The 57,311-nt window shown below is 45.0% G+C and carries 65 protein-coding genes and 1 tRNA gene (1 of these 66 running past the window's edge); 29 read left to right on the forward strand and 37 right to left on the reverse strand.

What is annotated here, in order from left to right:
• The 10 genes from K0A89_04685 to K0A89_04730 form a co-directional block, all read left to right on the forward strand.
• A partial coding sequence (locus K0A89_04685; protein ID MBW6517779.1) for a DUF123 domain-containing protein occupies positions 1-366 on the forward strand: 366 nt, incomplete at its 5' end.
• A gap of 23 nt (positions 367-389) precedes the next feature.
• A complete protein-coding gene (gene argH / locus K0A89_04690) occupies positions 390-1,859 on the forward strand; it encodes an argininosuccinate lyase (protein MBW6517780.1) in 1,470 nt (489 codons plus the stop codon).
• 3 nt (positions 1,860-1,862) lie between these two features.
• Positions 1,863-3,116, forward strand: a complete 1,254-nt coding sequence (gatD, locus tag K0A89_04695) for a Glu-tRNA(Gln) amidotransferase subunit GatD (protein ID MBW6517781.1) — start codon at positions 1,863-1,865, stop codon at positions 3,114-3,116.
• Positions 3,117-3,141: 25 nt separating this feature from the next.
• Entirely contained in the window at positions 3,142-3,687 is a 546-nt protein-coding gene (locus tag K0A89_04700) for a YkgJ family cysteine cluster protein (GenBank protein MBW6517782.1), read from the forward strand.
• A 257-nt stretch (positions 3,688-3,944) separates the two neighbouring features.
• Complete coding sequence (locus K0A89_04705) at positions 3,945-4,403, forward strand: hypothetical protein (GenBank protein MBW6517783.1); 459 nt, start codon at positions 3,945-3,947, stop codon at positions 4,401-4,403.
• Positions 4,404-4,405: 2 nt separating this feature from the next.
• Positions 4,406-5,584, forward strand: a complete 1,179-nt coding sequence (locus tag K0A89_04710) for a hypothetical protein (GenBank protein ID MBW6517784.1) — start codon at positions 4,406-4,408, stop codon at positions 5,582-5,584.
• Positions 5,585-5,778: 194 nt separating this feature from the next.
• Positions 5,779-6,840, forward strand: a complete 1,062-nt coding sequence (locus K0A89_04715) for a hypothetical protein (GenBank protein ID MBW6517785.1) — start codon at positions 5,779-5,781, stop codon at positions 6,838-6,840.
• 12 nt (positions 6,841-6,852) lie between these two features.
• Positions 6,853-7,971 carry an ABC transporter permease gene (locus K0A89_04720; protein MBW6517786.1) on the forward strand — a complete coding sequence of 373 codons (1,119 nt, stop codon included), beginning with the start codon at positions 6,853-6,855 and terminating at the stop codon, positions 7,969-7,971.
• Positions 7,964-8,653, forward strand: a complete 690-nt coding sequence (locus tag K0A89_04725) for an ABC transporter ATP-binding protein (protein ID MBW6517787.1) — start codon at positions 7,964-7,966, stop codon at positions 8,651-8,653. Before K0A89_04720 ends, K0A89_04725 begins: the two co-directional genes overlap by 8 nt.
• Before the next feature lie 79 nt (positions 8,654-8,732).
• Positions 8,733-9,077 carry a DUF2111 domain-containing protein gene (locus tag K0A89_04730; GenBank protein MBW6517788.1) on the forward strand — a complete coding sequence of 115 codons (345 nt, stop codon included), beginning with the start codon at positions 8,733-8,735 and terminating at the stop codon, positions 9,075-9,077.
• Positions 9,078-9,198: 121 nt separating this feature from the next.
• Here K0A89_04730 and K0A89_04735 read toward each other — a convergent pair whose 3' ends face one another.
• The gene (locus K0A89_04735) at positions 9,199-11,946 is read right to left on the reverse strand and encodes a UPF0182 family protein (GenBank protein ID MBW6517789.1); all 2,748 of its coding nucleotides are present in this window, start codon (positions 11,944-11,946) and stop codon (positions 9,199-9,201) included.
• An 88-nt stretch (positions 11,947-12,034) separates the two neighbouring features.
• On the opposite strand from K0A89_04735, the gene dinB reads away from it, so the two are divergent.
• Positions 12,035-13,114, forward strand: a complete 1,080-nt coding sequence (gene dinB, locus K0A89_04740) for a DNA polymerase IV (protein MBW6517790.1) — start codon at positions 12,035-12,037, stop codon at positions 13,112-13,114.
• A gap of 367 nt (positions 13,115-13,481) precedes the next feature.
• Here dinB and pdxS read toward each other — a convergent pair whose 3' ends face one another.
• Positions 13,482-14,378: a pyridoxal 5'-phosphate synthase lyase subunit PdxS gene (pdxS, locus tag K0A89_04745; GenBank protein MBW6517791.1), complete on the reverse strand. Its 897-nt coding sequence runs from the start codon at positions 14,376-14,378 to the stop codon at positions 13,482-13,484.
• 500 nt (positions 14,379-14,878) lie between these two features.
• Between pdxS and K0A89_04750 the strand changes: the two genes are divergently transcribed.
• From K0A89_04750 to K0A89_04760, 3 genes are read left to right on the forward strand one after another with little or no spacing between them, the layout of a single operon-like run.
• Positions 14,879-15,343, forward strand: coding sequence for an Lrp/AsnC family transcriptional regulator (locus K0A89_04750; protein ID MBW6517792.1), 465 nt, complete (start codon positions 14,879-14,881; stop codon positions 15,341-15,343).
• On the forward strand, positions 15,340-15,615 hold the full coding sequence (locus K0A89_04755) for a hypothetical protein (GenBank protein MBW6517793.1): 276 nt from the start codon (positions 15,340-15,342) through the stop codon (positions 15,613-15,615). The genes K0A89_04750 and K0A89_04755 overlap by 4 nt, the downstream gene beginning before the upstream one ends.
• A 21-nt stretch (positions 15,616-15,636) precedes the next feature.
• Entirely contained in the window at positions 15,637-16,146 is a 510-nt protein-coding gene (locus tag K0A89_04760; GenBank protein ID MBW6517794.1) for a hypothetical protein, read from the forward strand.
• A gap of 16 nt (positions 16,147-16,162) precedes the next feature.
• Here the strand turns inward: K0A89_04760 and K0A89_04765 are convergent, their stop codons facing one another.
• From K0A89_04765 to K0A89_04795, 7 genes are all read right to left on the reverse strand, one after another.
• On the reverse strand, positions 16,163-16,654 hold the full coding sequence (locus K0A89_04765) for a pseudouridine synthase (GenBank protein MBW6517795.1): 492 nt from the start codon (positions 16,652-16,654) through the stop codon (positions 16,163-16,165).
• A 40-nt stretch (positions 16,655-16,694) separates the two neighbouring features.
• Positions 16,695-17,705, reverse strand: a complete 1,011-nt coding sequence (locus K0A89_04770; GenBank protein MBW6517796.1) for a homoserine dehydrogenase — start codon at positions 17,703-17,705, stop codon at positions 16,695-16,697.
• A 4-nt stretch (positions 17,706-17,709) separates the two neighbouring features.
• Positions 17,710-18,219 (reverse strand): amino acid-binding protein, encoded by a 510-nt coding sequence (locus K0A89_04775; GenBank protein ID MBW6517797.1) that lies wholly within the window; start codon positions 18,217-18,219, stop codon positions 17,710-17,712.
• A 133-nt stretch (positions 18,220-18,352) separates the two neighbouring features.
• Positions 18,353-20,578 (reverse strand): ATP-dependent DNA helicase, encoded by a 2,226-nt coding sequence (locus tag K0A89_04780; protein ID MBW6517798.1) that lies wholly within the window; start codon positions 20,576-20,578, stop codon positions 18,353-18,355.
• Positions 20,579-20,905: 327 nt separating this feature from the next.
• On the reverse strand, positions 20,906-21,046 hold the full coding sequence (locus K0A89_04785) for a hypothetical protein (protein MBW6517799.1): 141 nt from the start codon (positions 21,044-21,046) through the stop codon (positions 20,906-20,908).
• 206 nt (positions 21,047-21,252) lie between these two features.
• Positions 21,253-21,579, reverse strand: a complete 327-nt coding sequence (locus K0A89_04790; protein ID MBW6517800.1) for a type II toxin-antitoxin system death-on-curing family toxin — start codon at positions 21,577-21,579, stop codon at positions 21,253-21,255.
• A gap of 56 nt (positions 21,580-21,635) precedes the next feature.
• Positions 21,636-22,580, reverse strand: coding sequence for a transposase (locus tag K0A89_04795; protein MBW6517801.1), 945 nt, complete (start codon positions 22,578-22,580; stop codon positions 21,636-21,638).
• 141 nt (positions 22,581-22,721) lie between these two features.
• Between K0A89_04795 and K0A89_04800 the strand changes: the two genes are divergently transcribed.
• From K0A89_04800 to K0A89_04820, 5 genes are all read left to right on the forward strand, one after another.
• Positions 22,722-23,126, forward strand: a complete 405-nt coding sequence (locus tag K0A89_04800; GenBank protein ID MBW6517802.1) for a DUF4870 domain-containing protein — start codon at positions 22,722-22,724, stop codon at positions 23,124-23,126.
• Positions 23,127-23,370: 244 nt separating this feature from the next.
• Positions 23,371-24,387 (forward strand): ABC transporter substrate-binding protein, encoded by a 1,017-nt coding sequence (locus tag K0A89_04805; protein ID MBW6517803.1) that lies wholly within the window; start codon positions 23,371-23,373, stop codon positions 24,385-24,387.
• Positions 24,388-24,419: 32 nt separating this feature from the next.
• On the forward strand, positions 24,420-25,199 hold the full coding sequence (locus tag K0A89_04810; GenBank protein MBW6517804.1) for an ABC transporter permease: 780 nt from the start codon (positions 24,420-24,422) through the stop codon (positions 25,197-25,199).
• Between the two features lie 12 nt (positions 25,200-25,211).
• Positions 25,212-25,973, forward strand: a complete 762-nt coding sequence (locus K0A89_04815; GenBank protein MBW6517805.1) for an ABC transporter ATP-binding protein — start codon at positions 25,212-25,214, stop codon at positions 25,971-25,973.
• 52 nt (positions 25,974-26,025) lie between these two features.
• Complete coding sequence (locus tag K0A89_04820) at positions 26,026-27,540, forward strand: AMP phosphorylase (protein ID MBW6517806.1); 1,515 nt, start codon at positions 26,026-26,028, stop codon at positions 27,538-27,540.
• A gap of 1 nt (position 27,541) precedes the next feature.
• Here the strand turns inward: K0A89_04820 and K0A89_04825 are convergent, their stop codons facing one another.
• Positions 27,542-27,901 (reverse strand): hypothetical protein, encoded by a 360-nt coding sequence (locus K0A89_04825; GenBank protein MBW6517807.1) that lies wholly within the window; start codon positions 27,899-27,901, stop codon positions 27,542-27,544.
• Positions 27,902-28,058: 157 nt separating this feature from the next.
• Between K0A89_04825 and K0A89_04830 the strand changes: the two genes are divergently transcribed.
• On the forward strand, positions 28,059-28,265 hold the full coding sequence (locus tag K0A89_04830; protein MBW6517808.1) for a hypothetical protein: 207 nt from the start codon (positions 28,059-28,061) through the stop codon (positions 28,263-28,265).
• A gap of 54 nt (positions 28,266-28,319) precedes the next feature.
• On the opposite strand, the gene K0A89_04835 is transcribed toward K0A89_04830, so the two are convergent.
• Genes K0A89_04835 through speA form a run of 3 tightly spaced genes read right to left on the reverse strand, consistent with a single transcriptional unit; the run spans position 28,320 to position 32,207 of the window.
• On the reverse strand, positions 28,320-29,252 hold the full coding sequence (locus tag K0A89_04835) for a DUF1743 domain-containing protein (GenBank protein MBW6517809.1): 933 nt from the start codon (positions 29,250-29,252) through the stop codon (positions 28,320-28,322).
• The gene (locus K0A89_04840) at positions 29,245-30,279 is read right to left on the reverse strand and encodes a deoxyhypusine synthase (GenBank protein MBW6517810.1); all 1,035 of its coding nucleotides are present in this window, start codon (positions 30,277-30,279) and stop codon (positions 29,245-29,247) included. The genes K0A89_04835 and K0A89_04840 overlap by 8 nt, the downstream gene beginning before the upstream one ends.
• A gap of 11 nt (positions 30,280-30,290) precedes the next feature.
• The gene (gene speA / locus K0A89_04845; protein ID MBW6517811.1) at positions 30,291-32,207 is read right to left on the reverse strand and encodes a biosynthetic arginine decarboxylase; all 1,917 of its coding nucleotides are present in this window, start codon (positions 32,205-32,207) and stop codon (positions 30,291-30,293) included.
• A gap of 131 nt (positions 32,208-32,338) precedes the next feature.
• Between speA and K0A89_04850 the strand changes: the two genes are divergently transcribed.
• The 3 genes from K0A89_04850 to K0A89_04860 all read left to right on the forward strand — a co-directional run bounded on the left by K0A89_04850 (position 32,339) and on the right by K0A89_04860 (position 34,169).
• On the forward strand, positions 32,339-33,394 hold the full coding sequence (locus tag K0A89_04850; GenBank protein MBW6517812.1) for a DUF362 domain-containing protein: 1,056 nt from the start codon (positions 32,339-32,341) through the stop codon (positions 33,392-33,394).
• Positions 33,395-33,432: 38 nt separating this feature from the next.
• Positions 33,433-33,750, forward strand: coding sequence for a DUF1622 domain-containing protein (locus K0A89_04855; protein ID MBW6517813.1), 318 nt, complete (start codon positions 33,433-33,435; stop codon positions 33,748-33,750).
• 212 nt (positions 33,751-33,962) lie between these two features.
• On the forward strand, positions 33,963-34,169 hold the full coding sequence (locus K0A89_04860; protein ID MBW6517814.1) for a TRAM domain-containing protein: 207 nt from the start codon (positions 33,963-33,965) through the stop codon (positions 34,167-34,169).
• 164 nt (positions 34,170-34,333) lie between these two features.
• Here K0A89_04860 and K0A89_04865 read toward each other — a convergent pair whose 3' ends face one another.
• Positions 34,334-35,053, reverse strand: a complete 720-nt coding sequence (locus tag K0A89_04865; protein MBW6517815.1) for a nucleotidyltransferase domain-containing protein — start codon at positions 35,051-35,053, stop codon at positions 34,334-34,336.
• Between the two features lie 154 nt (positions 35,054-35,207).
• On the opposite strand from K0A89_04865, the gene glmM reads away from it, so the two are divergent.
• The 3 genes from glmM to K0A89_04880 all read left to right on the forward strand — a co-directional run bounded on the left by glmM (position 35,208) and on the right by K0A89_04880 (position 37,947).
• On the forward strand, positions 35,208-36,560 hold the full coding sequence (gene glmM / locus K0A89_04870) for a phosphoglucosamine mutase (protein ID MBW6517816.1): 1,353 nt from the start codon (positions 35,208-35,210) through the stop codon (positions 36,558-36,560).
• A 238-nt stretch (positions 36,561-36,798) separates the two neighbouring features.
• Entirely contained in the window at positions 36,799-37,650 is an 852-nt protein-coding gene (locus K0A89_04875) for a shikimate kinase (GenBank protein ID MBW6517817.1), read from the forward strand.
• A 9-nt stretch (positions 37,651-37,659) separates the two neighbouring features.
• Positions 37,660-37,947 (forward strand): chorismate mutase, encoded by a 288-nt coding sequence (locus K0A89_04880; GenBank protein MBW6517818.1) that lies wholly within the window; start codon positions 37,660-37,662, stop codon positions 37,945-37,947.
• A gap of 18 nt (positions 37,948-37,965) precedes the next feature.
• Here the strand turns inward: K0A89_04880 and K0A89_04885 are convergent, their stop codons facing one another.
• Both K0A89_04885 and K0A89_04890 read right to left on the reverse strand, forming a co-directional pair.
• Complete coding sequence (locus tag K0A89_04885; protein MBW6517819.1) at positions 37,966-38,358, reverse strand: DUF1699 family protein; 393 nt, start codon at positions 38,356-38,358, stop codon at positions 37,966-37,968.
• Positions 38,359-38,438: 80 nt separating this feature from the next.
• Positions 38,439-39,134 carry a YkgJ family cysteine cluster protein gene (locus K0A89_04890; protein MBW6517820.1) on the reverse strand — a complete coding sequence of 232 codons (696 nt, stop codon included), beginning with the start codon at positions 39,132-39,134 and terminating at the stop codon, positions 38,439-38,441.
• Positions 39,135-39,217: 83 nt separating this feature from the next.
• On the opposite strand from K0A89_04890, the gene K0A89_04895 reads away from it, so the two are divergent.
• Positions 39,218-39,946 (forward strand): hypothetical protein, encoded by a 729-nt coding sequence (locus K0A89_04895; GenBank protein ID MBW6517821.1) that lies wholly within the window; start codon positions 39,218-39,220, stop codon positions 39,944-39,946.
• Here the strand turns inward: K0A89_04895 and K0A89_04900 are convergent, their stop codons facing one another.
• The 4 genes from K0A89_04900 to K0A89_04915 form a co-directional block, all read right to left on the reverse strand.
• Positions 39,947-40,468, reverse strand: a complete 522-nt coding sequence (locus K0A89_04900) for a helix-turn-helix domain-containing protein (GenBank protein ID MBW6517822.1) — start codon at positions 40,466-40,468, stop codon at positions 39,947-39,949.
• 407 nt (positions 40,469-40,875) lie between these two features.
• Positions 40,876-41,133: a hypothetical protein gene (locus K0A89_04905; GenBank protein MBW6517823.1), complete on the reverse strand. Its 258-nt coding sequence runs from the start codon at positions 41,131-41,133 to the stop codon at positions 40,876-40,878.
• Between the two features lie 486 nt (positions 41,134-41,619).
• Positions 41,620-41,787, reverse strand: coding sequence for a zinc-ribbon domain-containing protein (locus tag K0A89_04910; protein ID MBW6517824.1), 168 nt, complete (start codon positions 41,785-41,787; stop codon positions 41,620-41,622).
• Positions 41,788-42,096: 309 nt separating this feature from the next.
• Positions 42,097-42,167: transfer RNA gene (locus K0A89_04915), tRNA-Gly, on the reverse strand.
• Between the two features lie 165 nt (positions 42,168-42,332).
• Here K0A89_04915 and K0A89_04920 point away from each other — a divergent pair.
• Together K0A89_04920 and K0A89_04925 are read left to right on the forward strand one after the other, a co-directional pair.
• On the forward strand, positions 42,333-43,490 hold the full coding sequence (locus tag K0A89_04920; GenBank protein MBW6517825.1) for a formate--phosphoribosylaminoimidazolecarboxamide ligase family protein: 1,158 nt from the start codon (positions 42,333-42,335) through the stop codon (positions 43,488-43,490).
• Positions 43,491-43,504: 14 nt separating this feature from the next.
• Positions 43,505-44,770 carry a tRNA (N(6)-L-threonylcarbamoyladenosine(37)-C(2))-methylthiotransferase gene (locus K0A89_04925; GenBank protein ID MBW6517826.1) on the forward strand — a complete coding sequence of 422 codons (1,266 nt, stop codon included), beginning with the start codon at positions 43,505-43,507 and terminating at the stop codon, positions 44,768-44,770.
• 93 nt (positions 44,771-44,863) lie between these two features.
• On the opposite strand, the gene K0A89_04930 is transcribed toward K0A89_04925, so the two are convergent.
• The 17 genes from K0A89_04930 to K0A89_05010 form a co-directional block, all read right to left on the reverse strand.
• Positions 44,864-45,217 (reverse strand): F420H2 dehydrogenase subunit FpoO, encoded by a 354-nt coding sequence (locus tag K0A89_04930; GenBank protein ID MBW6517827.1) that lies wholly within the window; start codon positions 45,215-45,217, stop codon positions 44,864-44,866.
• Positions 45,218-45,229: 12 nt separating this feature from the next.
• Entirely contained in the window at positions 45,230-46,708 is a 1,479-nt protein-coding gene (locus K0A89_04935) for an NADH-quinone oxidoreductase subunit N (protein ID MBW6517828.1), read from the reverse strand.
• Position 46,709: 1 nt separating this feature from the next.
• Positions 46,710-48,182, reverse strand: coding sequence for an NADH-quinone oxidoreductase subunit M (locus K0A89_04940; protein ID MBW6517829.1), 1,473 nt, complete (start codon positions 48,180-48,182; stop codon positions 46,710-46,712).
• Between the two features lies 1 nt (position 48,183).
• Positions 48,184-50,217: an NADH-quinone oxidoreductase subunit L gene (nuoL, locus tag K0A89_04945; GenBank protein MBW6517830.1), complete on the reverse strand. Its 2,034-nt coding sequence runs from the start codon at positions 50,215-50,217 to the stop codon at positions 48,184-48,186.
• Positions 50,218-50,219: 2 nt separating this feature from the next.
• On the reverse strand, positions 50,220-50,522 hold the full coding sequence (nuoK, locus tag K0A89_04950; protein MBW6517831.1) for an NADH-quinone oxidoreductase subunit NuoK: 303 nt from the start codon (positions 50,520-50,522) through the stop codon (positions 50,220-50,222).
• On the reverse strand, positions 50,522-50,812 hold the full coding sequence (locus tag K0A89_04955) for an NADH-quinone oxidoreductase subunit J (protein MBW6517832.1): 291 nt from the start codon (positions 50,810-50,812) through the stop codon (positions 50,522-50,524). The genes nuoK and K0A89_04955 overlap by 1 nt, the downstream gene beginning before the upstream one ends.
• Before the next feature lie 2 nt (positions 50,813-50,814).
• Positions 50,815-51,072 (reverse strand): NADH-quinone oxidoreductase subunit J, encoded by a 258-nt coding sequence (locus K0A89_04960; protein ID MBW6517833.1) that lies wholly within the window; start codon positions 51,070-51,072, stop codon positions 50,815-50,817.
• Positions 51,069-51,464: an NADH-quinone oxidoreductase subunit I gene (locus K0A89_04965; protein ID MBW6517834.1), complete on the reverse strand. Its 396-nt coding sequence runs from the start codon at positions 51,462-51,464 to the stop codon at positions 51,069-51,071. Before K0A89_04965 ends, K0A89_04960 begins: the two co-directional genes overlap by 4 nt.
• Before the next feature lie 13 nt (positions 51,465-51,477).
• A complete protein-coding gene (gene nuoH, locus K0A89_04970; GenBank protein ID MBW6517835.1) occupies positions 51,478-52,542 on the reverse strand; it encodes an NADH-quinone oxidoreductase subunit NuoH in 1,065 nt (354 codons plus the stop codon).
• A 13-nt stretch (positions 52,543-52,555) separates the two neighbouring features.
• Positions 52,556-53,686 carry an NADH-quinone oxidoreductase subunit D gene (locus K0A89_04975; GenBank protein ID MBW6517836.1) on the reverse strand — a complete coding sequence of 377 codons (1,131 nt, stop codon included), beginning with the start codon at positions 53,684-53,686 and terminating at the stop codon, positions 52,556-52,558.
• Between the two features lie 10 nt (positions 53,687-53,696).
• Positions 53,697-54,152, reverse strand: a complete 456-nt coding sequence (locus K0A89_04980) for an NADH-quinone oxidoreductase subunit C (protein MBW6517837.1) — start codon at positions 54,150-54,152, stop codon at positions 53,697-53,699.
• Between the two features lie 30 nt (positions 54,153-54,182).
• Positions 54,183-54,746 carry an NADH-quinone oxidoreductase subunit NuoB gene (nuoB, locus tag K0A89_04985; protein ID MBW6517838.1) on the reverse strand — a complete coding sequence of 188 codons (564 nt, stop codon included), beginning with the start codon at positions 54,744-54,746 and terminating at the stop codon, positions 54,183-54,185.
• Entirely contained in the window at positions 54,713-55,108 is a 396-nt protein-coding gene (locus K0A89_04990) for an NADH-quinone oxidoreductase subunit A (protein MBW6517839.1), read from the reverse strand. Before K0A89_04990 ends, nuoB begins: the two co-directional genes overlap by 34 nt.
• Before the next feature lie 234 nt (positions 55,109-55,342).
• Positions 55,343-56,158: a sulfide-dependent adenosine diphosphate thiazole synthase gene (locus tag K0A89_04995; GenBank protein ID MBW6517840.1), complete on the reverse strand. Its 816-nt coding sequence runs from the start codon at positions 56,156-56,158 to the stop codon at positions 55,343-55,345.
• A gap of 108 nt (positions 56,159-56,266) precedes the next feature.
• Entirely contained in the window at positions 56,267-56,842 is a 576-nt protein-coding gene (locus K0A89_05000) for a DUF366 family protein (protein ID MBW6517841.1), read from the reverse strand.
• Between the two features lie 8 nt (positions 56,843-56,850).
• On the reverse strand, positions 56,851-57,129 hold the full coding sequence (gene albA, locus K0A89_05005; GenBank protein ID MBW6517842.1) for a DNA-binding protein Alba: 279 nt from the start codon (positions 57,127-57,129) through the stop codon (positions 56,851-56,853).
• Between the two features lie 87 nt (positions 57,130-57,216).
• On the reverse strand, positions 57,217-57,311 hold the final stretch of the coding sequence (locus K0A89_05010) for an acetate--CoA ligase family protein (GenBank protein ID MBW6517843.1). Its footprint extends 544 nt past the window's final position; 95 of the gene's 639 nt are visible here — the last part of the coding sequence; its start codon lies beyond the right edge, outside the window — the gene reads right to left on this strand; the stop codon is at positions 57,217-57,219.

Below are 57,311 nucleotides of genomic sequence, written 5' to 3' on the forward strand. Positions count from 1 at the left end.
GCAAGGTATTTTCCTGCAGGGCATTATTCATACACAGGTTCTGCCAGGGGTACGGGCGGGTTTGCCAGGGTGATACGACACCTGGGCGTGGCAGCCGGCAACAATTCTACCCGACACTGGCATATTGATTACCTGTTACCCCATACCAGGCCAAAAGGGCTGGTGCTTAGCTGCGGAGATAGTGACATTGAATGTGACATCTCAAAAGCTATCGGGCATATAACGCGGACAGTGAATGGTTTCGGATGTTCCGACTGCAGATGCATTGCTCATCTGCATTTTGAAAAAGATTTTGAAAAGCTGTTCAATATAGTGACAGATGCACATAAAATAATAAATACCATTCACAAAGTTTATTCCTTTTAACAATAATACCTATTGTGGTTACTATGAATAACATTTTGCGCAGAGGTCGACTCAACAAAGATGACCCAATCGTGCTCAGTTATCTTTCCTCCATGGATACAGACAGGCACATATTCACGGCTGACCTGCTGGTAGACACGGCACATGTAATAATGCTGGCAGAGACTGGGATTATATCCAGGGATGAATGCACTCGTATCCTTAAAGGACTGGAAAGCATCAAGGAAGAAGGTTTCGATAAACTTGACACTTCCTATGAAGATATCCATATTTCCATTGAAGCAAAGCTTATCGAAATGGTTGGCGAGGAAACAGGTGGGCGTATGCATTCAGCACGCTCGCGTAATGATGAGGTCGCTACATGTATCCGACTGGTCCTGAGAAATGAACTGCTTACCCTGTTGCACAATCTCATATCCTTCCGGAAAACAATTCTGGAAATTGCACTTGAGAACAGGGAAACCCTGATACCTGGTTTCACACACCTGCAACATGCCCAGCCCACCACTCTTGCCCACCACCTGCTCGCTCATCATGATGCCCTGGCCAGGGACTGCCAGAGAGTTATCGGGGCATACATTCGTACGAACATGTCCCCCCTTGGCTCGGCGGCTTTCGCATCAACCGGATTTGATATCGACCGTGAACGTACCCGCGAACTTCTCGGATTCCACGGCCTGGTCGAGAACTCAATGGATGCAGTAAGCACACGTGACTTTATCGTGGAATCAATTTCAGTCTTTGCTAATATCATGACCAACCTGAGCCGGTTGGCCGAGGAGATGATATTGTGGAGCAGTGAGGAATTCGGGTTTGTGGAACTGGATGACAGTTATGCATCCACGTCTTCAATAATGCCCCAGAAAAAGAACCCGGATACTGCCGAGCTGATGAGGGCAAAGACCGGAACTGTGGACGGATGCCTGATGTCTGTTCTCGCCATCACCAAAGCCCTGCCCATGAGTTATAACAGGGATCTGCAGGAAGTTACCACCCACCTGTGGCGGGCCGCCGCTGTCACCCTTGGTACCGTAAATATTGCATCTGGTATAATAAGTACCATGAAGATGAACAAAGATACACTATCAGCGTCTGCAAACACTGGTTTTTCCACTGCTACAGAACTGGCCGATACCATTGTCAGGACCACAGGGCTTCCGTTTCGGACCGCACACCAGATAGTGGGAACCATGGCAAAAGGCACCATACACACGCTGGAAGAGCTCGACAGGCTCAGTATGAAGATCATTGGCAAGAAACTGTCAGATGAAGGAATGGATGCCAAACTCTTTGAAGGGGCTCTTGATATAAAAGAGAATGTGAATCGACGGTCAGCAGTAGGCGGGCCTGCACCCCATGAAGTGAGCCGGATGATCAATGACAGGACTTATGTCCTTATGCAGGAAATTGACACGCTTATGGAGCATGTAAATGTTGTACAGGATGGTATGAAGCGGCTCGATGATGTGAAGCAGTCATACATGTGGAGATAGAACATGGTAATCGTTGAAGGTGACATTGTTTCAGCCAGGTGCGATGGCAATACTTACGAGGGGGTGCTGATGCCTTCTACTACCGGCAAAACGGTCGTGAAACTGAAAAACGGATATAATATCGGTCTTGAACCCGAAAATGTTACGCTGGAACTTATCGATAAGAAAAGTGAACTGAAAGGTCCGAAGATAGGACTGCCTGCCCCGGACCCTAAACTACCCAATATATCTATCCTTTCAACTGGCGGCACGATAGCGAGTAAGGTGGATTACCGCACAGGGGCCGTGACCAGCCAGTTCTCGGCAGAAGATATCCTGCTGGCCATCCCCGAACTTACCGAGATTGCCAATTACCATGCAAGGGTATGTTACAGTATCTTATCTGAGAACATGCGGCCCGAATACTGGGTGAAGCTTGCTGAGGAAGTGTACAATGAAATAAAAGCCGGTGCAGATGGTGTTATCATCACTCATGGCACTGATACCATGATGTACACGGCTGCAGCCATTGCTTTTATGGTCAAGACACCCGTACCCATAGTGTTCGTAGGCAGCCAGCGCAGTGCTGACCGTCCCAGCAGCGATAATGCCATGAACGCTATATGTGCGGCAAAAGTGGCGGTAAGTGATATTTCCGAGGTCACGGTGGTGATGCACGGGAGCACATCAGATGATTTCTGCCATATCCACAGGGGTGCAAAGGTCAGGAAGATGCATACCAGCAGGCGGGATGCGTTCAAGTCCATCAATGCAAGACCTGTGGGCAGGGTGGAATATCCTTCAGGAGAGATAGATACGTACCTGGACTATAAGCGGCGTGGCGAGCAGGAACTGTCTATCAATACCAATATCGAACCCAGGTGTACTCTTGTTAAATATACCACCGGCGCAAGTCCGGAGATGTTATTGTTCGCATCTGCCAACTACAAGGGCATAGTGCTGGAAGGTACGGGACTTGGGCATGTATCTACTGAATGGGTGCCGTATATTGAAAGAGCCACGCAGGCAGGAGTACCTGTGATTGTGACCAGCCAGTGTATCGATGGCAGGGTGTGCGACCGGGTGTATGATACCGGGCGGGACATCCTGAGGGCCGGTGCAATGGAGGGGGAGGATATGCTGCCGGAGGTGGCACTGGTGAAGTTGATGTGGGCGCTGGGGCAGACCGGTGATATTGATGAGGTCAAAAAGCTCATGTCTACTGATATGGCAGGTGAAATGACCAGGAGTTCCCGGACCTGGGGCGTTCATTCATAATACTTTTTGGAATTGGAGGGTTACCATGAACGACGAAACTAAAACACCAAAATTTATATTCAACTGCACAGAATGCGGGAAATGTTGCGAAAGGGACGTAATAATTTATATCGATGACATAAGGGACTGGATAGAACACGGATTGATGTATACAGTACTGCCTGTGCTGTCTATTGTGGGGGAATACGGGTCGGTCGCTATGCAGCTTGACAAGCAGACCCAGGATGAAAGGATTATCTGCGCCCTGTATGATCTTGAGAATAACTCCTGTACCCTGGAGGATAACAGGCCACTCTCCTGCCGCTCGTTCCCGCTGGGATATAATGGCAAGAATTACATTGTGGTGGATATGGACTGTCCGGGCCTGGGCCAGGGTAGTATGACCGCTGAACAACTGGCCCGTATGCGTGAGATTGCAAAATCGGATTATGAGAGCAAGCACCGGACCCAGGCAGTATTGCCAATGCTCCAGGCATTGTTCATCAAGCAGTTTTCCATGGAATCCCAGAAGGCTATGGAAAAATTGTCTCCTGAAAAGAGGGCTGAGCTTGAAAAGTTATTGAAGGAATAACAAGAAAGCATCATTCGGTCGGATGAACTGTTCTTGTGCGATCCGACCGTTCATACTGAAAGTAACTCCGCACGTCTTCGACAGGTATTGCTGAGGTTTGAAGATACATTAATAGTAACTGTGTGTGGACATAACATCAACAAACTTCCTTGCTATTATGTCCCAGGTACCTGCTCCTCTTGCCAGGGTGAAATCTCAGGCACAGGAACAAAAACAAATAATTTTTATAGATAACTGGTTCATGCGGTGTATTGTTTATGAAGACGTTAGACAGTGATGACAAAGGCATAGTAGAGCCAAACTCTGATGTGGTAGCAATGGTGCTAACAGTCATTGGTTTTATTATCTTTATCTCTCTTGTTGCCAATACCTATCATGTGTACCAGGAGAAGACGTATATTGCACAACATTATGACGATGCTGCCGGTCTGGCAGGGCTGCTCAGGAACGAGCCCCTGCTAACGGCACCAGGCAGGCCAGACCTGATAGATGCTGGCAGGGTTGAATCCCTGACACCTGGAGACATTGAATGGTTGAAGGGAAAGTACGGGACACACTATGGTTTTTCATTTAAGGTCGAAGTGCCGCCAATGTACCGTAAGGTGGTTGGAACGGCTGAAGAGCTGGGTGTATCGGCATCGGTGCCTGTGACCATCAGGTTGAACGAGGTCGATGAACTGCCCGGTACCTTGACGGTCAAAATATGGGAGAAATAACTATGGCTGATATAGTCCGTGATACCCGTGGTTTTTCCAGCTCAATTGACGCTTTACTGTTCCTGGTGCTGGTGTCGGTCAGTGCAGTACTGCTGGCTCCGGTCATGGTGGGCGGCACCCAATTGTCTGCGCTGCATGATTCGAATGTGGTAGAGCATAATTCACAGGTGCTGCTGTCACTGCAAAACGGCAGGGTGGATGATTTTTCCTATGCCGTGGGTGGTGCCCAGATGGACTACCTGGTGAACGAGACCCTTGGCCCCGGTGCTGTGGAATCAGGCATCTACCAGACTGGTAAGGAAATGGTGGCGGGACGGGAATTGAAGCACAAGACATTTGCCGACCTTGCCAGCGAATCAGTAGCCGCACAGTTCACGATATACCATGACGGCCGGAATGTCAGGCTGAACCTCCTGATGGATGAGTACAGGGCCAATATAAATGCACAGATGCAGGATTACCTTGACGGGCAGATAGGAGACCGGTATTATTACAATGTCTCTGTGGTATGGAGACCGTTTCAGAACGTGCCTGTTGGCGGTGAGACTCGTATTGGACCGCCGGTGCCAGATACAGCCTTTGTGGAGAGTTCATGGATCACCATGCCGTATCATACTGAATTTACCCGGTATCATGTAGAGGAGGTGATCGATGGTGAGCTTGAGGCCATTGGTCTTGACCTGGAGAAAGCCAGTGAGGTACCCAGAAAGAAGACAGAAGAGTTGATTGCCGGGCATATCAACAATGCAATAAACAGTACTGTGGACGAGGCAGTGGCAGTTATTGTGGATATGACCATCAAACAGACCGTTGAGAAAATACAGACCGCCATCAACCAGCAGGTGGATAATGCGGTGCCTGGGAATAATTCGGGCATCAGTGATATTATCCTTGATGAGATACTGGCTGAATTGAAACGTGACCCGGGATTTATTGAGAATACCAGCCTGGCGCTCAGCGAGCAGATAACGGTGTATCTGCAGGATGTGGTAAGGGAGGAAGTGCACGGGGTTGTTGCGGATGAGGTGAATGCGCTGGCTTCTGATATCACTGACCAGTATGTGAGCAATGCTGCCACCATTGAGGAAGCTAAGAATGAGGTGCTGGACTATGTGTTCTCGAGGATCAATCTGAGCAGGGCAAGGATGACGCTGGCGATGTGGGATAAGAATAGTTCATAAATACGTACCTGGATGACGAAATAAGGGACCATGGATAAAAATTAAAGTGGAAGAGCTGACCGATTTACGTCATTACATTCATGACGGTTCACGGGAAGGATTGCTCAAACAAAAGGGTGGGTATACGTTTAACAAATACCATCTAATCATATAGGGAAAGTTTTTTTAATATTACATCAGGTAATGATACGATAATGAAGCACGTTCCACTTTTAATTATAACATTCATACTGATCATTTCAGCAATTGGACCCGCTGTATCAGAACCCGTTGTCAATATCACATCGCTCTTCTCTGATGAACATTCCATGGATGTGACCCTGCGCTCGGGCAGTGAACCCGTCCAGGGACAGGTGGTATTCAAGCTAATGCACAAAGCCGATGTCCTTGAAACTCGAACACTGGATTTTGAGATGGATGCCAAAACCGAGACCACGAAGATAATCATGTGGGAGACCCGGCCACAGTTCGAGACCTATGTTGCCATAGCCAGTGTATATGTGAACGGGGAACCCGTAGCACAGAACTCGTATCCCTTTTCGTATGGATTTGTTGTGCTGCCACGATTCCAGGTGGTAGACCTGAGCGCGGACAGTAGCGGACTTGACCTGCTGGTAAAACCCAGGAGTGTGAACAACCCTGGAGTAGCTGATTTCAAATTCCAATTGGTCAAGGATGGAGACATCATTTATTCACAGACGAAGAATAACATTCCCATCATACAATCCACGCAGGTGTCTCTCAACTGGCCCATCCTGCTGGATGACCATACCGATTACATGGTGCGCGTTAAAGCATATTCCCATATCCCGAACATCACATCCTCCTACGTGACCCGCTTCACTTCCCGACAGGAGGTTGAAATTGACAAGAATGATGTGGAGGTTGACGATTTTGGCGCCAGTGTGACCCTTTTTGGGCGCTCACAGGTACCCTTTGACGGTACCGTGGAAGTGCAGCTCCAGAACAATAGGGGCAACCCCCTTGTTTTCACAGGCAGTCCTGAAATACTGACCCTGAACAGGGATGATACCGTGGGAATCCTCTGGGATGGCATAGCTCCGGGCACGTATCACGTGTACATCCTGGTTAAAACACTGGACCTGGAAATACTGGACCGCTATGAGACCGTGCTTTTAATACCTGAACCTATTAACCCAATAAACCAGCCTACTGCAACACAGACGCCAGGTTATGGGGTGTTGATGGGGATACTGGGTATCATTACAATGGCCGCAGCGATGAGAAAGAAGTAAGGGGTGGGATTTGTGTTCGACATTATCCTGAGAAATTTATCCCAGCGCAAGGTCAGGACAGGACTGACCGTGTTCGGGATAGCCCTGGGCATATTTGCAGTTATTGTTATGGGCTCGATGTCCGAGAACTTCAACCAGACCTTCGAAACCTCATTTTCACTGACCGCAGATAAAATCCGTGTGTTCGGTTCAAGCGGTGTGTTCGGCGGGAGTGTAACTACCGGCAAAGCGGCAGATGTCAGGAAAGTACCCGGAGTAAAGGATGCTTACGGACTGTTAATGGCACCGCTGGAAGAAGGGGGGGCAATGAGTTTCGGTGGTAACCAGATAGTGGGATTGCCGCCTGAAAAATCCCAGACCGTACTGGACCCTGTCAGGGTTAAGGAAGGGAGGTTCCTTATGAGGGGGGACCGGTACGAAACGGTGATTGGCACCAGTATTGCGACCCAGTACAAAATTGGCGTGGGAGACCGTCTCGAGATACGGGACAAGTACTTCACCGTGGTCGGCGTGCTGGAATATACGGGTAGTTTTTTTGATTCCTCTGCAGCCGTTCCTCTTGACATTGCCCAGGATGTTTATGATATGGGTGACATGGTCTCCATGATATTTGCCATTCCCGAGGACGGGGTTGACGGTGACGTGCTGGCCAGGCGTATCAAGCTCAGCGTGGAAGGAGTGGATACGCTCTCGCCCACTGAACTGGAAAAAGAAGCGAGGCAGAGCCTGATGATATTCTCTGTTATTACGGTCAGCGCTGCGGTCCTGGCCGCGATTATCGGCGGCCTGAGCGTCATGAACACCATGCTAATGTCGGTGATGGAGCGGACCAAGGAGTTTGGCATATTAAAGGCAATGGGAGCCGAGGAGGGTGATATCCTGATGATGACGGTTGGGGAAGCTGCCATAATGGGTCTGTTGGGGGGGCTGCTGGGACTGGCCTGTGGATGGGGTGTCGTGTATGCCATGAACATGTGGCTGGCCGGGAAAGGGATCGTTTTGTTCCTTATCACACCCAGGCTCGTGATCATTGCCATGCTGTTCGCTATATTGCTGGGTACTCTCTCGGGCATCTACCCGGCCCTGCGGGCTTCCCGCATGAGTCCTATGGAGGCCCTGCGGTATGAATAGTGCTAAACCAGACATTATTTTGAAGACCCGCGGCCTGAAAGAGACTTACATGCAGGGTAAGGTGCCGGTACATGCATTGCAGGGTGTGGACCTGGAAGTGAAACGAGGTGAATTGATAAGTATCGTGGGCCCCTCAGGTTCCGGGAAATCTACCCTGCTGTCGATCATCGGCATGCTGGAGACCCCTACCGAAGGCGAGGTGTTCATTGACGGCGTGGAGGTGACCGGGGTCAAGACGAAGGAGATACCAAGGCTGCGCCGCGAAAAGATAGGGTTCGTGTTCCAGCACTTCAACCTGCTGCCCGCACTGACCGCACTGGGTAATGTGGAGATAGCCATGAGGTTTGCCAGGGTACCCAGGAAAGAGCGGATACGGCGGGCCACTGAGGTGCTGACCGAAATGGGATTGGGTGAACGTTTGAACCATAAACCATCCGAATTGAGCGGGGGGGAGCAGCAGAGGGTGAGCATCGCCAGGGCACTGGCCAACAAGCCTTCAATTATTCTGGCTGATGAGCCTACCGGGGAAGTGGATACCAGGACGAGGGACCTTATAGTGGGTATCTTGCGGCGGCTGTCTGATGGCGGGCAAACGGTGATCATAGTTACGCATGATATGTGGGTGGCTGAGCGGACAGACAGGGTTATCAGGCTGGTCGACGGGATGGTGGAGGGTTCATGACTTTGGATCATTTCGGTACTTCATGCTGTGAACACTGAAAAGCAATGATTTAAATATCATGATTGAAAGTGTAATATCTGTGAATGAAATGGCAGGACTTTGCATATCCGAAGATTCAACGGCTAAGGAACTTGAACCACTCGCCATCGCCATCTACGGCGTGGTCGGACTCCCCACCACCATGAGGAGTAAGAACCATAAAGGAGTACGGATAGAGAACAACAAGGTAGTAGATTATGATTATACCGGTCCGTATCTCGAAGAAGCTCTGAGCACGGGTAACATATTCCATGGATTTGCCACCCGTGGACCATATAAGGGCATGCCTGTTATTGTATCACCGATCAAGAACCGTGAGGGTGAGACAATCGCTGTTCTGGGGACCGTTAACCTGTCAGGTTACATCGATCTGAAACGGTTCTGAAACTAATCATTGATCTGGGACATCATTCATCGTTCCAAACCAATTTTTAATTTACCTTATCCTAATTTACCTTATCCTAATTTACCTTATCCTAATTTACCTTATCCTAATTTACCTTATCCTAATTTACCTTATCCTGCACCAGTTGCCCTAACTGTTCCATCAGGCTGTCCACAATCTTCATTTCGCGCCCGTAATTCTCAAGGTCGCCCGCTTCAAGATATTTCCTGGCAGTCTCATAATGCACCAGTGTCTCCCCCAGGAGCTGGTTCAGGTCTTTATCCTCAGCACCAGGCATACCCGGCTGGGGTGCAGCGGTCGAGACATTCGCACCCATTAACTGTGCAAGCGCAGCTTCAAGTGAATCTTCCATTACCACCCTGTTCTCATAGACCACCAGTATCTTCTTGAGTTCAGGGATACTGGATGCCGATTCTGCTGAGATGTACAGGGGTTCGATATACAGGATAGAATCCTCGATAGGAATTACCAGCAGGTTACCCCGTATCACATTCGAACCACCCGTGCTCCACAGGGTCAGGTCCTTCGAGATATCCTCGTCCTGGTCTATCAACGCCTCTATCTGGGCCGGACCGTATATCAGCTTGTCCTTGGAGAACTCGTACAATATCTTCTGGCCATAGTTGGGAGGGTCCTGGTTCACTGCCATCCAGGATATCATATTGTCCTTGTTACTGGGGGTGAAGGGCAGCATCATGTAAAAATCAGTTGAGCCGTCCAGTTCCAGTAATACATTATAGGGCTCCACCTGTATCTGTAAACTGCCATATTTCTCCTTTGCGAACTGCCACCGGTCTTCACGGTTGTAGAACACCTCAGGGACTTTCATGTGATAATCAGTGTATATCTTTGACTGTATCATGAACAGGTCTGGAGAATACCTCATATGGGACCTGATATCGGCAGGCATCTGATCCATGGGTTTGAACACACCCGGGAATATCTTTGAATATGTGCTAAGCACCGGGTCATCTTCCATCACATAATAGGTGATTGTACCATTATAGGCATCTATCACGGCCTTGGTGGAATCCTGTATATAGTTCACCCTGGTGTTTCCAATTTGCAGCGGTTCAGAATAAGGGTATCTGTCAGTGGTCGTGAACCCATTGATTATCCAGTAGATATGGCCGTCATCACCCAGCACTGCATAGGCATCCCGGTCAAGGAACAGATAGGGTGTGATATGCTCTGCGCGCTCCATTACATTCCTGTTGATGTGTAATTTGCTCTTGTCGCCTATATCAGGTGACATCAATATCTTCAGATCACTCAGGGCAAGGGTAGTTATGAGCTTGTTCAGGCCACCCATGCCGATACCTCCGGTGCCGGTATAGGTTGTTAACATATTCGTGTTCCCGCTGGGGTAGTCGAACTCTTCCCTGCCGGTACCTGTGATAATATATGAATCGGTCTTCTCACCGTAATATATCCTGGGCTGCTCGATAGTAAGGGCGGGCAGGGAACTGACAGGAGGGATATTCTCGATATACATCTCGGGCATCCCCTGGTCCACTACTTTGTTCACCGGAGACATCACCAATCCGATACCGTGGGTGTAGAGCACGTGTTTGTTAAGCCAGGTATCGGCCTTCCCCTGCAACTGGTCATAAAATATCTCGCGGGGGGAGAGCCATACCTGTGTGGCAGTGCCGTTAATAATGTACCGGTCAACATCCACGTCATTGAACCCGTAATACGTGCGTATTGCCTGTTTCTGGTTATATATAGTCATCAACGGGCGGTAATCCCAGACCCGGGCATTGGTTATTGACGGGTGCGTTAATATATCCAATGACAGGTTGTAGGTCAGGGGGTATTGCCGTGTTTCCACATCACCAAGTTCATAAGCGTTATTGGTTGATTGTATGTTATTCATTATGTACGGTCTTTCCAGTTCCTGTTCATTTGGTAACACCTTCAGGTCCTGTATCAGCGAGGCAGTAACACCCCCGAGCACGGTTATCAATACTAGTACAGCTACCATACCAGCCAGGAGTTTGGGGGTGGATGGCAGGGAAGGCCCACCTGACCAGCCCGAAAGCAGTATGGCAACAGCTGTGAACAGGAATACCAGGGCTACAATAACAGGGATATACTGTTTGATGGTCACATCGATGTAACCAGCGCCGTACACCACACCGGTCTCACTGTACAGGATATTGTACCGTCCGAGATATGTCTTTACAGAGAACGTGATAAGAAAAGCTGCAAGCAGTATGCTCATGTCTGCGGGCAGTTTCATCAACAGCTTCCAGTTGAAAGTGGCATATAACCCGGCCATAAGTAAAAGTCCCAGAAACAGTACCGCTGAGGCGTAGTTCAGCAGGGTATGGTAGAATGGCAGGGAAAAAACGTAAAATGCAATATCATTGTTGAATATGGGGTCTGCCTGTCCGAACGGTGTCCGGTTCAGGTACATCAGTATCTTAAGCCAGGACCCTGATATTGCCAGTGCCTGCATCCCCGAGAAGAGGATGATAAACAGTATGGCCGGCAGCCGGATAGTTGTTAAAGCTGCAGCTACATTCTTCTTTGGTGTTACGTCTATGTATTCCTTCTCGATACCTGCGAAGAACTGTGTCTCCCATAATGACGTAACTGGCCTGCCCGCTTTCAGAATAGTGGCACTGCCAGAACGGTATACCAGGTACAATATGCTGCCGGTCAGCAGGAATGTTACTCCGAACAACAACAGTGCGGCCCTGTACTTTACCAGGAAGACATCCGCATAACCCAGTGAGTCGTACCATAGATAATCCAGTGCCAGTCCGCCTATGGACGGCAAGAAGAAAATTGTGAGAAATAATAATACCAGAATTAATTCAAGCCTGTTCTTTACTGCCATATTGATTTACCCCCGTTGGGAATTACTATATCAGGTACGACAGTACTTAATGATATCCTGTATCCGGATATGTTATTGGAGTTCTCTCATGGAACGTTTCATACTTCATGTTGATATGGACAGTTTTTACGCTTCGGTCGAGCAGCGTGAACATCCTTCGTATAAAGGACAACCTGTGGTGGTGGGGTCAGACCCTCAAGGCGGCCATGGCAGGGGTGTGGTAAGTACCTGTTCCTATGAAGCCCGCGCGTTCGGGATACATTCGGGTATGCCCATATCCCGTGCATTTAAACTGTGCCCTGATGCCGTGTTCGTGCCCGTGGACATGGCATTGTACAAGGAAGTGTCACACAGTATTATGGAACTGTTGCGCTCATGTGCGGACCGGTTCCAGCAGGTCAGTGTGGATGAAGCATATCTTGATATCAGTGAGAGCGCCTGCACTATGCAGGAGGCCGTGAACATTGCAGGCATCATCAAGACAATGATAAAGGAACAGAAAGGTCTGACCTGTTCTATTGGTATCGCTCCAAACAAGACTGCAGCAAAGATCGCTTCTGACCTGGATAAACCCGATGGCCTGACTATTGTCGAACCGGACAGGGTAGCCGAATTCCTTGAACCATTGGAGGTGCGCAGACTTCCGGGTATCGGCAGTAAGAACGATGAGATACTGGCGGGAATGGATATCAGGACCATCGGGCAACTGGCCAGATGTGAACCGGACTTGCTGGTACGCATTTTCGGGAAATGGGGTGCCAGGATGCACCAGCTGGCGCAAGGCATTGATGAGAGCGAGGTTGCTGAAGGGGCCGGGTCAAAGTCAGTGAGCAAAGAGCATACCTTCCAGGTGGATACTTCGGATGCAGAGGAATTATATGCTTCACTGGACAGCATTGCCGAACGGGTACACAGGGCTTTGATACGACAAGGTTTTTCGTTCAGGACTGTTAGTGTGAAAATACGGCAGGAGGATTTTACCACCTTTACCAGGGCACGGACACTGGATATCTATACTCGTGACCCTGACATTATAAAACAGGAGTCACGGGAACTCTCTTGTGAATTCTTTGATGGCAGAAAGATACGGCTGCTTGGAATAAAACTATCGAACCTGAGTACCAGTAGCATGATCCAGACCACGCTGGACCAATTCCAATCCGGTTGAGCCACTTTTCCAACACTGAACAGGATTAAGCAGAAACTACAATCCCGTTTTCAAAGCGGTTCGGTTTGATAGCTACTGGTACTGAATTGCATATGTGGCATTTCGTGTTAATATAACTGAAAGTTATATTGTACTTATAGCCACATATCTTACAGGTGTACATCATTTTCCTATTACCCAATTATGATATTACCATGAACCTATATATATCTATTCCACATTATAATAATGGTGTAGATAATAATGAGTTGTATAATAATGAGGGGATTTCTGTAAAAAAAGGGTGTTTTTATAATGAGGGGGTTTCCAGCACGGTTCCAGAATCCGGGTTTTGTATCATGTATAAAAATAAAAACCGGATGGTACCCTACCACCCGCGGGACTGAAGTATTTCATGTTCGGGTATACTGCTAAAACTGATACCTTTCATCTGCTTGCCAAGACCTTTTGATATCTCGGCCAGCACATCAGGTTTATCAAAATTATTTACGGCCTCGACAATCGCTGATGCCATAATGGGTGGCTGCTCGGCCTTGAAGATACCACTGCCAACGAATATCCCGTCAGCACCAAGTTTCATCATAAGTGCAGCATCTGCGGGCGTGGCTATCCCTCCTGCTGCAAAGTTCACCACAGGCAAGCGCTGCATTCCGGCAGTCTCCAGTACCAGGTCTATAGGAGCTTCAATCTCCCGTGCCACCCGCTCCATCTCCTGCAGATCAAGCCCTTTGAGCTTCCCCACCTGCTCGTTTATCTGGCGCATATGACGCACGGCTTCGGCAACGTCGCCGGTGCCTGCCTCGCCCTTGGTACGTATCATTGCCGCACCTTCGTGTATCCTGCGTAGTGCTTCTCCAAGGTCCCTGGCACCGCACACGAAAGGAATGGTAAAGTTGCGTTTATCAATATGGTATTTAACATCCGCTGGTGTCAGTACCTCTGACTCATCTATCATATCAGCACCCAGCGATTCAAGGATCTCGGCTTCCACAAAATGACCGATACGCGCTTTGGCCATCACGGGAATAGTGACAGCATCAATGATCTCAGCAATTATCTGCGGGTCAGCCATCCGGGCCACACCACCGGTCTTTCGTATATCTGAGGGGACCATATGAAGTGCCATCACGGCAACAGCCCCTGCATCTTCTGCAATATGGGCTTCTTCGGGCGTGGTTACATCCATGATGACCCCACCTTTTTGCATTTTAGCAAAGCCACGCTTTAATAATTCTGTGCCATGTCGTAATTTTTCAAGTTCCATTTGTATCAACCTGCAATCTTAATAGCATTCATGCTTATTATCTTTATTTCTCTCCTGATGGGAAAATGTACCATACTTCGTTACCAATAAAAATACTTCGCATTTGACCCAGAATTACCAGAAATCGGGATTTCTGACAAACAGAATCCTATCCTATCCTCTCCTATCCTCTCCTCTCCTCTCCTCTCCTCTCCTCTCCTCTCCTCTCCTCTCCTATCCTCTCCTATCCTATCCTATTCCTATTTCTATTTCTATTTCTATTCCTATTTCTATTCCTATTTCTATTCCTATATGAATTTCCACACGGATTCCAAGTTATTTTCCAGAAGACCATGCTTCTTATGAAATACGGGTAATACAATGCCTGGTTTTAAGAATATTGGTATGAACAATAATTGCCTCATTATCATGGAATTGTGGTAAATGTTTCGAATTTATCCATTTATTGAAAATATAGCGAAATTTATATATTATATCACATCGAATTGTTGACGTAAGATATGGACGAACTGGACTATTCTATTCTAAAATTTCTTTCTATGGACGGGCGGGTGCATAGTACACATCTCGCAAAAGAATTGAATGTAGCAACGTCAACCATCCATAAGCGCATAAAGAATCTTGAATCGGAAGGGGTGATTGAAAAATTTACCTTTATACCAGACCCATCTAAAATAGACCTTAACCTCACCACATTTATTGGAATTAATATTGATTCAAGCCGCAGGATCAACATAATCAACAAACTGAAAGATGTAGACGATATCCTTGAGATACATGAACTGCTTGAACCCTATGACCTGTTCCTGAAGGTCAGGACCTTTGATATCAATTCTCTTAAAAATAACGTGTTGCATGTCATAAATGAAATTGATGGAGTACTGGAGTCCAGTACTCTGATAACAACAAAACGACATAAAGAAGAATCATGTAATATCCTCACAAAGGGGGAAGTAATGGTATGATATTTGGCCTCGAAATAGTCCTGATCCTTACAGCCATCGTATATCTTCTCGGTGGAGTATTCATATTATTTGTATACGAAACGTACGAAAAAACCAAACAAACCAACCTGTTAATTCTTACCATCGGATTATTTATTCTGATATTTGGCAGTAATTTTGATGTGCTCGCCGGACTGTTATTGCCCGGTATGACACATGAATTCGCACGCACTATCGCTTTAATTATTGAAATCCCTGGAATATTGATTATGCTGTATTCAGTATTGAAATAAGAAGTTAATGAGAAATATCAAATGTCCATAATTACGACCGACCGCCGGGATAGATTTGCAAGATCATGGAAACTTGTAGGCATTCCATCCAAGTCAAAGTGGAAAGGCAGTCTCCTGAACAACAGGATACTATCAAGAGCCATGTCCAGATTGGTGGACCGGTTTCAGTCCCAGACTCTTCCAGTACTCGAAGATACCTGTTATGAAATGGGAAAGGAAGATTGCAGGCAATTACAGGATACGTTGAACGTTAAAGATATGAGTGCAGCGTCGTGTCTCGAACCTATGGAAATGATTTGCCTGCTCAACGGTATCGATTCCGAGATAATAATAAAAAATAAAAACAATGCATCCATGAAAATGAACGCCTGTCCTTTCAGTGAAGTACTGGTAGGTGTCGTGCCAAATATGGTAGTCTGTAAGAACTATGTCCGGGGAACGATACAATCTATCAACAAGAATGCTACGCTCAGTCAACCAGAAATGAAGTGCAAGGAAGGTGGGGTGTGCGAATTTTTGGTCAACATTTAAGCCCGGCTTTTACTCTCTATGGCTCTTGATGTTCAGAGAACGGCTTCATGTTCAGTGCACCGCTTCGCACATCAACTGCAGGACCTCTTTCGAATTCCTGCATCTCAACTGCACTCAGTACTGCCTGCCCGGTTGCCAGCAAGATATCATTTTCATCCACTACCAGAACTTCGTCACTCGCCCTGATATCAGGGCCTGCTTCAATGACATGCCTGGCAAAAGCAGTTTTTCCGTTCCGTACAAACGGCACTGCATCAGCCATCACTACAACCCTTGATGCAGGTGCCTTCAAAAAGCTGTGAAGCCTGGCACCTCCTTCCATGCTTAATGTCAGTACCCCGTCCCTGGCACGGACCGTTGCAATACGCTCTCCATGAAAGGTAATTTGCCGGACCCTTTTTGTCCTGGACAGCAGGAACTCTGACCCGTCAGGGAAGAGCGCCTTTCCTGCCCCGCGGCCAAACTGGAAATCTGCAATTATCCGTACCCGTTTTAAATGATCCGGCATGTGGTGTCTCCGTTATTACGATGCATCAGTATTCCAGGTCTTAACATTCCTTTTTGCATATGGCGATGATGTCGCTCAAAATGGCACTGGCCGTCTCTATAGAGCCTGCCCCCTTTCCTTTCACGCAGATGGGACCTGCCATATCGGTCCTGAGCAGTGCTACGTTGAGCGTACCGCTCACTGCCAGCGGGTGATTTTTCGGGACCAGTTTCGGTACAACCTTGATAATTGCGTCATCTCCGTCCCGTACCTCACCAATGAGTTTTATCAGCATTCCTTCAGCACCGGCCAGTGAAAGGGATTCGGGTGTAATCTTGGTTATACCGGTGACGTCAACATCATCATATGTTACATCCATTCCAAAAATGGCATTTGCCAGTATGACCAGTTTGCAGGCGGTATCAATACCCTCAACGTCATAGGAGGGGTCGGTTTCTGCAATTCCCAGTTCCTGGGCCTCACCCAACACCTGTTCATACGAGAGTCCCTCTTCGGTCATGCGGCTGAGTATATAGTTACAGGTACCATTCAGGATACCTTCTATGCTCATGACCCTGTTCCCTGCAAGTGCATCCTGGGCAAGGTTCACGATAGGCATTGCGCCGCCCACCGTGGCTTCGAACTTGAACTGGACACCCATTTTCCGGGCCTCCTCATACAGCATGGTATACTTGAGTGCAAGAGGACCTTTATTGGAGGTCACGACATGACGGCCATGCCTGAACGCCTCCAGCATGTAGGTAAGACCGGGTTCTCCGTCATCGATGTTAGTGGGTGTGGCATCCACCACAATATCATGGTCAATATCGTTAATCACATCAAGGGATGTGAGGTCTGATGTGGCAACCGAACCGGTCTCTTTTTTTCGCCTGATAGCAGCTTTCAGGTCCACACCATCCGGCCCGACACATGCCCCGCCCCTGTCAGAAATGCCTACCACTACCAGTTTTAGACCCATGTCGGCCAGGGAATCCGTTTTCTGAAAAATTGCCCTGGCTATGCCCTGCCCGACAGCTCCGAAACCGGTAATGGATAGTCTTACTGTTTTCATTCTGTCACCTGTAGGAATCCGTTTCAATGGGTTCTATTACCAGCAGGTCCTTTTCCCTGGCAACGCGTTTCAAAACATTTACAGCATCGGTAAGTTCTGCTTTCCCTGAAGCACTGATCACAAGAGACGCAGAGGATGGTTCATCGATACCGGGCATTGAGATAGATACATTCACCACTTCTGCGAATCCGGTACTGTCGATCTGGTTAATGGTATCGCCCATATCACTGTGGACAATATGCCCGATAAGTATCAGGGTCACCGACTCGAGCCGGTATTTTTTATCCACACTGACAACACGCATATCGTTTTGTTCCAGATTGTCAATAATATCATCTAACCTGCCACTGGTCAACTGGAATACGACCTGTACCGGAATGGCACCGCTGGGGGTTCGTTGTTCGTGGTGATGGATGACACTCATTATATTGGCACCGGACTCTGACACCGGTATCAGGGCCCGTACAAGCTGTCCGGGCACATCCTTCAACTCAAGGTCCATTGAAACGATCATGAAATGTATTCCTTTTTGCGATTATCTGGCTTGCAAGGTATCATCAAATTTCATACACATACACCTTTTTGTGTAATAAGGGTTTTGTGCAGGATTTTATGTGACGGGAGCGTTTTATGCAGGGTTCCTGAGCTTATGTTTTGCCCTGTTTCATATCATTGAAGAAATTCATCAGCGAGTATTTCACTTTATCGGGGTCAACATCAATGATCTCGTGTTGCTCATCTGCCGGGAAGTGGTTGAACACTGAATACTTTTTCCAGCGGCGAAGAGATGCCGTTGTGTAGCGGCCGTCCAGCAATATACGGGCACCGTAGTCTGAGGGCGAACGGATGACACGGCCCATGGCCTGCCGTACCTTGCGTATCGTTGGTATCTGGATAGCATAGTCCCAGCCAAGCCCGGGATATTCGTGTTCATAGGCTGATTCAATGGCACGCATCCTGTCGTGTAATGCCGGGTATCCGATACCTATGATGACCACGGTCCTGCCCCGGTCGTCCTTGTAGTCCACACCTTCGGTCAGTGTACCCCACAGGTAGGAGAATATCACGGCTTTTTTGCCGGACTCGCCTGTCCTGAAGAACTCGTCCCGTATCTCACCCGAGGATGTGCCAACCTCATCCAGGAAGACCGGCAGGTCGGTGGTGATGCGGTCACGGTACATCCTGGCTTCGTGGTAGCTCTGGAAGAACAGCAGCACATTCCCGTCACTGTGCAGGATGATATCATCCAGGATCTGGGTGAGCTTTTCTATGGTGGCGGGCTCATCCCTGCTTTTGGCAAACAGGGGAGGGATATTGATGGCTATGGTCAGCCTGTTCTCTTCAGGGAACGTGATGCCGAACGAGAGCTCCTCGACCGGGCGCCCGATATCCAGGGTTGCCCTCGCCATGGGGAATGGCTTTAAGGTCGCTGACATGAGCACGGACGAGTACACGGACTGGAACAGGGGAGCAGTAATACTGCGGGGGATACAGGCAACCAGTTCTATCCTGCTTTCCAGTTCGCCATCCCGCTTTCGTATGTTCAGTATCGGATAATAGAGCGGGTCAGATGAATGTTCCAGGTAGAATGTGACGAACTCTGCACTGCGCAGCAACTGTGAACGCTTCCGCCGGTTTGCGTTTCCGGATTTATACTGCTGTTTATTGAACTCATCCAGGTACCTGCCCAGTTCGGCTGCTTCGCCCAGCAGTTCGCCCAGGTCGGTGATACCGGCTTCCTCTGAGTGCTCCAGTACCAGCCGTAAAAAGTGGTCTTTCCTCTCTTTCGGGTCACATATGCTGACATCCTTCCACGTACCGGACAGGCGCTCCTTCTCACCGAACTGGAGTCTTGTCTCGGTGGCCTCTTTGAGGTGTTTCAATAGCAGGTTGAACAGTATCTCCATATCCCTGACCCGGTAGGAATCGCTCATTGCCATGCCTTCGTTGGCAGTCAGTTCTTCACCGGCGTGCTGCAGGCTGTATTCGGGCAGGATGAGTGATGAGTGGCTCCTGGCTGCGGATTCCAGGTTGTGGGCCTCATCAAATATCAGGATCACATCCTCCATCCCCCGGTCCATCCAGCCGAGCAGGTTGGCAAAGATATCCGGGTTCAGGATATGGTGGAAGTTACATATCAGCAACCGGGCACCGGATACCTGGCGCTTGACCAGTTCATACCCGCACATGCCCCGCTCATGCGCCCATTCGTTCACTTCCTCGGGCGTGCGCACGTCCTCGTGGTACCAGGAGGTGAAATCGTCACCGGGCCCGAGTGAAAATGCATCCAGTGTTAAAGGGGCCTGAGGCCTTTCATCCTGCATGACCACGTTGTAGAAATGGGTGCAGTGCCGCTCTTGCAGGTCCTTTATCTGCTTTGCCAGTTTTTCCCGACCTGCCAAAAGAGTCCTGGAAGTTTCAACGGCAGCATCATCGGGATGGTGCTTCAATTCCTGCTGCAAAACGGCGAGCTGTGCCCTGAGCTGTGATTGCTCTTTTTCCTTTCCAACGAGTTCAAGGGTATTTTCCCGAAGGACGTTGCAGGTCTCGTAATCTTCATCCCTGGGGCACATGTGCTTCTTCCCCTTGAGCACCACCACATGAATGTCATTGTGCTGCTTTATCTCCCTGGATTCATCAATGAACTGCTGCATCTGCTGGTGCACGTTTGTCGCTATGATGACGACTTTATCCAGTTGCTGTGCAACGTCTATGGAGGGGGAGAGTGCGCTGAGGGTCTTGCCGGTCCCGCATGCACCCTCGAACAGCACCACCTTGCCGGTGTGGAGGGCCTGGTGTATGGAATCCATTGCTGCCTGCTGGTTGGGGTAACATGAAGGTTTGGGGAAGAATTTCATGTATTCAGGGGTCATTATGGTAGGATTCAATTTCTTCTTTAAATATGGTTGGTAATAGCGGGGCGAAACTAATGGATTATTATGGGTCACCGGTTAAGAGTAATATTTAGCTGAACACGGATTGCACGGATGACACGGATGCGCACAGATAAAATACAGTTCTGTGAAAATCCGTCGAATCAGTGTCATCCGTGTTCTATTTAAACCAAATTGGGGTGGCATAAAAAGGCATTGCTATTTGGAATGTGATGCAGATTTAGCCAGTCAATCTCGATTATTAATTCTTTTCAATAATCCAGGTGCAATATGCTATTGAGATTTAATACAGATGAATCGTACTTATTAATCTTCCATTTCGCGCCTCAGGTCATCAAAGCTGGAATACGTCTCAAAAACGCCATCTTCCAATATTTTTTCCACGTTCTCTCTATATTCAGGACGTAACCTGTGAAGATCTGCGTTCGTATATACACTAATCTGCAAAACGAGACGATTCTCATATTCAACCCTTTTTAAGAGCAAAAAGATAAATAATTATAACAGTTTTATAGAAAATAAGAATTGGTCCTATGGCAAAAATTGAATCCCGTGATCAAGCACCAACAGAAACAAAATCTGGTGTACTTACCAGTGAAGAAAAAAGACACCTTGCAGATAGCATGCGGCATAATGACAAGCTTAAGAAACAATTAGCAAGAATGTAATGGGCGTACTTTTTCTCGTAACCATTTTTTAATTTTTTCAACTGAACATGTATACTCTGCAATTTTAACAAGTGCATGAAGAATCTCTTCATCATTTGCATGAATATGAATTCCATCCTGTCTTAGTAAAAGATCTGCCACCTGAAATCCTGTTCTTTTATTCCCATCCATAAAAGGGTGACTGTGATTATATTTTGCAACGCAAGGATGCTTTGAAAATGAGATTGTCGGATTACCCCTTAAATTCACCCCAAATCCATCCCCTTTTTCATGAATCTCATGATTTTTCAGAAAATAATCCGATTTTTTCATCAAAAAACCCATATTAACCCATTATTTCCCTCAATATTCTCGAATTTCCCTTATTTTCAACACTTTTTTAGATCGCATACGCTACCAATAACATTTGCAAGCCTCTTAACATTAACAACAATAGCAGTGATAATAAATTGGACATTCACCTTCTGCAGACCCCAATATCTTGCTCTTCCCATCCCATGAAATCTCTTCATCTCAGCATTCTTTGGTTCGATATGTGCTCTTTCTTTCATATCATCCTTAAAATCCTGGGTTTTATTGTATTCTTTCGCCTCCATCATCAAATCATGATGTTTCCCTATGGCGATAGTCCTTCTCTCCTGTTTTGCGCATTGATCTTTTAGCGAACACAGGCTACAGATTTCTTTCTTGAAATAGAATATTATCGTCCCTTCCTTTTCATTATAGTTTGAAATCATTGTTCTGTTCCCAGCGGGACATGTCACCCCAGTTTTATCCAGAATGAATTTATCCTGGGATAGAAGCCCGGTTGGATTGAACCATTTTTGTATCGGAGCAACGACTGTAATTCCTCTTTGTAACATCTGAAACCTATTTTCAGCACCTCTGTAGTGAGTATCTCCCCTCGTCTTTGATGGCTTAGAACGGTTTTCTGTCCTCTCATCTACAAGAGGCAAAAGTACATCTCCGTCATAGGTATTACCAGCAGTCCCGATGATGTTTGTCACAAATCCATCATCTGATTTCGTTATATTGCCCTTATATCCTGTGAAAGGTTTTGAATCCGATTTAGCTCCATGTCTTGCATCTTCATTTACAAGACTTACTAATTTGTCCTTTACATGCTCTTTCTTCTTCTGGACCGTACCATTTTTCTCTTCTATGTTCTCATTCAATATCTTATTCAATTGCTCTATTTTCTGTTTGACTGCTGGTGATTCCAGTTTATCTGCTTTGCCCCTTATTGCTCTTGTTTCTTCAACTACATCAACCAGTTTCTTTTTTTTCTCATTGGGTTTCAGAGTATGCAACATCTCTTTTTTGTCAGCGGTCTTTTTGCCTCCCAGTTCTAAATATATATTACTAACAGTTTAAAATATTACGAAAATATAAATAGTTTAACGTAAGAATATTTGTGACTCTTAAAATTTAATAATTGTTATAGAGGTGACAACATGAATGAGAGTAAAACTGAAACGGAAACTGAAGTGAAAAATGAAATCGAAAAAACAAGTAAACCTGCGAATAACGATAATGTAATGGCCGCTGTTGCCTATGTTTTGACATTTATTTCAGGTGCTGTGATTTTCCTGATAGAAAAAGACAAACCAGACAAGAGCAAATTCATAATGTTTCATGCAATGCAATCTATTGTTTTTGGTATTGCAATAATTATTATCTGGATTGTATTGTCAATTATTTCATTCTTGCCATTTATTGGGGCTTTAATCGCAATGTTAGCACAACTAGCCTTATTCATATTCTGGTTATTCCTGATTTACAAAGCCTATTCAGGTGAAGAATATCATATTCCTGTAATTAGCGAATATGCTGTAAAATATGCTGAACAATACGGTTGATTTGAACCGTATTTTTTTCTTTTTTTCCGATTTCCAGCCGATTTTATTTTTTATTGTTTCACACCAGCCAAAAAGCATAGTGAAAAGTATCACTGAAGGTCAAGAATCGCAATAACTGTGACACAATTGTATAATAATAAAATAATTCTAATACTTATGGGAGTAAATACAAACAATATTGGAAACCGTTAAATAGGTTTAATAGATGATTTTACATTATAAATACCGAGTGAGGAGGTATAAAATGTTCAACTTACAGAAAATACTGATTATAGCAATTACAATGGGAATAGTACTATTATCTGGCTGTACGTCCCCTACTGAAGAGAACGGAGAAACACCAGCTGTTGGTGAATTGAGGTTTGGATATCAACCCAGCACCCACCAGATCGCATACATGACCGCCGATACCAAGGGCTGGTGGCTTGAAGACCTGAAACCCTACGGCGTAACTTCCACCAAGGATTTCCAGTTCCCTACAGGTGCCCCTGAAATGCAGGCCATGCTTGCAGGCGAAATAGATGTAGCCTATGTTGGGGCCACCCCACCCCTATCTGCCATAGACCAGGGTCTTGGAGCAAAAATTGTTGCCGGGGCGCAGGTCCAGGGTTCAGACCTTGTACTGGCCACTGACCTGCCCTATGAATCACCACAGGACCTCAAGGGCCTGAAGATTGCTACATTCCCACCAGGGACCCTGCAGGATACAGTCCTTCGGAAATGGCTTATGGACAACGACATTGATCCAAAGGAAGATGTGACCATACTGGGTATGGGCGGTGGTGATGCAAAAACTGCACTGGCTTCCGGTAATGTGGACGCTGTATTCCTTCCCCACCCTAATCCAACAATAATCGAGTCTGAAGGTACTGGCAGGGTAGTTGTGCAGTCAGGTGAGATGTGGGAAAACCATGCCTGTTGCGTGGTACTGGTAAGCGATGAACTGATAAGGGACCATCCGGACCTGGTGGAACAGATAGTCAGGACGCATATCAGGGCTACCGAATACAATATAGTACATCCCGAAGAAGCCGCCCAGATATTCTCAGATGATATCGGTGTTTCATACGATATTGCAAACAAATCAATCCACGATTGGGATGGTAGCTGGGTAACTGACCCCAGTATTGAACTAAATACCACTCTTGAATATGCCAAAGTGCAGTACGACCTGGGATACACAGACAAACTGTTGACCCGGGATGACCTTTTTGACCTGAGTTTCTACAATACAATAATGGCTGAGATGGTTGAAGAGTAACACTCTTCATCCATTAGCTCTTTTTACCTGACATGGATAAAGGCCGGGGCCCCAGAAAACGAACTCTCGAATTAGCATCTGTAGCAACAGCTCTGATTATCTGGGAGATTATTGCACGAATCATTAACGTAAAATATATACTTCCCAGCTTCACCAGCGTCGTATCAGCTTTCATTAAACTTGTTCAGGAAGGGGAACTGTACCGCGATATCCTGACAAGTCTCAATTATTTTGTGTTAGGTATCGGACTGGCCGTTCTTGTGGGCATACCCATAGGCACGCTCATGGGATGGTTTAAAAACGTTGACAGGGCAGTAGATCCAATTATTGAGATGATAAGGCCCATCCCGCCCCTGGCATGGATACCTTTTGCCATCCTGTGGTTCGGGCTCACCAAATACGCGGCCGGGTTCGTGATATTCATAGGAGCGGTATTCCCCATACTTATCAACACCTATACCGGGTTCAAGAATACACCCCGGGTGCTGGTGGAATCAGGAAAGGTACTGGGATGCACCAGTAATAAAGATATTATCTTCAGGATCGCATTACCTTTTGCCCTCCCTTCGATTGCCACGGGTATCAGGGTGGGTATGGGTGTGGGCTGGATGTGTGTTGTGGCCGCCGAACTTTTCGGGGTCAGTACTTATGGTATTGGCTGGAAGATATGGCACTGGAATGATTTACATCACATGGACCTGGTACTTACCTACATGCTTGTCCTTGGACTGATCGCCCTCCTCATCGATAGAGTGTTTCGATATCTTGTACAGGAATGGTGGCTTCGATGGCAATCCGGCGTGGTTGTCTGACCAGGAGATACAATGCTTTCAATACATAACATCAATAAGATATACCACACTGAAGAGGGGGATGAAGTCCCTGCACTTTCAGGTATTAACCTTGAGATGAAAGATAAAGAATTTGTCTGCTTTATCGGACCATCAGGATGTGGAAAGACCACATTGCTCAGGATCATAGCAGGACTGGAAAAGCCGGACGCCGGCACGATTACCGTACACGGCGAGCCAATAAACGGACCCGGGCCTGACCGGGGAATGGTGTTCCAGGAATATTCATTGTTCCCGTGGAGAACGGTGCTAAAAAACATTACATTTAGCCTTGAATTGAAGAAAATTCCGAAAGTTCAGCGGGAGGATACTGCCAGGCAGTATCTGGAACTGGTTGGCCTGGCAAAGTTCGCTGACAGTTATCCTCATGAACTGAGCGGCGGAATGAAACAGCGGGTTGCAATTGCCAGGGCACTGGTCAATGACCCAAAAGTGCTGTTAATGGACGAACCCTTTGGTGCAGTAGATGCACAGACCCGCAACAGACTCCAGCAGGAACTACTGAAGATCTGGGAACGGGACAAAAAGACGTTATTATTCATTACCCACAGTGTAGATGAGGCAGTATACCTGGCAGATAGGGTGGTTGTATTTACATCACCACCGGGTAGGATCAAAGAGATATTCAATGTAGAACTGCCAAGGCCTCGTGACAGGACCAGCGTTGAAGCAAATGTATTACGTGAACGCCTGTTATCTTCGCTTGGTGCTGAGATGAAAAATACAATAGAGTAATATAATGTTAAGGTAATATTTTAATATCTTTTATGTGAAAAATGGTGAAATTATGGAATTAACAGTTCAACCAATTAATATCAAAGTAGGCAAACATAAAGTTGTATTGAACATACTTGATGCAAAAGAACTTGGTGTAATGGCCGGTGATCGTGTGAAATTGAAAGACCACGGTTACATTACCGCAATTGTGGATACCACTGACGATATAATTCCCCAGGGTACTATCGGAATATATCATGAAATTATGGAACACATAAACGGCACCAACAGTCTTGAAATTACTCCCGCTACAAAACCTGCTTCTGTGAGTACCATAAAACACATTATGGACGGTGGAAAATACACAAGGGAAGATATGTATGACCTGGTGAATGATATTGTAAAAGAGAATCTCAGCGACATTGAGATGACTGCATTTATTACAGCTTCACATATGAACTGCCTGCCTGCCGAGCAGACTGAATGGCTGACCAGGGCAATGATAGATACCGGGGAGAAACTTGAGTTCGATACCCATCCCATCATGGACAAGCACAGTATCGGTGGAGTACCTGGGAACAAAATATCACTGCTCATCGTACCTATCGTTGCAGCAGCGGGATTGCTCATACCAAAGACCAGCAGCCGGGCCATTACAGGTGCCGGCGGCACAGCAGACCTTATGGAAATACTTGCGCCTGTTGCTTTCAAAGGAGACGAGATCAAATCAATGACTGAAAAGGTCGGTGGTGTCATAGTATGGGGCGGAGCCACCAATATTGCACCAGCAGACGATAAGCTCATAAGAGTGGAATACCCGTTGTCACTGGACCCGAGTTGCCAGCTCCTGGCAAGCATCATGGCTAAAAAAGGCGCCGTGGGCGCGGATTGCGTGGTCATCGACATCCCGACCGGTTCTGGTACCAAGATACCTGACGCAGAACAGGGCAGGGCAATGGCACGCGGCCTCATTGATCTGGGAGCAAGGTTGGGAATGCAGGTGGAATGCGCTATGACCTATGGCGCATCCCCAATTGGCAGGACTGTGGGCGGAGGACTGGAAGTGGTAGAGGCCCTTAAAGTGCTTGAATCCATGGAAGGCCCAAACAGCCTCATCCAGAAGAGTGTTGGTCTTGCCGGACTGATGCTTGAGATGGGCGGGGCGGCAAGCAGGGGCGATGGCAGGAATATGGCTTATGAAATATTGAAGTCAGGAAAGGCTCTGGAAAAAATGCGAGAGATAATTGAGATACAGGGTGGAAATCCTGGTATAACTTCAGGTGATATTCCCATAGGGGATAAGACCGCCCAGATATTTGCACCTGCTGATGGGTATATCGTTGAGTTCCATAACAAACGCATTGTAGAGATCGCAAGACTGGCAGGCGCACCCAAGGATAAAGGAGCCGGTGTGCTGATACATAAGAAGAAGGGCGAGACCGTAAAGAAGGATGACCCTATACTAACGATATTTTCAGAAAAAGAATGGAAATTAACCAACGCCATTAACAGCGCCAAAAAGGATTATCCCATAATTGTGGAAGGAATGTTGCTGGAGACCGTGCGTGGACAACGGGAATTGTAGTTCAGGCTTCCAGGTATTCTTCCTTTTTCCTGGAATGCTGTTTGACAAGGTCTTTTTCCAGTTTGAATGAGTAAAAGAAGACCATTGAACCCTCTGGTACATCATCCCAAAGACTCGAATCCACACAACCCTCTCCAAACTCCTCTACTAGACCTTCATAGGTGGCCGCTTCTATCTTATCGATGTTTATTGCAAAATCTTCCAGCCGCTTGGCCTGGTTGTTCTTTACCCGGTAAACGCCTTTATTGTAGAATTTCGAAGACACAAAGGTACAGGTACCGTTCTCAAGTACCTCGTCAATCCTGAAAGGGTCCAGATCTATGGTATTTCCGACTCTGGATATGTCAAGCTTTTCTTGCATGTTGTTACCACCAAAAAGATTAAACCTACTACTGCTTAGTATTTCTATTGTAATATAGTCTATTTAAAACATGCGTTTAATGAGAACAAATAGGTTTAATATCTTTACCAGATATATTCTTTCATTGAATTGCTTGCACGATTCAAGGTGAGATTTTATGAGTGAAAGAAAATATTTGATTGAATCCAGGCGCTATACGGGTGATAACGGTAAAATGAAATATGATAGCTGGATCACTTCAGCCAACGTCATAGAAGTTAAACATGAGGAGCAGTACATCGTGTTCTTCCCACTGGAAGGAGAGGAAGCAGGTAAAAAACACTACTTACCATTCTCAAATATCCATATAGTGCGCGAAATATAGACGCAATAATAGGCGGGGTCAATATCTCTCCAGATGAAAAAGTCCCTGACAACATTACCCTGATACTTCTAACCTGACAGACTCGTTGGGTCTGGTATACCAGGGCAGAGCAGCCAGTGCACCTATAACACCGTTGCCATCAAGCCATATCTTGACATGCTTTAATCCGGCTGTTTTCAGGGCATATTCCTTCGTGAGTATCCCTGTCCTGCATTCCCTGCTGTAATCCTCAAGTTGTGATGCATCGAAATCGTCCAGTACCACCATGCCGGTCTCGCTGGAGACACTATACTGTTCCAGGGCAGATTTGATATCTGTGAACAAGGACTGTTTAGAATCATTATCAATGCAGGCGAATTCCAACACGGTTGATACACAGTTCTGGGTCTTTGCCGGAACCGGGAACAGTTGCACCAGGGCATGTGATAGGTATTTTGCCTCAACACGGTCAATAGCTGATGCAATGTTATGGGCCATGGACCAGGTAGCACCTTCTTCTTTATTATCAGTATCGTCAATACCCACCAGCACCCGCTCATACCTTGGAACGGTAATGGTACCCTTTGCAGCCCTTCCACCGCCTGACTCGGATATTTCCGAGCGCAGTACACCCTTACTCCTGGCGCGGCATACAGTAGCGCCTACACCTCCGCCGCCCAGCCCCGCATAGGTAATAGCAACTTCATTGCCAGATACTTTTACCGATTCTATGCCCGCGGCAGCTACCGAAGCTTCAAGTTTGAGCGGCTCGGTCCCGGTCCTGGTGCGATAGCGTATCGTATTACCCACTGATATTACCTTGTCAATCAGGGGACTGCTTGCATAGTGGTGCATTGTCCAGGCCGAGCCCCCGTAGCAATTTGATTGCTCGATGATATCGACATGCCTGTTCTCGCGGTCACATATTGCATATATTCCGGCGTAGGTCACAGTATATGGGTCATTAAGGTTCATTTGCGCTGCTCCGGACTTCAAATCCTCATCCATACCGCACCTTCAATCCATTCTCACTCCATTCAAACACCGGTCCCCTGCGCTCAACCCCATCCATCCGCTCGCGCAACGCATGTGCCACAATAGGCAGCGCAATCGTAGCATCCACGAACACCTGCACTTTCCTGGCACCCCCGGCAATCTTACCCCAGGACACAGCTTCATCGAAAGTACACCCGGACAATCCTCCCCAGTGGGGTGCGTCCGTAGTATACTGGATGGCATAATCATGCCCCTCCACATCCCCGCCCATCAGGGATGCAATAACCTCGGTCTGCTGGATAAAGTTCTTGGGCACACCACCGCCAACATATATCACGCCCGTCTTTTTGGACTGTTCCACGATCTGCGTAATCTCATCCGCATCCTTAATCTGGTCTACTATTAACTCATGTCCCTGGCGGCGGGCATACACCAATCCAATGCCGATAGACGAATCCGTCAGAGCAGGTATGAATATTGGAACATTATGTTCATATGCACTCACAATAATGGAATCACTACGCCCACCGAGTTCCTTCACCCGGGCACCCAGAAGCGAAATAAATTCCCGGGATGAATATGTCCTCCCATTGTCAAGGGATGCACCGAAATTACCTATCAGCCTGTCAGCCTCCCTGAACTCCTCCTCAACAGCAAACACATCATGTATCCTGTCAATACCATGGCTGAACAGGGTCTCATCGTTCGCCAGGTGGGTGCCGATATAGTGTTTCCGGTTCAGGCTCTCGTGGATGTCGTGAAAGATATTGGCACCCGTAGAGACCAGACAGTCGATCATCCTGTGCTTTATAAGGTGAGTAATGATACCCCTCATACCGGCCGGAACCATAGCACCGGACAATCCCATCATTATTGTAACCTCATCCTCCTGTAACATATGGACCCATGCTTCCACTGATTCACCCAGTTTCCTGCCCTGGAATCCGGTCCTGGTCATAGCACGGGTTATTTCACTGATAGTCCTGTCTGTCACATCCATCGGGACAGTTGGGTGATGGGTAAATTGTTCTTTATTCATGGAATACGCGCCTAAAAATCAAGATATGTATAATCATTTATCTCATTTTTCATATTGTTCAGAATGCTTTTAGCTATCTGGGGATTCAACTCATCTTCGTCTACTGCCTTTTGTATGGATGATTCGATACTTTTCACCAGGCCCTGTCTGTTGAAATGGAGCATTTTCAAGACCGAACTTACATTATCACCTTTAATGATCTTCTTAATTTCCCATTCGTCTTCATCCTTAGCAACAATATGTACCTCATGCACAGCTCCGAACAGGTTATGGAGGTCACCGATAGCGTCCTGGTAGGCCCCGAGAAGAAGTACGGCTATATAATAGGGTTGTTTATCAAGTGAATGCAACTCCAGCATTTCCTTTACATCCATAACATCGGTGAACCGGTCTATCTCACCATCAGAATCACAGGTCATATCAAGTATAGTACCAATACACTCGGGCTGCATGTTCAATTTCTGTATGGGCACGATAGGGAATAGCTGATCTATGGCCCAGAAATCGGGCATGGACTGGAACAATGAAAAATTACCGATGTATTTCTTGGATAATAATTTTCTAACATAATCGAACTCTTCCGATTTATTCCCGGTCTGCTTGATGAATTTATGTATTTTCTGGCATATATTATAAAATAGTGTTTCTCCCTTAGCTTTCTCTGCCAGGTCCAACTGGCCCAGGTTGAACATATTGATAAGTTCTTCCTTAAACTCCAGACTGTCGTGGTAGTATTCGCGGTAGTTCTTCACGGTAATCTCATTAAAACAGCTCTGGAATTTCTTAATGACATTAGAATCGTCCTCGGCAACTTCAAAATCCACATTATGTATGATGGATTTCTCATACGCCAGATTGGTAATGAGCATGGAATGATAGACAGCCACTGCCCTCCCACTCTCTGATACAATGGTCGGGTGTTCAATGCCTTCCTCGTCACAAACCTCCTTGAGAGTGAACACCACATTATTGGTATATTCCTGCATGGCATAATTGGCACTGGCATCGGATGAGGTCTTGCTGCCATCATAATCAATACCAAGCCCCCCGCCAATATTAAAGTATTCCAGTTCAGGAGCCCGTTTCTTGACCTCGACATATATCCTTGAAGCTTCCATTACCGCATTTTGTATACGTCGAATATCTGTGATCTGGGAGCCAATATGAAAATGCAGCATCTTCAGGTTCTGTATCATGCCATTACTTTTCAGTTTCTCTACGGCACTGAGCAGTTCACCGGTAGTCAATCCGAACTTTGCAGATTCACCGCCCGATTCAACCCATTTGCCGCTCCCCCGTGAATATAACCGAATGCGAATACCCAAACAGGGATTGACACTGAGTTTTTTGGATTGCCTGATAATATCGTTTATCTCGTTCAACTGGTCTATCACCAGAATGATGTTCTTCCTGAAATGGGTAGCTTGCAGGGCTGTCCTGATATAATTCTTGTCCTTGTAACCGTTGCATACCAATAGCGATTCAGGGCTCAGTTTGAAGAACAGGCTCTCAATAAGTTCAGGCTTACTACCCGCTTCCAATCCATAATTGTATTTCCTGCCAACCCTGACTATCTCTTCCACTACATCCTTGCGCTGATTTACCTTTAAGGGAAATACACCTTTATAGGAGCCCTGGTACTGGAATTCATCAATTGAATGCTCAAATGAATGATATAATTCGCTTATACGGCTCTCAAGTATCTGGGGAAAACGAAACAGTATAGGAGGTTTTATCCGGTTCTTTTTAAGGTATTCCATCACTTCCAGGATCTCGACCTTATTCTTGCCTTTACCAGGTTTCACCAAAAGATTGCCTTTGCGGTTTATGTCAAAATATCCACTGCCCCAATTATCAATGCCGTATAGTTCTTTGGATTTTTCATTTTTCCAACCTGCTCCGTCATCGATATTCTTCATTTTTCTCATTTGACATTGTCACTTCCGGATATTAATAAATTTTAACATAAATAGGACTATTCATTTTAAGTTTTTCTGTGCAAATAGGCTTTTTAGGATAAAACTATTTCATCTATAACTATTGAAGGACTGGTATTATGATAAATGATGTGTTTTTCAGGTCAGTAAAAGATGTGGGAGCGAAAAACAGCCAACCAGAGCAAATAAGAGAATTGTTCCCTAAAATATCACCTGTCAATCAAGATGATATTGTGGCCATTAAGATACATCCTGGTGAATATGGCAATACCACCCACATAAGACCAGTGCTGGTACGCACGGTCGTTGACCTTGTCAGGGATGCGGGGGGCATTCCTTTTGTCACCGATACAACTACCCTGTACAAAGGTAGGAAACTTAATGCTGCAGAATTGATATGGGCGGCCGCGATGAACGGTTTTACCCAGGCCAGCATGAACGCACCGTTCATTGTGGCGGATGGATTGATGGGAGATGATGCTGTGAATATCGACATCGGGGGTTCACTATTGAAAGACATTACCGTTGCATCAGCTATCGCAAAAGCTGATTCCATGATAGTCCTATCTCATGCCAAAGGTCATCCCGGTTCAGGATTCGGGGGCGCTATTAAGAACCTGGGTATGGGTTGCCTGGATAAAGAAGGTAAGACCAGGGTCCATGAAGTAGGAAAACCGACTATTGATCCCGAGAAATGCATCGCCTGTGGCGAATGTATCGATATTTGTGCCTGGAAAGCCCTGGTATTGGGAGATACCCATGCCAGAGTGGACCATGAAATGTGCCGGGGCGAACTGGCATGTATGGGCTCTTGCCCGCAGGAAGCTATCATTGCTCCTGATGACGTGAATGTGAAGATGCAAAGGCTGCTGGGCGAGGCGGCACTTGGCCCTATCAAATGCCTGAATGGCAGGATAGGTTATATCAACTGGATATATGACCTGACCCCGGGGTGTGATTGCTTCAACTTCTCAGCGCCCAATTTTGTAGAAGACATAGGCATTACGGCGTCTACCAACCCTGTAGCTATAGATATGGCAACAATTGACCTCATCAATGAAACGATGGGACATCACGGCAGGAATATTACCGATGTGTGGGGTATCGACCCGATTGTACATCTCAGGTATGCCGAACAGATAGGTTGTGGAAAAATGGAATATTCCCTGTCAAAATAAAGCATTTACTTTTATAAGTAAGAATATAATGTAATTTTATGTTCGAATTTGTAATCGATATATCGTCAAAGGTCTTTGCTTCAATAGGTGCGGTAATTATTCTCTATGGTGGTGCCCTGGCAGCAATAAATACGTTAAAAATGGAGATAAGGAGAACTTCACTGAACTATCATGATGTGCGCAGGGATTTTACGCATAAGATTATTTTTGGACTGGATTTTCTCATTGCAGGTGATATCCTCAAAACCATCGTTGCCCCCACGCAGGATGAACTGATCCTGCTTGGTGCGATTGTTATTATCAGAACCATTTTGGGATATTTTTTGGGAAAGGAAGCTATCGAATTTGATCATTGATTCCTGAATCCCAATCAGTTATTTTGTTTTAAAATGAATCTAATATTAAGAAACGTAAGGACAACATTGGCAAAATTTTATATACCCACAAGACGTAAGAGAGTTTAAGATTTAAAGCTGTTTTGGTTCAAGGATTTATGGAAGTGTACGTCAATAACGTTTTTCCGTGTTTTTGCCAGAGTAGTCGATAATCAAATTTAAGGATGTGTAGTATGTTCGGAAATCAAGAATATAGTGCTCCGGTAAAAGCCGGGGAAACTTACGATGTGTCGATTGAAGATTTAGCAAGAGAAGGCGACGGTGTCGCTAAAGTTGAAGGTTTTATTATCTTCGTACCTGGAACAAAGGTCGGAGATGAAGTTACAATCAAAGTCAATAAAGTAATGCGAAAATTCGCTATTGCTGAAGTCGTAGACTAAGACTTTTCATTCAACTTTCTTAATAAATGGCTTTGGGTCTTGTAAAAAAGACCTGGGCCATTCAATAGTAATATGGGATTGATGTGGTGCGCAAACTACATTTTTTATAATTATGCCACCATGGCAAAATATATCCCAATAATATTTTTTTTCTTCATTTACATTTAACGTCTTCGTCTATTTTTCACCCGTCTGCGCACCAGTGAATTCGAAGCAATTATCTGTTCGAGCACAGCTTCAAACCCCTCATCCTGAGCCAGTGGTCTATCAAGATATACACCCGTAGTACCCACCTTTGCCCGCCTTTTCAGCACCCGTATCCTCTCATCCACGATTTGTTGCCCGATTCCTAACCTTTTTGCTACCATACCAGACGTTATGTCTGATAATGGCGTCTCTGCATGACCTTCAGCTATAGGCTCGATCAACATCAGCCGTTTATCCACACCAGGAACGCGGTTGTTATTAACATCTTCCAGGCCCTCAGCCCCGATCATACCTCCAAAGGCATAAAAATCCAGTTCCCTCTCAGTAGGTTGTGTCAAAGGGAAAGTAACCATTTCCTTTTGGGAAAGATGTACATGTGCCTTGACCAGGGCACCGGGTGTGGCCTGCACCAGTTTGCGACCCGTAATCCCCATATCATCCAGTGCCAGTTCTACTCTGAAGGATTGCACAACCCCTGGAATTATTATATCAATGTCACTACCGGTTGATACGTCACCCCGGGCAAGGCTGCCGTAAATAAAACACTCTAACCCGGCTCGTTCCAGTGCATCGAGTATACTTGCTGCCCGTCCCCTGAGTACCATTAACAGTTCCCAGTGTGATGTGTCGTAAATGATCTCACAGGGTTGCCCCATGGTAGCCGTCTTGTGCCTCATTCATGTACGAGATGTCATTCCACCCTAATAAAACACAAAGTCTAATAAATCAAACCTCAATAATATTATACATGAATACCAGCGCAATGACAATTGTACACCGGCAAAAACATTTATTCAGTCTCAAACCTCTTTTTGGAGATGTGAAAAGAACATGAAATTATTTGGCACCAATGGTGTTCGAGGAATCGCGAACAAGGAAATGACCGCTGATATGGCCCTGGCGTTGGGAAAGAGCCTTGGCACCTACATGCAACGACACAATTTGGGAATACGGGTAACAGTGGGCAGGGATACCCGCATCTCGGGTGATATGCTAAAGAGTGCAGCGATAGCAGGATTGTTATCAACCGGACTGGAAGTCACGGACGTTGGAGTGCTTCCCACTCCTGCACTTCAGTATTATGTGCGAAACCATGCAGATGCCGGCGTGATGATAACCGCCTCCCACAATCCCAGAGAATATAACGGGTTAAAGATCGTTGCAGGAGATGGGACAGAGTTCTCCCGCAGTGGTGAGGCAGAAGTGGAAGATATATATTTTTCACAAAAGTTCCATTCCGCAGTATGGGACCGGACGGGTACTTTTTCAAGGGATTCAACTGCTCTGGGAACATATATGGAGGCTATTACATCACTGGTGGATGGGGAAATGATACGCAATGCAAAACTAACCGTGGTGGTTGACCCTGGTTGCGGTGCCAGTTGTGAAGTGAGCCCTTTGTTACTGCGGCAGCTGGGATGCAAAGTCATTACGCTCAATGCCCAACCCGATGGCACATTTCCGGGGAGGGCACCTGAACCCACAAAAGACGCGTTGACTGACCTTATGAACATGGTCAAAGCTTCGGGCGCAGACCTTGGTGTTGCCCATGATGGGGATGCTGACAGGGTTGCTTTTGTGGATGAAATGGGTGAGTTCCTTGACGAAGAAGACCTGCTTGCCTTGATGGCAGGGCATGTGCTAAGCCACAAAAAAGGTAAAGTCGTTACCCCGGTCAGTTCTTCCCTGCAAATCAGGGACGTGACCGAATCCATGGGCGGAGAACTTATCTGGACAGCCGTGGGCAGTATCGATGTGGCACGTAAGATGATAGATACCGGGGCAGTTTTCGGCGGAGAGGGGAATGGTGGCCTGATATTCCCAGAATTCCAGTATTGCCGTGATGGTGCAATGACCGCTGCCAGGATGCTGGAAATACTAGCCGGGGGCAGGAAACTTTCAAAACTGAAGAGTGGATTGCCCGTGTATCATAACATAAAGACCAAAATACGGTGCAACAATCTGGAGGATGTCCTTCAAAAGGTTGCATGTGTCTTGAAAGAGCAGGACCTGGATGTGGATAATACTGACGGGTTGAAGGTATGGTATCCTGACGGATGGATACTTATCAGGCCAAGTGGTACAGAACCTATTATGCGGATATATGCAGAATCTAAATCTCCAGACCGTGCCAGGGAATTGATGGAATACGGAACCGGGTTGGTTGAAAAATATAATATATGAGAGAGGTAAAGTAAATGACACAAGGATGCCCCCATATCTCAGGTGTCTGGTGCAAACTGGACCCAAAGTTCTATAAGCCTAAACCAGATGAATTAAATACTTATTGTTCGAACAGCGACAATTACATAAACTGTCCAATTTATGAAAAATTCGCAAACATGGAAGGTTGTGCCTGTAGTTAACCACTATTAAGTTATGCTATGAACATACCAGAACCATAACACAATTAAACACAATTATGACCACTACAGGATATGCTACCGCTCTGGGTGCAGGAACAATAGTAAACGCCATTGCCACATGGAAAGGCTCAGCTTTCGGAATCGACCTTCACACCAGTGCAGAAGTGAAATTGAATAGCACTGACCGGATAAAAGGCATCATTAAAGGTGGCGGGAATCCCAAACTCATTGAGCGGTGTGTTCAACTGGTATTTGAGAAATTCAATTGCCAGGATGGCGCTACGGTTACGACTACAAGTGAGGTCCCTATTGCATCGGGCTTAAAAAGTAGCAGTGCTGCAGCCAATGCATCGGTGCTGGCAGCCCTGGATGCTATTGGTGAGAACATGGAACCTTTGGATGCAGCCCTTTTAGGAGTACAGGCTGCCAAAGATGCCGGGGTCACTATTACTGGTGCTTTTGATGATGCTGCAGCATCAATGCTTGGGGGTGTTGTTATTACCGATAACAGGGAATTATCCCTGATATCCAGGAACGTACTGGAATCTGAAGTTATTATCTATGCGCCACGAAAAAAAGCATACAGCTCAAGAACAGATGTGACAAGGTCCAGACTTGTTGCACCCTGGGTCGATATGGCTTATGGATTGTGTATTGAAGGGAAATATGAACAAGCGATGACACTTAACGGTTTTTTATACTGTAGTGCTCTCGGTTTTAGAACCGAACCCATGTTAATGGCACTCGAGGTAGGGGTTGAAGGTGCCAGTCTCTCTGGTACAGGACCGGCGTATACGGCGCTGGTACATGGGGAGACAGCTGACCGATTGGTAGATGTCTGGTCGGCACTTGATGGAAAGGTTATAAGGACAGAAGTAAACAATAAAGGTGCCCGGAAAGGAAGGTAGTGGTCAGCCATGACAAAACTCGTACAAATCAGGAATGACATCAAAGCCATCGATGAAGAGATAATAAAATTAATCGAAAAAAGGACCAACCTGGCAAAAGACGTGCTTGAAGCAAAGAAACATGAAAGCAAACCCATTAATGACGAATCACAGAACCAGGCGGTCATGGAAAGAGTTGCCAATATCGCAACTGAATGTGGACTTGATGCTGGAGAAGTAAAAAATATATTTAAAATACTCATAAAGATGAGTATCGAGCGCCAGCATGAGCTTAGTGGCGAAGGTAATTTACCTTAAAAAATTGGGGATAAGGCATTATTGAATTAGAAACTGTATAAGGTCCTTATCAAGCCCGGTATCATTTTGGAGTTTATCAACTATCTTCTCTTCCGGTAAACCCTCATTACGCATGGTTTTTACTTTTTCAAAAAATACCGGATTTACTTCATAGTATTCATTGATATCTTTCCGGTGGCCCCATACATCGCCTTCAAGCAGGGATATTTGTTTCATTTCAAGGAACATTCGGGTCGATTCCGATACCGTTTTCATGAACGAACCTGCTATATGGATGGCCTTGAGATTGGAACACTTATTTGCCAGTACCATTATATCCTTATTGGATGGTCTAAAAGTAAGATGAATCATTTCTTCTTTTTCATCCAGTGTGTCAATTTCATCCTTTGAACTAACTACTCGAATCTTCATTTTATTCACATTTATTTAAAATTACTTCATGATATTTAAAACTTAACATGTTATAATTACGATAACAATTTTGTTGATAATTAATAATAATAATTATTCATCAGAGATTGTTTTATATGTGTTTCAACTATAGTACAACCGTGGCTATCATGTACTACGATATTAAATTTTGCATTATTCCCCTGAATGCTACTATTGAATAATTTCCAGTTCTCCAACCCATCCAGGTGTTCCAATACATGTATCTCTTCCTGGATCTCGGATATTAGTCGTTCCTTTAAAAGTAAAGCTAAATTCTCTGCATCTTGTGCACGTAGCACCCCGCTCCCAACACCCTCGCATTCAGATATATTGAGCAGGGGTGCTCGTTCATCCTCAAAGTGCAGGTAAAATGGATATGTCCTGCAAATCCAGGGTCTCCAAAAATAGATACTGCAGGTATTATCATCGTTCAGGAATGTGCATGAACCATTGTTGTGTCTTTTCAATTCCCATTCTAATGAATGCAGGGTATTTTTGTTATCAATGAACTGGGGTGAAGATGGTTTGCATACATCGTACCAGCCAAGATTATTGGCATCCATTATACGAAGTACTTCATCCGGAAAAACTAGGACACTATTATCAGCCTGATGTGAACGACAGCATTCCCCGCATCTCTTACATTCGAATCCTATCGATGTCAACTGTCCGGCAAGTATTATATCGTCCATTTCTTCTGCCATAACCAGCATAGAGTAATTGTCTTTAATTGCCCGGAACGTTTCGAACTCCATGATATTAATCCTGCAAAGATACTATATCTATAAAGGTCATACGTAATAATAATTCAAAACGATTTGGAATAATAGGTGATCTTATGAAAAACATTACGCATTTGATGCTCTTATGCCTTATTTCATCTGTCCTCATTTCGGGATGTCTTGAAACAAAAGAAGCTGTTCCTGCAACAGTAAACCAGACTACACTGGATGAATTGGGGTGGGCACAATATGGAGAAATCGTAACCGATACTATGGTTCAGGATGTTGCTGGAATGGAAATGACAATTAGCACTGCAATGGTCACATACCGTGATGAAAAGTTGATGGGGGAAATGTTACATCAACTTGATAAATTGCTCGGTGCATATGGAATTTCTGCCAGTGGATCAGGAGAGGGACCGTTTGCCTCACAGTTCATTATAATAAGGGTAGCATTTCCAGGTGGCATATCCATACCTGAATCTATGCTCTCAAGTATTATTGACAACCAGATACAGAGTATGACTCAGGAAAGTAATATCCAGGGCTTCCAGGAAGTTAGTCAGGAAAAAGTCACCTTAAATAGCGGTTCCACAGTTACTGCAAGGTCCTTCGAAGGTTACATCAAATCAGGTGATAAAGGTATGGTGTCTGTTAAAGTTCGGAGCGTGCTTGCTGCCTGGAGTGACGATGGAATGTCAACTATCGTTGTTGGCTTAATACCTGCCGATGATCTCGTTATACGCCTCCCTACTGATATGAGAAGTTCAGGCACTTTTACTATCGAAATAGATGAGGCGCAGGAATATCAGAATATATTGACCCTCATAAAGAACGTGGAATAACTAACCCATTTTTTTTGCGGCCAGCTTGATGGCAGTTAACAGGCTGTCCCGCGGCATTATTGTAGCTACAGGGATAGTGAGGACTTTTTCCACAGTAGGGCTGACAATGGGGGCGCATACCAGTGACGTTGCCCCGTCACGCTCGGCTCTGATCGCAGCTACAATGGCTTCTTCCATTGATGTAGCTGAATATTCACGAATGGTTATTAATTTCCCGTCTATTTTCATCTTTTTTTCTATAATATTGTCGAGCACCGGCCTGGCTGCAATCACGGCGATAAAATTGCCTTGTTCGGTACCTTCTATCTTTTTTATGGTTTTGACAATCTGCCTTACTGTTTTCATATTGGGGTCACGATGACCTGATAGTATTTTGTACAGGGTACTTGAAGGTATACCTGATATTTCACTGAACTCGGCTGCCGTCATATCAAGGTCATCCTTGATTACTCTGGACAGCGTTTCCTGGAATGATTCATCTGACTCAAAGGCTGAACGCATGACTTTATCTACTGAATTCATATAATCACCTGAATAATTAGAATGACATTATCACAATAGTATTATATTGGAATTCAGTTTATACTTTTGTACATGATAATTGTTTTTATTGTCAAGATGGCTCGTTTTGGAAAACAATCCCCTCTTTTTTATCCTGATTTTGATAAAAATCATAATCACCATAGGGATATCAACATATGGGTGCCAGGGTGTTGAGATTCAAAATGAAATTGATAATGCCATAACTATCTTTATTATTTAGATAATAGAATTTTATCAGTGATGAATCATACAACGGTTTGCATAATTATTCGATCCAGTATTGCCTCGATTTTGAGAAAAGATGATAGCAATGAATGGTTAATAATTATATGTCGATTGAATTATAATAATTATTAGAAACTTTTTTCATATGATTCCACGAAAACTTAATTTAAATTTGAAACCGTTCCAACTTCTTCGGTTATTATTTGAGACGCAATTCGATATAGCTGTTCTCTCAGATTATTCTGTCGTGATTCGGCAATTTCTATGACTTTTTCTATACCAATATTTAATTTACCATCACCATATTCTTCAAGTTTTGCAATGGTACTGGGTTTCAATGTTGTGTGTATAGATCTTTTCTTTTGTCCATTATTCCATTTCATTGACATGTTAATATCTATTTTATTCTTATTTATCATGCATTTCCCCTCATTGTATATCAGGTAACCTAAGAATTTCATTACATTTAGAGAATGAGATGACATATAATGATACCGATGATTTTATTTGATTTTTAAGGTTTTCTTTGATTTTAATTGTTTATTATAGTTTATTTTAATATTTTAATGTATATTTGCGAGTTTATTCTTTAAAGTGGCATCTTAAATAATAGTTAATATATAAAATTTAAACAATATAATTGCATGTCAACTTTTTTATATATCAAAGGTGAACAGCATGAAGAAAAAATGTGGGAATAGCTGCTACTGATATTGAATTTGATATTAATTGCAAAAACTTACACTGTTTGGTACAGTAAATCTAATCCTGAATCTTGTCTCATGGAATAACAGAATTAAAAAAAAGGGCCCAATGCCCCATCTTACGTAATCTGGTAAGATTGAAAAATTGGGCGTTAGCTTAATCAAAATTTCTCATTCGATTCTACTTTTTATGATTCAAAATTAATAACTTTTAAATCCACGATTGCCTTTTTCAGATTTTCTTTTAGATCTGCAAGATTTGCATCGTTTAGGCACATCATAGCCCTTCTCTTCAAAAAATTCTCGCTCTCCACCTGTGAATTCGAATTCTTCACTACAGTCAGTGCATGTTAAAGTAATATCTTCCATACTTAATTTTCCTTATATATTTTATCAGTATTTTGACGTAATCCATAGTTTATCGTAATGTATTGATAGAATTTATTGTCCCCATCATATCTTGTTATTTTAAAAAAGATTTGACAATCACAAAAAACAATGAATACTTTTTTTCTAAATTTTAATTAGGTCTAAATACTTAATACTCCTACATAGTTATAGCTTCTTAATAAAGGTAATGCTCGTATCCAGTGAGAATTGTGTTAGATCACTAATTTCCCTATTTCCCAAATGTCCAGAATTATGAAATAACATATCTCTGCGTTATTGATATGAAAATGCGACCGCCGGGAATCGAACCCGGATTAGAGGCTTGGGAAGCCACTGTCATACCGCTAGACCACAGTCGCACAAAATCGTCAGTGAATTTTGGTTGGAGATATTCCAATTCGTCTTACTGCCTATTAATCCTTATCCTTTTAACGCCGAACATGAAAAAACATCACCTTTTTATAATCTCCTATCCTTTTAGTTCCACATTATTTAAGATTCATTTTTTTCGAGGACAAGCCAATATGATTGATAGAAACGAAATTATCGATATCCTGCAAGAATACAACTCCACAGAATACAAAATAGGAACCATGGCATCCCATTCAGCTCTGGACGTATTCGATGGCGCTGTAGAAGAAGGTTTCAGTACCTATGCCGTATGTCGCAGCGGCCGGGAACAAACCTATACCAAATATTTCAAGACCGCATGCGATGAAGACGGCAATGTCCTGCGCGGTGTGGTAGACGACTGGGTTGTATACGATCAATTCGATGAGATACTCCAGCCTGATGCACAGCAGAACCTCATTGACAACAACGTTCTGTTCATCCCCAACCGCTCATTCACATCATATTGCGGCATAGACGCAGTAGAAAATGATTTCAGGGTACCTCTTGTAGGCAGCAGGAACTTACTGCGCAGCGAGGAACGTGGCGAAGAACAGGACTACTACTGGCTGCTGGACAAAGCAAACCTACCCTACCCGGAAAAACTGGATGACCCGCAGGATATCGATGAGCTGGTAATGGTAAAACTCCCTCACGCGGTAAAGAAATTAGAACGTGGTTTCTTCTCAGCAGCATCCTATGCCGAATACGTGGAAAAATCAGAAGCACTGCTGTCCCAGAACGTCATCACCCAGGATGCCCTTGACAACGCCCGCATCGAACGTTACATTATCGGCCCGGTCTTTAACCTTGATTTCTTCTACTCACCTCTTGAGGAAGAACTTAGCCCCCTCGAACTACTGGGAATTGACTGGCGGTTCGAGACGAGCCTGGACGGTCATGTCAGGCTGCCTGCACCCCAGCAGATGACACTGAAACCCCACCAGAAAACCCCTGAGTACACAGTTTGCGGCCACAATTCCGCAACTCTTCGTGAATCACTGCTTGAAGAAGCTTTTGAAATGGCTGAAAAATACGTAGCTGCTACCCAGAAATATTACGACCCTGGCATCATCGGTCCCTTCTGCCTCCAAACCTGCGTGGATAAGGACCTCAATTTCCACATCTATGATGTGGCACCCAGGGTAGGTGGCGGTACCAATGTCCATATGTCTGTTGGACATCCATACGGCAATACGGTCTGGCGCGTTCCCATGAGTTCAGGCAGGCGGTTGGCGATGGAGATACGTAACGCTATCGAGATGGATAAACTTGATATGATAGTAACATAAATTCTGCCTCCAGAATGAGGATATATATCAAGACATTCGGCTGTACTGCAAACAAGGCCGACAGTCTCAGGATGAGACAACTGCTAACAGCCGAAGGACATACTTTTACCGATACTGAAGATTCCGCTGAAATGGTGCTGGTGAACACCTGCACCGTTACCTGTACTACCCAACGGCATGTCCTGAAATATATCCGCTCGGTCTCTGGTTCAGGAAAACAGGTCACTGTGGCTGGATGCCTTTCCGCAGCACAACCCGAAACACTTAAAGATATAAACTGCAGGATTATCATTCCATCCTCCCTGGAAGATATAATTAATATAACAGGGGATGAGGGAAATGAAACCGATATAACCCCGGATTCAGGCAACGCTATACCTTTGATTGAAGAGGTGACCGGGATTGTCAGCATTTCACAGGGTTGTGTGGGACATTGTTCTTACTGCATTGTAAGGCAGGCCAGGGGTGAATTGATAAGCCGTTCCATACCCGAAATCGTTCAGGAGGTCAGGTCTATGATAGCTTCTGGTGCCAAAGAGCTCCAGCTCAGTTCACAGGATATTTCAGCTTACGGACTGGATACAGGAGTCCGCCTGCCTGAACTCCTGAAAGCATTGAACGCTATTGATGGTGACCATATGATCAGAGTAGGGATGATGAATCCATTCACTATACTTGATATTGTTGATGAGGTTGCTGATGCATTCAAAGAAACACACATATTTAAGTTCCTGCACCTGCCTATCCAGTCCGGTTCTGAACGAGTACTGGAATCCATGAACCGCAAGCATACTGTTGACGAGTTCAAGCTCATCGTACAAGCATTCAGGGAAATGTTCCCCTCTATCATCCTGTCAACGGATTTTATCGTAGGATATCCTACCGAGACCAATGAGGATTTTAACGCAACGCTAGAACTGCTGGAAAATATTAAACCTCAAAAGGTCAACATTACACGTTACTCCCCACGACCCAATACCCCGGCATCCCTGCTGTACGATATGCCTGACAGGTTTAAAAAAGAGCGCTCCAGAGTACTCACAAACTCACATCATGATCTGACCCGGGCAATATTACAGAGTAAGATAGGAGAACAAACCCGCATACTAACAACCCATGCCGGTAAGAATAATTCTACTGTTGGACGAGATAATTACTATAACATGGTAGCGGTTCGTGAAAATCTACCGCTGGGTGAGTGGCATAACGTTACCATTGTAGATTCAACTATCACCTATCTGATAGGCGAAGTTCAAAAGGAGGAACAAACGAATAAATAAATGATTTAGATAAAAAAAAGATGCGGGGCATTATACCCCGTTGCATAAGATTTATTCCTATATATCAGGTATCTATGCATCTATACATATCTTTTAATGATGGCCTTTGTCAGTCACCTTTTCTGCCTGTTGCTTCTTGAATGTTATTTCTGTAGCATCCAAACAAGTCTCACACAGATTTACTTCTTTCTCCTTGTAATAGGGCTCGCTGAAATCCGGGACTTTTAATCCGACACTATACAGCTTTTCGTCTTTCTTGCTGCACAGGTCACATTTTTTTCCTTTTGCTTCAACACGAGTACTATTGGCTTTATGGGTAGCGTTGGTACATTCCTCGCATATGCCCATCCACATTCCGGTAGGGAAAGCTTTCCTGAATCTCGGCACGTCAGGTTTCACAGGACAAAGAGTAGGTCTTGATACACCGCATAGATCACAATCTCCCATTTTTTTCACCTCCTATAGTCCCAATACATTCGCTGCACTTGCTGCCCAGTTGATAAAAGGTTCCGGAACAATACCTATTGCCAGGACACCTATCAATGCCAGAAAAATAGCAAGTGAATATGCTCTGGGTAAGGCCAATTTCTCACTGGACGGGGGTGGCAACACATACATATATTTCACGACCCTGGCATAATAATACAGGGACAATGCACTGTTCAATATGGCAATAGTCACTAAGAACACAAATCCGCCTTTCAATACTGAATAGAACAGGATGAACTTGCTGACAAAACCTGCCGTTGGTGGAATGCCAGACAGGGCGAACAGGAATATCATGATGCAAAATGCCAAAAATGGCGACCTTTTACCAAGACCAGCGAAATTATCCAGATGGTCAACGTCCTTTGCACTGCTGTTTTCCTTCACTAACATATAGCCCAGTGCTGCTACAGCAATGAAAGCACCTGTTTTCATGAAAGCATGGGACATAACATACAGGACTGCACCTGTCAGTGCTTCTGGCGACATTACCACAAATACCATGGAAATGTACCCAGCCTGTGCCACAGAAGAATACGCTAACATTCGCTTCAAGCTTCTCTGGCTAAGAGCAACTACATTACCAATAGTCATGGTAAGTATGGCAAGAATAGTGAACACTATTGCCATATCTACCTTGACAGCTATCATTGCAATCAACAATACCCTGAAAGCTGCCACAAAGGCCATCTTCTTTGACCCGGCTGCCAGTAGTGCCGATATCACGGTAGGTGCGCCCTGATATGTATCCGGCGCCCACATATGGAATGGTACCAGAGCCATCTTGAATCCGAAACCAGCGACGATCAGCATCATCGCCATTATACCTAATGGACTCTGGATGACGGTTGGATTGGCACTAAAGAATTCTGCGATGTCACTGACATTGGTCAGGCCACCGCTCAAACCGTATAAATATGACAACCCAAACAACAACAAGGTAGACGACAGGGCACCTACAATAAAGTACTTTATAGCAGCTTCCATACTGCTTGGGTCCTTTTTGTTGAACCCTGCCAGAGCATATGTGGACAAACTTGCCAGTTCAAACCCGATGAATATAGTCACAATATCCACTGCTGAGGCAACTACCATCATACCGATAGTTCCGAACAGTATCAAAGTGTAATATTCATCCTGGTTCTGATGATTATCATATTGTTTTAGTGATGCTATGACAACAATTAATGACACCAGTAAAAACGTCAGTTTAAAGAACTGGCTCATCGGGTCAATTGTCAGGGAATCTGCTATTATACCTTCCAACGGGAAACCATAAGTTCCCCTGAATACCACGATAAGACTGGCCAAAACAAGAGATAGTCCGGCAATATACCCCAAAGCCCTTTTCTCTTTCGCCTCAAGACCCAGGCCTATCAACATTATGGCAAGTGCGCTAATGGTCAATATTATTTCCGGAGCAAATTGAGATATCAAATCAACGAAAGTCATATTACATCACTCCTGGAATGATTTTACTGGCATATTCAAACACATTCATCACTGGTGCAGGATATACTCCGAAAAGTATTATCAGTAATACCAGTATTGCCATTGGTATCATCTCGTAGACTGCCAGGTCATGAGGTTCACCAAGTTTTTCATTGTAACTGCCAAACATGGCTCGTTGCATCGCCCATAAGTGATATCCGGCTGTAGCCACAATACCCAACATTGCCAGGAGTGCAAATACAGGCAATGTTAGATAACTTCCTGTCAATACCAGGAACTCGGCAACAAAACCACTCATAGCCGGAAGTCCCAGTGAAGCCATAAATCCGGCCATCATCAGGAAAGCAAGTTTAGGCATCCTGTCTGCTAATCCACCCAGTTCAGAGATCTTCCGGGTATGCACAGTGTGCTGTATAACACCAACACTCATGAAAAGCACGGCAGTGATCAATCCATGACTGAATTGCTGGAACATGGCACCACTTACTGACATGAAATTGAATGCGGCTGCACCCAGCATAACATATCCCATATGGGCTACACTGCTGTATGCCACCATCTTTTTCATGTCCTTCTGCGCAAGTGCCAAAAATGTTGCATACAATATGCTTACCACAGCCAGCACCGCCATTAGAGTGATTATATCTGAGCGATATTGTCCCAGACCATTAATCATCGGCAATAGTACCCTGAAAAGACCGTATCCGCCCATCTTGAGCAACACGCCGGCAAGCAGTACACTGCCTGCTGTTGGTGCCTCAACATGGGCATCTGGCAACCAGGTATGGAATGGAACAGTGGGCATCTTGACCAAAAACCCAAAGAACAGGGCAAGGAAGATGGCAACTCTCATTTCAGGAGATGCTATATCTGCAAATGCCTGTAACAACACTGGTATCTCAAAGGTATTTACACCAGTACTGAAATACAAGGCAAATATACCCAGTAACATCACAAGACTGGCAACATGGGTGTAAATAAAGAATTTAATGGCTGCATAATCCTTGTTAGGACCACCCCAGATACTTATCAGGAAGTATAGCGGTATCAATGTCAGTTCCCAGAATATGTAGAACAGGAAGAAATCAAGGGCCATGAACACCCCGAACACTCCAGCCTGCAGTACTAGTATCAAAGCAAAGAACTGGTTCGGTTGTTTATTCTCTCCCCATGCATAAATTACAGTCAATGGACAGAGTATTGCATTTAACAGTATCAGCGGCATACTGACTCCGTCAGCACCAAGATAATAATTTATTCCCAAACTGCTTATCCAACTGATCTTTTCCACGAACTGGAATTTCAGGAAGGCCAGACCGGAATTGAACTGGAGATATATCATTACTGTAAGTACCAAAGGTACTGCTGAAGCAATTAACGCTATCATCCTTGCTGATTCACGGGTTTTGGTGAAAAGTGTAATTGCTGCACCTATGAGTGGGATGAACAATATTAATGAAAGCACGCTATCCATCTTAAATCACTCCAAATGTTAATACCAAAGCTAACAAAGCAACCCCTAAAATCGTTGCAGTGGCATAGTTCTGCACGACACCTGTTTGTATCTTTTTCAAGACTTCTGCTCCTCCTATGATAAACGAACTGATGCCATCAATGATACCATCCACGATCTTACGGTCACTGAACTCACCTGTCAATGCAAGTACACCATAGGTAAACTTCAGGGATATCAGTTCAATGAATATCTCGTGCTGGTAATATCGTTTGGCAAGTATCCTGTAAAGTGGATTTCGCATATTCCCTATGGATGCTACACTGAACATCCGTTTGTGGTATATGGCCCAGGATATTGCTAATCCAAGTAACCCGGCAATAACCGGCAGCATCATGATAAGTGTATCGTGTGCGAGTGTCAGATGTACGATCGGATTTTCAGGGATATGATATCCGCCCCTCTCGGCAAGTCCGTGGATGTAACCGCTGGGATCTATCTCTTCAAAGAACTCATTCTCATAAGTAGTCTCAAGATAGTGGATGAACGGTGAGAAGGTAAGAGCACCGAATACCAGGGCCAATGCAGCCAGGATCATTAAAGGTACTGTCATAGTTGAAGGAGATTCATGTGCATGTCTTTCCTGACGGGGTTTTCCCGTAAAGGCCATGAACCATAGTCTGAATGTATATATAGACGTCAGCAATGCAGCGGCTACTCCAAAGAAAAATATCAAAGAGCCGTAAGCACCACCAAAGTGTAAGTAGGAATACGCACCTTCAAGGATAATCGCATCTTTGCTGATAAAACCACTGGTACCGAGCTTTATGGCACCGATACTTACGGGAATACCTATACCCGCCAATGCGAGCGAAGAAATCAACATAGTAATGGCTGTGATCTTCATTTTACCATACAGACCACCCATCTCACGCAGGTCATTGGTTCCCACTGCATGAATGACACTACCGGCACACAGGAACAAACATGCCTTGAAGAAAGCATGGTTGATCAGATGGAACATGGCGAAGCCTACTGCTTCGGCACCGATTATAGCACCGACACCCAATCCCATCATCATATAACCCAATTGGCTGATCGTGGAAAATGCCAGCACCCGTTTGATATCATTCATCACCAGTCCCATAGTGGATGCGAACAGGGCCGTGAACCCGCCAATCAATGCAACAATGATAAGTGATTCAGGTGCTGCAATGAACATTGGGAACGTCCTGGCAACAAGATATACACCAGCCGTTACCATTGTGGCCGCATGGATCAAGGCCGAAACGGTTGTCGGGCCTTCCATGGCATCCGGCAGCCATACATGGAGCGGGAACTGCCCGCTCTTGCCCACAGCACCACCAAAGAACAACAATGTGATGATAGTTAGCTGGTCTGTTGGTATAAGCGTTAAATGTGCAAATATTGTCTTGAACTGGAGCAGGTACACAGTCCCGTGACTACCAACTTCGGGAAGTACGTGCGTGTACATGTTGAAATATAATATCACAATACCTGCCAGGAACAGTACATCACCCACCCGGGTTGTTAAAAATGCCTTCTTGGCTGCAGCTGCAGCCGAAGGTTTGCGGAACCAGAACCCGATGAGGAGATACGAACACAGACCTACCAGTTCCCAGGCAATGAAGAACTGGAGGATATTGTCAGCCAGGACTACACCAAGCATGGCAGCTGTGAAAAGTGCCGTTTCTGCGAAATACCTGGTCTGACCAGGATCATGTGACATGTAACCCAGGGCATATATGTGAATAAGCAAACTTACGAACGTAACCATCATCAACATCACAATAGCCAGCGGGTCAATGAAAATGCCAACATTCAGCACGCTGAACCAGTGAGCTGATTGTTCTACGGTTCCATGTTCTGGATATATCTGCAAAAATATTAGTACAGATATGATAAATGACAGTGCAATTGCTACTATTGGTATGTGTCCACCGCCATGGGGCATTTTTTTGCCAAAGGCAAGGGTAAGAACAAAGGCAAGTACTGGCAAGCCCGGAATTAAGAATGCTAAAGAACCAAAATCCATATTTACCACCTCAAAATATTGATGTTGTCAATATTGACATTGCCCCTGGACCGGAAGATGTTCATCAGTATTGCGAATCCTATTGCCGCTTCAGCCGCTGCCAGCGCAATGCTGAACAGTACAAAAACATGACCGTTGACCTGGCTGAAATGTGCTGAAAATGCTACCAGGTTGATGTTTGCTGCATTGAGCATCAGCTCAACACACATCATGATCATGATTCCTGAACGCAGTGTCATTACACCATAGACCCCAATGCTGAAGACTATAGCAGAAACAATGAGATAATAACTAACCGGTAACATTACTCCTCCTCCTTTTTGGCCATGTAAATACTCCCTAACAACGCCGCTAACAGGACAAGCGAAAGAACCTCAAAGGGAATCACATATTGGGTGAACAAAAGGCTTCCAACATGTTCAACCGCACTTGGGTCCTTTGAGCCGTCATTCCAAATAGTAAAATCAATGGATTTGGCATCACCCCAGGAATTGGATGCAGAAGCACTCAATATGGCGAGTACAAATGCTGCAACCAGAAGAAGTGCAGTCGCCAGGTTAATAATATTTCCAACTTTACCCGATAATTGTTCCATCTTTAGTCCACCTCCTGTCCTCTGTTGGTAAGCATCACTGCAAACAAGATCATCACGCCAATAGCTCCAACATATACCAAAATCTGTACAACAGCTATGAACTGCGCGCTAAGCAGTACATAGAACCCTGCTGCACTCATCATAGCTATAATGCAATGAAAAGCGCTGTGAACAACTTCCTTTGATCTAACCACCATAATGGATGAACCAATCATGATCATTGATATTATCGCGAAAGGTATTATTTGAAGATCTATCATTTCTTATATCCCCCGGTCCTTCCTTCAAGTTCAGCTTTATTTGGAGCTGCGAGTTGATCTGGACTGTAGATCGTCTCTGCCCTGGTCCAACAGGCCAATTCGAAATGTTTTGTCATAGACAGTGCCCCGTTTGGACAAAATTCAACACATAATCCGCAGAACATGCAATGCCCGTTATCAAATTGTGGATACCATTTCCCGGATTTTACAATCTCAATGACATCATTGGGACACATCTGGGAACATATGCCACAACCCACACATTTATCCTTATCCAGATGTTGCTGCCCCCTGAATGCATCAGGAAGTTCCATAATCTCTTCCGGGTACAGTCTCGTTACAGATTTTGTATATACATTGCGAAGTGTCAAATATAAATTTTTCAGTACCATCTCTTTCCCCTCCTCAGGCCCACATTAATCCAATGATAGTTGACCACACCAGATTTAGCAATGCAAGTGGGATCAATACTTTCCAGCCGATGTCACTTACCTGGTCGATCCTTAACCTGGGTAATGCACCACGTATCCATATCATGATCATGATCACAACAATTGTCTTAATAAGCACCCAGAAGATACCGGGAATCCACAAATTACCGATAATCGGGAGTCCATTCCATCCCCCCAGGAATATCAGGCTTACCACAAATGCGCCAACCACTGCATGGAAATATTCAGCAAAGAATGCCAGACCCCATCTCATACCACTATATTCCGTAGCCCACCCTGCAATGAGTTCTTCCTCTGCTTCTGTCTGGTCAAATGGTATTCGTCCCACATCAGCCAGCAAGGCGATGCCAAATACGATAAATCCCAATGGCTGTAAAATAAGGAACCATAAACTTGACTGGGCTTCCACGATCTCAACAATATCCAGCGAATGTGCCATCACTGCCACACTGATAATTGAAATACCTAAGGGAACTTCATACCCGATCATCTTTGCAATGTTCCTGAATCCTGCAAGCAACGAATATTTACTGCCTGAACCCCAGCCTGCCATAAATATACCAAAAATTGCCAATCCTGAAACCGCTTCCAGATAAAGAATACTGACATCCATTCGGGATACAGCTACAGCATATTCATTCCCTTTGATCATAAGGAGGTCAAAAGGGATTACTGCCACCATTAAAAAACCGGACGTAAGTGCGACAATTGGGGCACCGATAAATAACCATTTATCTGCATTGGCAGGTATAACATCTTCTTTCGTGAATAGTTTGATGGCATCAGCGATCAGCTGTAATAAACCGAACCGGCCCCCAACACGGTTCGGTCCGATCCTGGATTGGATATCTCCCAGGAATTTTCGCTCAAGATATACCATTAAAAGCGCTCCTCCAAATACACATCCGATCACAACTCCACCAAGTAAGCCCCTAACCCAGGGTGATAATTCCCAGGTTGAAAAGAACCAGACAAGAAAATTCATAATTCCCTCATATATTTCAACAAATATTCCCATACTATCCCACCTCCTACCTGTCGACCTCACTGGTACATGAATCCATACTCGCAGCTATTGCTGCCACATCTGCCACATATGTTCCCACCAATAATGGGGGAAGTGCCTGTGCCGTAGCAAATGCGGGACCCCTGATTCTGAATCGATATGGTTTATCTGAACCATCTGAAATAATATACATTCCCATCTCTCCCCTTGGATCTTCAGTACGACTATACACCTCTCCCGGTTTGGGCCGTGTAATATAAGGCATTACATCCTGCTTGTATTTGCCAGAAGGCATCTGGTCCAGAACCTGCTCAATAATGTAGATGCTCTCAAGGATTTCCAACAGTCTTACTTTGACACGAGAAAATACATCGCCATCAGTCTGGGTGATCACATTGAAATCAAGTTCATCGTATACCAAATATGGCTCGACCCGCCTCAGATCATATTCCACACCTGACGCTCTCAAAGGTGGTCCTGCCACTCCAAGTTCTTTTGCTTGCTTGGCAGTTAATACTCCCACACCTTTTGTCCTCTTGAGATAAATAGAATCACTGGACAACATCCCATCGTGGGATTTGATCATCTTCTTCAACTCGCCCAGGGTTTTTAATGCCATCTCTTTATAACCCGGTGGAAGGTCATTTGCCACTCCGCCAAACCGTGCATAATTATGGTTCAACCTTGAGCCTGTAATAGCTTCCAGCAGAGATACGACTCCTTCCCTCTCCCGTACCATATAAATGAACATGGTCAAAAAGCCCACATCTGTTGTATATTCACCTATTCCCAACAGATGGCTCTGTATCCTGCAAAGCTCATTGGTCAATACCCTGAGATATTTTGCACGGTCTGTAGGTTCTATACCCAGTAATTCCTCTACACCCCGACAATATACATCATTATTGGAATTAGAGGCAAGGTAACATATCCTATCACTAAGTGGCAGGATCTGGATATATGTCCTGTCTTCAAACACCTTTTCCATACCTTTATGGATATACCCGATCTTGAGTTCGGCCTCTCGTATGGTCTCACCCTCTATCTTCAGGTCAAGCAAAAAAGGACCTGGTTGCAGCGGATGCTGTGGTCCAAGATGCAAGAGAATTTCAGACGGCCTGGGTGGGGAAGTAATTTGAGTTGATTCATGCGTCATTTTTCATCACCTATGTTGGATTGGGATATCCTGCGTAATCTTTTCGCAGTGGCCATTCTCCTTCCATATCTTCCGGTAGTAATAAGACCTTCAAATAAGGACAATCATTAAATCGTATACCAAAAAGTTCGTACGTTTCCCGTTCATACCAATTTGCATTCCAGTAGATATCACAAAGTGAGTCGATCTTCGGATCATCCCTGGGTATTGAAGCTTTTAATGTTATGACCAAAGGTCCGGAATATGATGTGATATGATATACCACTTCCATCTTATCAGGAGGATAATCCACACCTGATAAACAGGAAAGATGGTCAAACCCTTTGTCAAGTAAAAATTGCATGATCTCTTTAACCTTGCTTGAATCGATCCTGGCTACCGCCCTGTTAAGTGAGGGGACGTCCACACCGGACACTGCATTTGGGAACTTGTCAGATAATTCAATCATTATGGTTTTATCAATCATTTCTTTTACTGCTCCTTCTTCTCCCATATGTTACACCCCTTTGTCTGCTGGATTTGGAACTGCAGTCCTGTCCTGCTGTGCTTCGATCTTTTTCTGAAGCTGTATGAAACCCTCAAGAAGAGCTTCGGGTCTTGGCGGACACCCGGGAATGTAGATATCCACCGGGAATATTTCATCCATATTGATAACAGTACTATATGATTCCCACCATGGGCCGCCGGAAATTGCACATTCTCCCATCATCAATATCCACTTAGGTTCCACCATCTGGTCCCATACTCTTTTCAATGCAGGTAGATATTTTTTGGTAACATAACCGCTTATCATCATCACATCAGCCTGTCTTGGGGATGCACGCGGGATGATACCGAACCTGTCAGTATCATAGTGTGCGACACCCACGCATATCTGTTCAATTCCACAGCAACCCATTGGATGGGTCATAAACCATAATGAATTCTTTCGGCCCCAGTTTACCAGTTTTTGCAGGGGAGAACTCTTTATAAAATCATGTATTGCACTGGTAGTGGTGAATGCAACATTCGATGGCAGCTCGATCTCTATTTCACCCACTGTAAAACCCCCTTCTTCCATGCATAAACATATCCCAGAAACACAACCAGTAAGAATAAAAACATCTCAAACACAGCAAGCCCCGTACTGAACCCAAAAATAGCATCCTTTACCGTATTGTTCACATATATGGTTACCCATGGATACAAGAATAAGACCTCAACATCGAACAATACAAAAAGTATCGCCAATGCATAATATTCAACATTGAACATAATGTTCGCACTACCAGTGGGCACAGAACCGCTTTCATATGTCGTGAACTTGGCCGGCGACCTGCTTCTTGGCGATAACTGCTTTACCATAAACATTATTGCCAGAGGAATCACTAACCCAAATAGTACGAAGATAGCTACAGGTATAAAAGTATCAATAATCTCCATATCATCACCTAAATGTCCTAACGAAGTTGAGTTAGATTATATGTATAAAAATGTTATGAAATAATTTTCATTAGACCAAAGGCTAAACAAATCCCAAGTATGCCGATTATTGCATACAAATCACTTTGAATCCAACTCGGATTTAGATATAATTAAAAAGATATTATAAAAAATAGGAAAACATAATAATTAAGCAGGTCAGCTCCCTGAGGAGCATAACCTACCCTATACGACCTATTGTATCGTTGCCAGAGGCTCGAGATCCAGTCTGTTAGATTCGAGCTGTTGAATTGCGATTTCAGCTACCCGCTTTCCTGATATCAGCATGCCACCAAAGGTCGGACCCATTCTGGGCAGGCCATGTACGGTGGCTACAGCCATTCCCGTGGCCAGCAATCCCGGATATACCTCACCAGTATATTCTACAAGGAGATCCTCGCTGCGGCTTACCCACATACCGCCAAAACCTTTCATAGCTACCATACCCCTTTTCACCAGGCTGTTCACTACAATTGCATCATGCCCGGTTGCATCGATTACCAGTTTTGATTCCACTGCAACAGGGTCCACGCAGGTAATAGCCCTGGGAAGTGCACCCACAGGCGTCCAGTTGATGACTACTCCAGCCACGCGGCCTTCGCGCATGACAACATCATCCACCTTGGTCATGTTTATTATCTTTGCACCTGCATCGCAGGCAGCAGCTATCAGTTTGGAGCAGGCATGTGGTCCGTTTGCCATGAACAATCCGGGCTCAACTTCCTCGTATGGTACCCCTATCTCATCCAGCACGACCTGGCCGGGAGCCCGCACGGTCAGTTTGTTCATAAGGTAACCGCCTATCCAGAAACCGCCACCAAGATAGTTGTTAGATTCAAATATCACGACATTTTTTCCAGCAGATGCCAGTTCTTTTGCTGCCACAAGACCGCTGGGGCCTCCACCAACGATCGCAACATCAGATTCGATAATGGTATTAAAATCCCTTGTAAATCCATTGATTATTGCTCTCGTTACCTGTTTCTCATCTATATGGTCAAATTTTATCATAAAATCACCCGTGGTGCACAATCAGTTATAGTGAACAATGTTGGTTTGTTAATTCACACCGTTAACTTATCCATTCAAACAATATATCCTTTTTGGAATCGAAAAATATTAAAGTGGCCTGGTCTTTACAATGTCTGACTCGATATCATCCATCTCATGAACGAAAGCACTGGCAATTTCCCCGGCCAGTCCCATTACGTCCATGATACCCAGCAAATCCAGACATGCTACCCTGACATCCGGTGGTGTACCCTCACACGAGATGTTCATACCAAAATGTACTTTTTCTGAAGAGATACCTGCTGTAGCTATGCTTACTGAAAGTTTACCTTTTTCAACAAACAGGTCATCGCCATTACGCTTTGATTCTATGCCATGCTGTGCTAAAACATCCTTTGCACACACAACAAGCATACGTTGTATGAAATATGCAAGCTTCATACTGGCAGGGGAATCAAAACGCTCCACGATAAAATGCAACAGGTCTCCACCCTTTATAGCCTTGTGGTTCTGCAGGTCTTCAAGGTCCTTTACATTAGCATCGGGAATGTCCATGGCTCCCCTGAATACCACGATACTGTTGCCAGGGATACCTATTGAATATGCCCATAACGGGTTTATCTGCGACCCGTCATAGTCCAGTGTTTTCGGTAATATCCGAACTGAAATAGAATTGGTTTCCATAAAAAAAATTATTCTGGTTTTTTGCCCAATATTATTTCAATGGCTGACACATTAGATTCACCGCGTTCGGAAGTTACTTTTTCGGTCGAGATAATAATATCTTTTACTTCCATGTCAGTCAAAAATCTGTTCCTTGCGACCTCAGCAACATCGACCGCCCTTGATATTGCTCTTCCCCGTGCCTTAATGGTCACAATCTCAGCACCACTATTGTATTGGGTTACCACTGCGAGTACATAGTTCATCACTGGTTTATTACCGACAAATACTACATCGTCATTTTCCATTTCGTCACCTCACCGAAAATCAAAGGAGATATTATAGGTTTAAACTATGTTACATATAACTTTCTCTTAACGTTTCTGAGGCACAGCTCAATGAGAAAGCATTCTTGCATCCACAGCATATGCCCCGTCTGGATAAACCACAAGAGGATTAATGTCCAGTTCAAGTATTTCAGGATATTTAT

The organism is ANME-2 cluster archaeon (genome assembly GCA_019429385.1).
In the GTDB taxonomy this organism is placed as follows: domain Archaea; phylum Halobacteriota; class Methanosarcinia; order Methanosarcinales; family Methanocomedenaceae; genus Methanocomedens_B.

What these genes read in the sequence shown, in the direction of transcription:
- argH (MBW6517780.1), top strand. Translation starts at nt 390, where the DNA reads ATGAATAACATTTTGCGCAGAGGTCGACTCAACAAAGATGACCCAATC.
- gatD (MBW6517781.1), top strand. Translation starts at nt 1,863, where the DNA reads ATGGTAATCGTTGAAGGTGACATTGTTTCAGCCAGGTGCGATGGCAAT.
- K0A89_04700 (MBW6517782.1), top strand. Translation starts at nt 3,142, where the DNA reads ATGAACGACGAAACTAAAACACCAAAATTTATATTCAACTGCACAGAA.
- K0A89_04705 (MBW6517783.1), top strand. Translation starts at nt 3,945, where the DNA reads ATGAAGACGTTAGACAGTGATGACAAAGGCATAGTAGAGCCAAACTCT.
- K0A89_04710 (MBW6517784.1), top strand. Translation starts at nt 4,406, where the DNA reads ATGGCTGATATAGTCCGTGATACCCGTGGTTTTTCCAGCTCAATTGAC.
- K0A89_04715 (MBW6517785.1), top strand. Translation starts at nt 5,779, where the DNA reads ATGAAGCACGTTCCACTTTTAATTATAACATTCATACTGATCATTTCA.
- K0A89_04725 (MBW6517787.1), top strand. Translation starts at nt 7,964, where the DNA reads ATGAATAGTGCTAAACCAGACATTATTTTGAAGACCCGCGGCCTGAAA.
- K0A89_04735 (MBW6517789.1), bottom strand. Translation starts at nt 11,946, where the DNA reads ATGGCAGTAAAGAACAGGCTTGAATTAATTCTGGTATTATTATTTCTC.
- dinB (MBW6517790.1), top strand. Translation starts at nt 12,035, where the DNA reads ATGGAACGTTTCATACTTCATGTTGATATGGACAGTTTTTACGCTTCG.
- pdxS (MBW6517791.1), bottom strand. Translation starts at nt 14,378, where the DNA reads ATGGAACTTGAAAAATTACGACATGGCACAGAATTATTAAAGCGTGGC.
- K0A89_04750 (MBW6517792.1), top strand. Translation starts at nt 14,879, where the DNA reads ATGGACGAACTGGACTATTCTATTCTAAAATTTCTTTCTATGGACGGG.
- K0A89_04755 (MBW6517793.1), top strand. Translation starts at nt 15,340, where the DNA reads ATGATATTTGGCCTCGAAATAGTCCTGATCCTTACAGCCATCGTATAT.
- K0A89_04760 (MBW6517794.1), top strand. Translation starts at nt 15,637, where the DNA reads ATGTCCATAATTACGACCGACCGCCGGGATAGATTTGCAAGATCATGG.
- K0A89_04765 (MBW6517795.1), bottom strand. Translation starts at nt 16,654, where the DNA reads ATGCCGGATCATTTAAAACGGGTACGGATAATTGCAGATTTCCAGTTT.
- K0A89_04770 (MBW6517796.1), bottom strand. Translation starts at nt 17,705, where the DNA reads ATGAAAACAGTAAGACTATCCATTACCGGTTTCGGAGCTGTCGGGCAG.
- K0A89_04775 (MBW6517797.1), bottom strand. Translation starts at nt 18,219, where the DNA reads ATGATCGTTTCAATGGACCTTGAGTTGAAGGATGTGCCCGGACAGCTT.
- K0A89_04780 (MBW6517798.1), bottom strand. Translation starts at nt 20,578, where the DNA reads ATGACCCCTGAATACATGAAATTCTTCCCCAAACCTTCATGTTACCCC.
- K0A89_04790 (MBW6517800.1), bottom strand. Translation starts at nt 21,579, where the DNA reads ATGAAAAAATCGGATTATTTTCTGAAAAATCATGAGATTCATGAAAAA.
- K0A89_04795 (MBW6517801.1), bottom strand. Translation starts at nt 22,580, where the DNA reads ATGTTGCATACTCTGAAACCCAATGAGAAAAAAAAGAAACTGGTTGAT.
- K0A89_04800 (MBW6517802.1), top strand. Translation starts at nt 22,722, where the DNA reads ATGAATGAGAGTAAAACTGAAACGGAAACTGAAGTGAAAAATGAAATC.
- K0A89_04805 (MBW6517803.1), top strand. Translation starts at nt 23,371, where the DNA reads ATGTTCAACTTACAGAAAATACTGATTATAGCAATTACAATGGGAATA.
- K0A89_04810 (MBW6517804.1), top strand. Translation starts at nt 24,420, where the DNA reads ATGGATAAAGGCCGGGGCCCCAGAAAACGAACTCTCGAATTAGCATCT.
- K0A89_04815 (MBW6517805.1), top strand. Translation starts at nt 25,212, where the DNA reads ATGCTTTCAATACATAACATCAATAAGATATACCACACTGAAGAGGGG.
- K0A89_04820 (MBW6517806.1), top strand. Translation starts at nt 26,026, where the DNA reads ATGGAATTAACAGTTCAACCAATTAATATCAAAGTAGGCAAACATAAA.
- K0A89_04825 (MBW6517807.1), bottom strand. Translation starts at nt 27,901, where the DNA reads ATGCAAGAAAAGCTTGACATATCCAGAGTCGGAAATACCATAGATCTG.
- K0A89_04830 (MBW6517808.1), top strand. Translation starts at nt 28,059, where the DNA reads ATGAGTGAAAGAAAATATTTGATTGAATCCAGGCGCTATACGGGTGAT.
- K0A89_04835 (MBW6517809.1), bottom strand. Translation starts at nt 29,252, where the DNA reads ATGGATGAGGATTTGAAGTCCGGAGCAGCGCAAATGAACCTTAATGAC.
- K0A89_04840 (MBW6517810.1), bottom strand. Translation starts at nt 30,279, where the DNA reads ATGAATAAAGAACAATTTACCCATCACCCAACTGTCCCGATGGATGTG.
- speA (MBW6517811.1), bottom strand. Translation starts at nt 32,207, where the DNA reads ATGAGAAAAATGAAGAATATCGATGACGGAGCAGGTTGGAAAAATGAA.
- K0A89_04855 (MBW6517813.1), top strand. Translation starts at nt 33,433, where the DNA reads ATGTTCGAATTTGTAATCGATATATCGTCAAAGGTCTTTGCTTCAATA.
- K0A89_04860 (MBW6517814.1), top strand. Translation starts at nt 33,963, where the DNA reads ATGTTCGGAAATCAAGAATATAGTGCTCCGGTAAAAGCCGGGGAAACT.
- K0A89_04865 (MBW6517815.1), bottom strand. Translation starts at nt 35,053, where the DNA reads ATGAGGCACAAGACGGCTACCATGGGGCAACCCTGTGAGATCATTTAC.
- glmM (MBW6517816.1), top strand. Translation starts at nt 35,208, where the DNA reads ATGAAATTATTTGGCACCAATGGTGTTCGAGGAATCGCGAACAAGGAA.
- K0A89_04875 (MBW6517817.1), top strand. Translation starts at nt 36,799, where the DNA reads ATGACCACTACAGGATATGCTACCGCTCTGGGTGCAGGAACAATAGTA.
- K0A89_04880 (MBW6517818.1), top strand. Translation starts at nt 37,660, where the DNA reads ATGACAAAACTCGTACAAATCAGGAATGACATCAAAGCCATCGATGAA.
- K0A89_04885 (MBW6517819.1), bottom strand. Translation starts at nt 38,358, where the DNA reads ATGAAGATTCGAGTAGTTAGTTCAAAGGATGAAATTGACACACTGGAT.
- K0A89_04890 (MBW6517820.1), bottom strand. Translation starts at nt 39,134, where the DNA reads ATGGAGTTCGAAACGTTCCGGGCAATTAAAGACAATTACTCTATGCTG.
- K0A89_04895 (MBW6517821.1), top strand. Translation starts at nt 39,218, where the DNA reads ATGAAAAACATTACGCATTTGATGCTCTTATGCCTTATTTCATCTGTC.
- K0A89_04900 (MBW6517822.1), bottom strand. Translation starts at nt 40,468, where the DNA reads ATGAATTCAGTAGATAAAGTCATGCGTTCAGCCTTTGAGTCAGATGAA.
- K0A89_04905 (MBW6517823.1), bottom strand. Translation starts at nt 41,133, where the DNA reads ATGATAAATAAGAATAAAATAGATATTAACATGTCAATGAAATGGAAT.
- K0A89_04910 (MBW6517824.1), bottom strand. Translation starts at nt 41,787, where the DNA reads ATGGAAGATATTACTTTAACATGCACTGACTGTAGTGAAGAATTCGAA.
- K0A89_04920 (MBW6517825.1), top strand. Translation starts at nt 42,333, where the DNA reads ATGATTGATAGAAACGAAATTATCGATATCCTGCAAGAATACAACTCC.
- K0A89_04925 (MBW6517826.1), top strand. Translation starts at nt 43,505, where the DNA reads ATGAGGATATATATCAAGACATTCGGCTGTACTGCAAACAAGGCCGAC.
- K0A89_04930 (MBW6517827.1), bottom strand. Translation starts at nt 45,217, where the DNA reads ATGGGAGATTGTGATCTATGCGGTGTATCAAGACCTACTCTTTGTCCT.
- K0A89_04935 (MBW6517828.1), bottom strand. Translation starts at nt 46,708, where the DNA reads ATGACTTTCGTTGATTTGATATCTCAATTTGCTCCGGAAATAATATTG.
- K0A89_04940 (MBW6517829.1), bottom strand. Translation starts at nt 48,182, where the DNA reads ATGGATAGCGTGCTTTCATTAATATTGTTCATCCCACTCATAGGTGCA.
- nuoL (MBW6517830.1), bottom strand. Translation starts at nt 50,217, where the DNA reads ATGGATTTTGGTTCTTTAGCATTCTTAATTCCGGGCTTGCCAGTACTT.
- nuoK (MBW6517831.1), bottom strand. Translation starts at nt 50,522, where the DNA reads ATGTTACCGGTTAGTTATTATCTCATTGTTTCTGCTATAGTCTTCAGC.
- K0A89_04955 (MBW6517832.1), bottom strand. Translation starts at nt 50,812, where the DNA reads ATGGAACAATTATCGGGTAAAGTTGGAAATATTATTAACCTGGCGACT.
- K0A89_04960 (MBW6517833.1), bottom strand. Translation starts at nt 51,072, where the DNA reads ATGATAGATCTTCAAATAATACCTTTCGCGATAATATCAATGATCATG.
- K0A89_04965 (MBW6517834.1), bottom strand. Translation starts at nt 51,464, where the DNA reads ATGGTACTGAAAAATTTATATTTGACACTTCGCAATGTATATACAAAA.
- nuoH (MBW6517835.1), bottom strand. Translation starts at nt 52,542, where the DNA reads ATGGGAATATTTGTTGAAATATATGAGGGAATTATGAATTTTCTTGTC.
- K0A89_04975 (MBW6517836.1), bottom strand. Translation starts at nt 53,686, where the DNA reads ATGACGCATGAATCAACTCAAATTACTTCCCCACCCAGGCCGTCTGAA.
- K0A89_04980 (MBW6517837.1), bottom strand. Translation starts at nt 54,152, where the DNA reads ATGATTGATAAAACCATAATGATTGAATTATCTGACAAGTTCCCAAAT.
- nuoB (MBW6517838.1), bottom strand. Translation starts at nt 54,746, where the DNA reads ATGGAAGAAGGGGGTTTTACAGTGGGTGAAATAGAGATCGAGCTGCCA.
- K0A89_04990 (MBW6517839.1), bottom strand. Translation starts at nt 55,108, where the DNA reads ATGGAGATTATTGATACTTTTATACCTGTAGCTATCTTCGTACTATTT.
- K0A89_04995 (MBW6517840.1), bottom strand. Translation starts at nt 56,158, where the DNA reads ATGATAAAATTTGACCATATAGATGAGAAACAGGTAACGAGAGCAATA.
- K0A89_05000 (MBW6517841.1), bottom strand. Translation starts at nt 56,842, where the DNA reads ATGGAAACCAATTCTATTTCAGTTCGGATATTACCGAAAACACTGGAC.
- albA (MBW6517842.1), bottom strand. Translation starts at nt 57,129, where the DNA reads ATGGAAAATGACGATGTAGTATTTGTCGGTAATAAACCAGTGATGAAC.